The organism is Micromonospora peucetia (assembly GCF_900091625.1).
GTDB classification, from domain to species: Bacteria; Actinomycetota; Actinomycetes; order Mycobacteriales; family Micromonosporaceae; genus Micromonospora; species Micromonospora peucetia.
Map to the genome: position 1 here is coordinate 5,423,370 of NZ_FMIC01000002.1, position 55,697 is coordinate 5,479,066.

The 55,697-nt window shown below is 73.4% G+C and carries 52 protein-coding genes and 2 pseudogenes (2 of these 54 cut by a window edge); 27 read left to right on the forward strand and 27 right to left on the reverse strand.

Going from position 1 to position 55,697, the window contains the following annotated elements; genetic code table 11:
- Positions 1–470: the 3' portion of an RtcB family protein gene (locus GA0070608_RS24465; RefSeq protein WP_091630820.1), read on the forward strand. It extends 949 nt beyond the left edge of the window; only the last 470 of its 1,419 coding nucleotides appear in the window; its start codon lies off the left edge, out of view; the stop codon is at positions 468–470.
- Positions 471–478: 8 nt separating this feature from the next.
- Here the strand turns inward: GA0070608_RS24465 and GA0070608_RS24470 are convergent, their stop codons facing one another.
- Positions 479–910: an archease gene (locus GA0070608_RS24470; protein ID WP_091630821.1), complete on the reverse strand. Its 432-nt coding sequence runs from the start codon at positions 908–910 to the stop codon at positions 479–481.
- A gap of 40 nt (positions 911–950) precedes the next feature.
- Entirely contained in the window at positions 951–2,570 is a 1,620-nt protein-coding gene (locus GA0070608_RS34030) for an LLM class flavin-dependent oxidoreductase (RefSeq protein WP_091630822.1), read from the reverse strand.
- Between the two features lie 128 nt (positions 2,571–2,698).
- Between GA0070608_RS34030 and GA0070608_RS24480 the strand changes: the two genes are divergently transcribed.
- From GA0070608_RS24480 to ygiD, 3 genes are all read left to right on the forward strand, one after another.
- Positions 2,699–3,301, forward strand: coding sequence for an MBL fold metallo-hydrolase (locus tag GA0070608_RS24480; RefSeq protein ID WP_091630823.1), 603 nt, complete (start codon positions 2,699–2,701; stop codon positions 3,299–3,301).
- Between the two features lie 75 nt (positions 3,302–3,376).
- Positions 3,377–3,595: a hypothetical protein gene (locus GA0070608_RS24485; protein WP_091630824.1), complete on the forward strand. Its 219-nt coding sequence runs from the start codon at positions 3,377–3,379 to the stop codon at positions 3,593–3,595.
- A gap of 127 nt (positions 3,596–3,722) precedes the next feature.
- Positions 3,723–4,592 carry a 4,5-DOPA-extradiol-dioxygenase gene (gene ygiD / locus GA0070608_RS24490; RefSeq protein WP_245715924.1) on the forward strand — a complete coding sequence of 290 codons (870 nt, stop codon included), beginning with the start codon at positions 3,723–3,725 and terminating at the stop codon, positions 4,590–4,592.
- A gap of 61 nt (positions 4,593–4,653) precedes the next feature.
- On the opposite strand, the gene GA0070608_RS24495 is transcribed toward ygiD, so the two are convergent.
- Entirely contained in the window at positions 4,654–5,475 is an 822-nt protein-coding gene (locus GA0070608_RS24495; RefSeq protein ID WP_091630825.1) for an SDR family NAD(P)-dependent oxidoreductase, read from the reverse strand.
- 114 nt (positions 5,476–5,589) lie between these two features.
- Between GA0070608_RS24495 and GA0070608_RS24500 the strand changes: the two genes are divergently transcribed.
- Positions 5,590–6,189: a TetR/AcrR family transcriptional regulator gene (locus GA0070608_RS24500; protein ID WP_091630826.1), complete on the forward strand. Its 600-nt coding sequence runs from the start codon at positions 5,590–5,592 to the stop codon at positions 6,187–6,189.
- A 231-nt stretch (positions 6,190–6,420) separates the two neighbouring features.
- Here GA0070608_RS24500 and GA0070608_RS24505 read toward each other — a convergent pair whose 3' ends face one another.
- The 3 genes from GA0070608_RS24505 to GA0070608_RS24515 all read right to left on the reverse strand — a co-directional run bounded on the left by GA0070608_RS24505 (position 6,421) and on the right by GA0070608_RS24515 (position 8,134).
- Positions 6,421–6,906: an SRPBCC family protein gene (locus GA0070608_RS24505; protein WP_091630827.1), complete on the reverse strand. Its 486-nt coding sequence runs from the start codon at positions 6,904–6,906 to the stop codon at positions 6,421–6,423.
- Positions 6,903–7,265: an ArsR/SmtB family transcription factor gene (locus tag GA0070608_RS24510; RefSeq protein ID WP_091630828.1), complete on the reverse strand. Its 363-nt coding sequence runs from the start codon at positions 7,263–7,265 to the stop codon at positions 6,903–6,905. Before GA0070608_RS24510 ends, GA0070608_RS24505 begins: the two co-directional genes overlap by 4 nt.
- Positions 7,266–7,336: 71 nt before the next feature.
- Positions 7,337–8,134 carry an HAD family hydrolase gene (locus GA0070608_RS24515; protein ID WP_091630829.1) on the reverse strand — a complete coding sequence of 266 codons (798 nt, stop codon included), beginning with the start codon at positions 8,132–8,134 and terminating at the stop codon, positions 7,337–7,339.
- On the opposite strand from GA0070608_RS24515, the gene GA0070608_RS24520 reads away from it, so the two are divergent.
- A complete protein-coding gene (locus GA0070608_RS24520; protein WP_091630830.1) occupies positions 8,112–10,076 on the forward strand; it encodes a peptide deformylase in 1,965 nt (654 codons plus the stop codon). The genes GA0070608_RS24515 and GA0070608_RS24520 overlap by 23 nt on opposite strands.
- On the opposite strand, the gene GA0070608_RS24525 is transcribed toward GA0070608_RS24520, so the two are convergent.
- The 6 genes from GA0070608_RS24525 to GA0070608_RS24550 form a co-directional block, all read right to left on the reverse strand.
- The gene (locus GA0070608_RS24525; RefSeq protein WP_091630831.1) at positions 10,009–10,386 is read right to left on the reverse strand and encodes a CU044_2847 family protein; all 378 of its coding nucleotides are present in this window, start codon (positions 10,384–10,386) and stop codon (positions 10,009–10,011) included. The two genes, GA0070608_RS24520 and GA0070608_RS24525, sit on opposite strands and share 68 nt — an antisense overlap.
- Before the next feature lie 246 nt (positions 10,387–10,632).
- The gene (locus GA0070608_RS24530) at positions 10,633–12,999 is read right to left on the reverse strand and encodes a tetratricopeptide repeat protein (protein ID WP_091630832.1); all 2,367 of its coding nucleotides are present in this window, start codon (positions 12,997–12,999) and stop codon (positions 10,633–10,635) included.
- Positions 12,996–14,759 carry an ABC transporter permease gene (locus GA0070608_RS24535; protein WP_091630833.1) on the reverse strand — a complete coding sequence of 588 codons (1,764 nt, stop codon included), beginning with the start codon at positions 14,757–14,759 and terminating at the stop codon, positions 12,996–12,998. Before GA0070608_RS24535 ends, GA0070608_RS24530 begins: the two co-directional genes overlap by 4 nt.
- Positions 14,756–16,036 (reverse strand): ABC transporter substrate-binding protein, encoded by a 1,281-nt coding sequence (locus GA0070608_RS24540; protein ID WP_176733827.1) that lies wholly within the window; start codon positions 16,034–16,036, stop codon positions 14,756–14,758. The genes GA0070608_RS24535 and GA0070608_RS24540 overlap by 4 nt, the downstream gene beginning before the upstream one ends.
- A 50-nt stretch (positions 16,037–16,086) precedes the next feature.
- Positions 16,087–16,695: an ATP-binding cassette domain-containing protein gene (locus GA0070608_RS24545; protein ID WP_091630835.1), complete on the reverse strand. Its 609-nt coding sequence runs from the start codon at positions 16,693–16,695 to the stop codon at positions 16,087–16,089.
- Between the two features lie 92 nt (positions 16,696–16,787).
- A complete protein-coding gene (locus tag GA0070608_RS24550; protein ID WP_091630836.1) occupies positions 16,788–17,801 on the reverse strand; it encodes a helix-turn-helix transcriptional regulator in 1,014 nt (337 codons plus the stop codon).
- A gap of 44 nt (positions 17,802–17,845) precedes the next feature.
- Between GA0070608_RS24550 and GA0070608_RS24555 the strand changes: the two genes are divergently transcribed.
- Together GA0070608_RS24555 and GA0070608_RS24560 are read left to right on the forward strand one after the other, a co-directional pair.
- Positions 17,846–18,325 carry a hypothetical protein gene (locus tag GA0070608_RS24555; RefSeq protein ID WP_091630837.1) on the forward strand — a complete coding sequence of 160 codons (480 nt, stop codon included), beginning with the start codon at positions 17,846–17,848 and terminating at the stop codon, positions 18,323–18,325.
- Positions 18,325–18,786: a hypothetical protein gene (locus GA0070608_RS24560; RefSeq protein WP_091630838.1), complete on the forward strand. Its 462-nt coding sequence runs from the start codon at positions 18,325–18,327 to the stop codon at positions 18,784–18,786. Before GA0070608_RS24555 ends, GA0070608_RS24560 begins: the two co-directional genes overlap by 1 nt.
- Positions 18,787–18,936: 150 nt before the next feature.
- On the opposite strand, the gene GA0070608_RS24565 is transcribed toward GA0070608_RS24560, so the two are convergent.
- From GA0070608_RS24565 to GA0070608_RS24590, 6 genes are read right to left on the reverse strand one after another with little or no spacing between them, the layout of a single operon-like run.
- Positions 18,937–19,242 (reverse strand): DUF2470 domain-containing protein, encoded by a 306-nt coding sequence (locus GA0070608_RS24565; RefSeq protein WP_091630839.1) that lies wholly within the window; start codon positions 19,240–19,242, stop codon positions 18,937–18,939.
- Positions 19,239–19,910 (reverse strand): biliverdin-producing heme oxygenase, encoded by a 672-nt coding sequence (locus GA0070608_RS33645; RefSeq protein WP_091630840.1) that lies wholly within the window; start codon positions 19,908–19,910, stop codon positions 19,239–19,241. The genes GA0070608_RS24565 and GA0070608_RS33645 overlap by 4 nt, the downstream gene beginning before the upstream one ends.
- On the reverse strand, positions 19,907–20,794 hold the full coding sequence (locus tag GA0070608_RS33650; RefSeq protein ID WP_091630841.1) for a heme ABC transporter ATP-binding protein: 888 nt from the start codon (positions 20,792–20,794) through the stop codon (positions 19,907–19,909). Before GA0070608_RS33650 ends, GA0070608_RS33645 begins: the two co-directional genes overlap by 4 nt.
- On the reverse strand, positions 20,791–21,879 hold the full coding sequence (locus tag GA0070608_RS24580; protein ID WP_245715925.1) for a FecCD family ABC transporter permease: 1,089 nt from the start codon (positions 21,877–21,879) through the stop codon (positions 20,791–20,793). The genes GA0070608_RS33650 and GA0070608_RS24580 overlap by 4 nt, the downstream gene beginning before the upstream one ends.
- Complete coding sequence (locus GA0070608_RS24585; protein ID WP_245715926.1) at positions 21,876–22,976, reverse strand: heme/hemin ABC transporter substrate-binding protein; 1,101 nt, start codon at positions 22,974–22,976, stop codon at positions 21,876–21,878. Before GA0070608_RS24585 ends, GA0070608_RS24580 begins: the two co-directional genes overlap by 4 nt.
- Complete coding sequence (locus tag GA0070608_RS24590) at positions 22,973–23,815, reverse strand: hypothetical protein (protein ID WP_091630842.1); 843 nt, start codon at positions 23,813–23,815, stop codon at positions 22,973–22,975. Before GA0070608_RS24590 ends, GA0070608_RS24585 begins: the two co-directional genes overlap by 4 nt.
- A 186-nt stretch (positions 23,816–24,001) precedes the next feature.
- On the opposite strand from GA0070608_RS24590, the gene GA0070608_RS24595 reads away from it, so the two are divergent.
- From GA0070608_RS24595 to GA0070608_RS24605, 3 genes are all read left to right on the forward strand, one after another.
- Positions 24,002–25,507 (forward strand): HtaA domain-containing protein, encoded by a 1,506-nt coding sequence (locus GA0070608_RS24595; protein WP_091630843.1) that lies wholly within the window; start codon positions 24,002–24,004, stop codon positions 25,505–25,507.
- 89 nt (positions 25,508–25,596) lie between these two features.
- Complete coding sequence (locus GA0070608_RS24600; protein ID WP_091630844.1) at positions 25,597–26,739, forward strand: WxL protein peptidoglycan domain-containing protein; 1,143 nt, start codon at positions 25,597–25,599, stop codon at positions 26,737–26,739.
- Positions 26,736–27,608, forward strand: coding sequence for a hypothetical protein (locus GA0070608_RS24605; protein WP_091630845.1), 873 nt, complete (start codon positions 26,736–26,738; stop codon positions 27,606–27,608). Before GA0070608_RS24600 ends, GA0070608_RS24605 begins: the two co-directional genes overlap by 4 nt.
- A gap of 13 nt (positions 27,609–27,621) precedes the next feature.
- Here the strand turns inward: GA0070608_RS24605 and GA0070608_RS33655 are convergent.
- Positions 27,622–27,827: pseudogene (locus GA0070608_RS33655) on the reverse strand (TetR/AcrR family transcriptional regulator); the annotation flags it as partial.
- Positions 27,828–27,872: 45 nt separating this feature from the next.
- On the opposite strand from GA0070608_RS33655, the gene GA0070608_RS24615 reads away from it, so the two are divergent.
- From GA0070608_RS24615 to GA0070608_RS24640, 6 genes are all read left to right on the forward strand, one after another.
- Positions 27,873–29,357, forward strand: coding sequence for a flavin-containing monooxygenase (locus GA0070608_RS24615; RefSeq protein ID WP_091630846.1), 1,485 nt, complete (start codon positions 27,873–27,875; stop codon positions 29,355–29,357).
- Entirely contained in the window at positions 29,350–30,276 is a 927-nt protein-coding gene (locus GA0070608_RS24620; protein WP_091630847.1) for an SDR family NAD(P)-dependent oxidoreductase, read from the forward strand. The genes GA0070608_RS24615 and GA0070608_RS24620 overlap by 8 nt, the downstream gene beginning before the upstream one ends.
- Positions 30,273–31,223: an alpha/beta fold hydrolase gene (locus GA0070608_RS24625; protein ID WP_091630848.1), complete on the forward strand. Its 951-nt coding sequence runs from the start codon at positions 30,273–30,275 to the stop codon at positions 31,221–31,223. Before GA0070608_RS24620 ends, GA0070608_RS24625 begins: the two co-directional genes overlap by 4 nt.
- 116 nt (positions 31,224–31,339) lie before the next feature.
- A complete protein-coding gene (locus GA0070608_RS24630) occupies positions 31,340–32,446 on the forward strand; it encodes a CapA family protein (protein ID WP_091630849.1) in 1,107 nt (368 codons plus the stop codon).
- Positions 32,447–32,544: 98 nt separating this feature from the next.
- The gene (locus tag GA0070608_RS24635; RefSeq protein ID WP_091630850.1) at positions 32,545–33,207 is read left to right on the forward strand and encodes a GntR family transcriptional regulator; all 663 of its coding nucleotides are present in this window, start codon (positions 32,545–32,547) and stop codon (positions 33,205–33,207) included.
- The gene (locus GA0070608_RS24640; RefSeq protein WP_245715927.1) at positions 33,204–34,502 is read left to right on the forward strand and encodes an MFS transporter; all 1,299 of its coding nucleotides are present in this window, start codon (positions 33,204–33,206) and stop codon (positions 34,500–34,502) included. The genes GA0070608_RS24635 and GA0070608_RS24640 overlap by 4 nt, the downstream gene beginning before the upstream one ends.
- Positions 34,503–34,606: 104 nt before the next feature.
- Here the strand turns inward: GA0070608_RS24640 and GA0070608_RS24645 are convergent, their stop codons facing one another.
- Positions 34,607–35,026 carry a hypothetical protein gene (locus GA0070608_RS24645; protein ID WP_091630851.1) on the reverse strand — a complete coding sequence of 140 codons (420 nt, stop codon included), beginning with the start codon at positions 35,024–35,026 and terminating at the stop codon, positions 34,607–34,609.
- 187 nt (positions 35,027–35,213) lie between these two features.
- On the opposite strand from GA0070608_RS24645, the gene GA0070608_RS24650 reads away from it, so the two are divergent.
- Complete coding sequence (locus tag GA0070608_RS24650) at positions 35,214–36,299, forward strand: S-(hydroxymethyl)mycothiol dehydrogenase (protein WP_091630852.1); 1,086 nt, start codon at positions 35,214–35,216, stop codon at positions 36,297–36,299.
- Positions 36,296–36,928: an MBL fold metallo-hydrolase gene (locus GA0070608_RS24655; RefSeq protein ID WP_091630853.1), complete on the forward strand. Its 633-nt coding sequence runs from the start codon at positions 36,296–36,298 to the stop codon at positions 36,926–36,928. Before GA0070608_RS24650 ends, GA0070608_RS24655 begins: the two co-directional genes overlap by 4 nt.
- 56 nt (positions 36,929–36,984) lie before the next feature.
- On the opposite strand, the gene GA0070608_RS24660 is transcribed toward GA0070608_RS24655, so the two are convergent.
- Complete coding sequence (locus tag GA0070608_RS24660; RefSeq protein ID WP_091630854.1) at positions 36,985–37,929, reverse strand: sensor histidine kinase; 945 nt, start codon at positions 37,927–37,929, stop codon at positions 36,985–36,987.
- Complete coding sequence (locus tag GA0070608_RS34035) at positions 37,926–38,051, reverse strand: hypothetical protein (protein WP_266322011.1); 126 nt, start codon at positions 38,049–38,051, stop codon at positions 37,926–37,928. The genes GA0070608_RS24660 and GA0070608_RS34035 overlap by 4 nt, the downstream gene beginning before the upstream one ends.
- Positions 38,052–38,185: 134 nt before the next feature.
- Between GA0070608_RS34035 and GA0070608_RS24665 the strand changes: the two genes are divergently transcribed.
- The 3 genes from GA0070608_RS24665 (at position 38,186) to GA0070608_RS24675 (ending at position 41,508) form a co-directional block, all read left to right on the forward strand.
- A complete protein-coding gene (locus tag GA0070608_RS24665; protein WP_091630855.1) occupies positions 38,186–39,310 on the forward strand; it encodes a DUF3626 domain-containing protein in 1,125 nt (374 codons plus the stop codon).
- A 221-nt stretch (positions 39,311–39,531) separates the two neighbouring features.
- The gene (locus tag GA0070608_RS24670; RefSeq protein ID WP_091630856.1) at positions 39,532–40,239 is read left to right on the forward strand and encodes a hypothetical protein; all 708 of its coding nucleotides are present in this window, start codon (positions 39,532–39,534) and stop codon (positions 40,237–40,239) included.
- A 681-nt stretch (positions 40,240–40,920) separates the two neighbouring features.
- Positions 40,921–41,508: a hypothetical protein gene (locus tag GA0070608_RS24675; protein ID WP_091630857.1), complete on the forward strand. Its 588-nt coding sequence runs from the start codon at positions 40,921–40,923 to the stop codon at positions 41,506–41,508.
- 168 nt (positions 41,509–41,676) lie between these two features.
- Here GA0070608_RS24675 and GA0070608_RS24680 read toward each other — a convergent pair whose 3' ends face one another.
- Positions 41,677–43,116 carry an MFS transporter gene (locus tag GA0070608_RS24680; protein ID WP_091630858.1) on the reverse strand — a complete coding sequence of 480 codons (1,440 nt, stop codon included), beginning with the start codon at positions 43,114–43,116 and terminating at the stop codon, positions 41,677–41,679.
- Between the two features lie 85 nt (positions 43,117–43,201).
- Positions 43,202–43,438, reverse strand: coding sequence for a hypothetical protein (locus tag GA0070608_RS24685; RefSeq protein WP_091630859.1), 237 nt, complete (start codon positions 43,436–43,438; stop codon positions 43,202–43,204).
- 149 nt (positions 43,439–43,587) lie between these two features.
- On the opposite strand from GA0070608_RS24685, the gene GA0070608_RS24690 reads away from it, so the two are divergent.
- Together GA0070608_RS24690 and GA0070608_RS24695 are read left to right on the forward strand one after the other, a co-directional pair.
- A complete protein-coding gene (locus GA0070608_RS24690; RefSeq protein ID WP_091630860.1) occupies positions 43,588–44,718 on the forward strand; it encodes a geranylgeranyl reductase family protein in 1,131 nt (376 codons plus the stop codon).
- Positions 44,719–45,118: 400 nt separating this feature from the next.
- Positions 45,119–46,768: an ABC-F family ATP-binding cassette domain-containing protein gene (locus GA0070608_RS24695; protein ID WP_218107678.1), complete on the forward strand. Its 1,650-nt coding sequence runs from the start codon at positions 45,119–45,121 to the stop codon at positions 46,766–46,768.
- Positions 46,769–46,852: 84 nt separating this feature from the next.
- On the opposite strand, the gene GA0070608_RS24700 is transcribed toward GA0070608_RS24695, so the two are convergent.
- The 3 genes from GA0070608_RS24700 to GA0070608_RS24710 form a co-directional block, all read right to left on the reverse strand.
- Positions 46,853–48,643, reverse strand: coding sequence for a bifunctional metallophosphatase/5'-nucleotidase (locus GA0070608_RS24700; RefSeq protein WP_091630862.1), 1,791 nt, complete (start codon positions 48,641–48,643; stop codon positions 46,853–46,855).
- 190 nt (positions 48,644–48,833) lie between these two features.
- Positions 48,834–49,493 carry a nucleotidyl transferase AbiEii/AbiGii toxin family protein gene (locus tag GA0070608_RS24705; protein ID WP_245715929.1) on the reverse strand — a complete coding sequence of 220 codons (660 nt, stop codon included), beginning with the start codon at positions 49,491–49,493 and terminating at the stop codon, positions 48,834–48,836.
- Positions 49,490–49,831 (reverse strand): hypothetical protein, encoded by a 342-nt coding sequence (locus GA0070608_RS24710; protein ID WP_091630864.1) that lies wholly within the window; start codon positions 49,829–49,831, stop codon positions 49,490–49,492. The genes GA0070608_RS24705 and GA0070608_RS24710 overlap by 4 nt, the downstream gene beginning before the upstream one ends.
- Positions 49,832–50,459: 628 nt before the next feature.
- Between GA0070608_RS24710 and GA0070608_RS24715 the strand changes: the two genes are divergently transcribed.
- From GA0070608_RS24715 to GA0070608_RS33095, 3 genes and pseudogenes are all read left to right on the forward strand, one after another.
- Complete coding sequence (locus GA0070608_RS24715; RefSeq protein ID WP_091630865.1) at positions 50,460–51,053, forward strand: hypothetical protein; 594 nt, start codon at positions 50,460–50,462, stop codon at positions 51,051–51,053.
- 477 nt (positions 51,054–51,530) lie between these two features.
- A pseudogene (fdh, locus tag GA0070608_RS24725) lies at positions 51,531–54,778 on the forward strand (formate dehydrogenase); the annotation flags it as partial.
- Positions 54,779–54,811: 33 nt separating this feature from the next.
- On the forward strand, positions 54,812–55,697 hold the 5' portion of the coding sequence (locus GA0070608_RS33095; protein WP_218107679.1) for a 4Fe-4S dicluster domain-containing protein. 65 nt of this gene lie beyond the right edge of the window; only the first 886 of its 951 coding nucleotides appear in the window; its start codon is at positions 54,812–54,814; the stop codon falls past the right edge of the window.

Sequence of the window (55,697 nt, forward strand, 5' to 3'; positions counted from 1 at the left end):
TCTACGACATCTCGCACAACCTCGCGAAGATCGAGACGCACGACGTCGACGGCGAGCGGCGCGCGCTGTGCGTGCACCGCAAGGGCGCCACCCGCGCGTTGCCGCCCGGACACGACGACCTGCCCGACGACCTGCGGGACGTGGGCCAGCCGGTGCTGATCCCCGGCTCCATGGGCACCGGCTCGTACGTGCTCACCGGCGTGCCGGGGGCACCCGCGTTCGCCTCCACCTGTCACGGGGCCGGGCGGGTGCAGAGCCGCAAGCAGGCCGTGCGCTCGGAGCACGGGCTGGACCCGCGCGCCCAGTTGAAGGCGCGGGACATCGCGGTGCGGGGCGCGTCCCGGCGCGGCCTGGCCGAGGAGATGCCGGCGGCGTACAAGGACGTCTCGGCGGTGGTGGCCGCCGCCGAGAGGGCCGGGCTGTGCCGGCGGGTGGCCCGGCTGGTGCCGCTCGGCGTGGTGAAGGGCTGAGCGGCGGCTCACACGTCCAGCGTCACCGCGCAGGACCAGCCCTCGCCGTCGCCAGAGCCGAAGCGCAGCTCGTGCAGGGAGACGGCCTTCGGCACCGCGCCGACCAGCTCGACGGCGTCGGTGTCCGCCGTGCGCCAGCGCACCACAAGCCCGCCCGCGCCGTCGTCGGCCACGTCGGTGTGCAGCGGCAGTTCGCCCGCCGTCTCCATCCGGAAGATCACCTCGTCGAGTACGCCCACCAGCAGGTCCGCGTCGTCGCCGGCCGGCGCGCGGAACTCCCGCTGCGGGCCCGGGGACGCCCCGGCCGGGTCGACGAACGTGCCGACCAGCGCGGCGACCGCCTCGGCGACGCACTCCTCCCGGGTGGGCGCCCACGCCTCGAAGCGGACGTCGGCGGTGTGCGGCAGGCGGCGGTGCCCCCGCCCGGGTCGTCGCTGCATGCCCCGATCCTCCGGCACCCGGCGCCGCGCGACGGCGGGTTCAGTTCAGGCCGAGCCGGGCGATGGGCTCGACGAGCTCGCGTTCCTCGTAGGCGAGGTGGGACAGCAGCGTGTCGCTGAGCAGGTCGACCGCCGCACGGAGCTCGGCCATCCCGTCGGAGACGGAGACGAACGCGACGAGGGCGCGGTCGACCCGTTCCAGGACGTCGTGGATCGCGTGGTGCTCCTGTTCCAGCCGGTCCAGCACCGGGGCGAGGCGGGCATCACCGTGCCGCAGGTGCGGGAAGATCCCCCGATCCTCCAGGGTGTGGTGGGTGGTGACCGCCCGGCAGTACGACTCGCAGTACGTGCCCAGGGTCCACTTGTTCTGCCGAATGGTCATGGTGTTGATGTGTGAGCGGGCCGTCCCCGCGTCGACCAGCCCGGCACCCACCTGCTCGACCAGGTCGTACAGCCGGGTCAGTTCGGCGCGCAGGCCGTCGTGCACGTCGACGAGGTGCTGGGCGCCGGCCTGGTCGTGCGGGGTGTAGGTGCGCGCGGGGTCCGGCGCGGGGCCGGTGGGCCGGGTGGTTTCGTCCCAGACCCGGATCGCGCTGCGGCGAACGCCGTCGTCGGGTGTCGGAACGACGGCGAAGGCCCCCGCCCCGGCGAGCCGGCCGGAGCCGCCCGGTGACCCCGCAGTGGCGCTCGTCGGCACGCCGGCGCGGGTCCCGCCGGGCGTGCCGCCGGTGGCCGTGCGGGCGCCACCGGTCCCGCCGGGCACGGTGTCGGCGGCGCGTTCGCCCGCCACGAGTTCGCGTACGGCGGGGGCCACCTCGGCGGCGAAGCGCCGCAGGTCCTCGGGGTCGTCGCTGCCCAGGACGAAGGTGCTGATCCCGTCGCTGAGCGCGAGGTCGGCCAGTTCCTCCGCCCACTGCTCGGCGGGCCCGTCCAGCGGTCCCCGGCCGACGGCGGCGAAGCGGCCGGTGATGTTGAGCAGGCGACGCACGTCGGCCGGGTCCCGACCGGCCTGCCGCGCGGCGTCGTCGATGATCGTGTTGCCCCGGTCGAGGTCGCCGGGTTGCAGGTAGCTCAGCGAGGGCAGCCACCCGTCGGCCCGTTGCCCGGTCAGCGCCAGCATCCGCGGCTTGTACGCGCCGAGCCAGATGCCCACGTCGTGGGCGGGCGCGGGGCCCCGCTTCGCGCCGACCACCCGGTGGAACTCGCCGTCGACCCGGACGCCGCCGCGCGCGTCGACGTCCCAGACCTGGCGGATGACGTCGATCGCCTCGGCGAGGGCCCGTACGCCCTGCCCGGGGGAGAGTCGGCGCCCGCCCATCGCCTCGATGGCCTCCCAGAACGCGCCCGCGCCCAGGCCGAGTTCCACCCGGCCGCCGCTGAGCAGGTCGAGGCTCGCCACGCTGCGGGCGAGGACGGCCGGCGGACGCAGCGGCAGGTTCGTCACGTTGGCGGCCAGCCGCACCGAGCCGGTCCGCGCCGCCACGAAGCTCATCAGCGTCCACGTGTCGAGGAACGCGGGCTGGTAGGGGTGGTCCTGGAAGGTGACCAGGTCGAACCCGACCTGCTCGGCCAGCATGGCGAGGCCCACCACCCGCCCGGGTTCGGCGTTGCCGGGCGTCAGGAACGCCCCGAAGGTCAGCGGGTGGCCGTAGTCGCTCATGTCAGCACTCCTTTCCGCTCCGCAGCCTCTCACGCGGGTCAGGGCGGTCCCTGAGCCGTCCCCGAAAACCGGCCCGGACGCCACCCGCGGGCGCGACCGGAGAGGGTGCCTGGCCGTACGGTCGGCGGGTGCGGATCACGAAGTTCACCCACTCCTGTGTCCGGCTGGAACACGACGGCGGTGTGTTGGTCATCGACCCGGGCACCTGGAGCGAGCCGCGGGCCCTGGCCGGCGCGGACGCCGTGCTGGTCACCCACGAGCACACCGACCACGTGGACGTGCTCCGGTTGGCGGGTCTCGGCGTGCCGGTCTTCGCGCCGGAGGGCGCCGTGCTGCCCGACCTGGCGCCGCTGCCCGTGACCAGGGTCGACGCCGGTCGACGGTTCACCGCTGCCGGCCTCACCGTGACCGCGCTCGGCGGCCGGCACGCCACCATCCACGGCGGCCAGCCCGACTGCGCCAACCTGGGCTACCTGGTCGGCGACGCCGTCTACCACCCGGGCGACTCCCTGCACCGACCGGACCGGCCAGTCGAGACGCTGCTGGTTCCGGCGCAGGCGTCCTGGCTGAAGCTCACCGAGGCGATCGACTTCGCCAACGCCGTCGGGGCCGAGCGGGTGTTCCCGATTCACGACGCCCAGCTCAACAATCGGGGCCTGACCAGCGTGAACGGCTGGTTCGCCGAGACGGTGCCCGGCTACCGCCACCTGACGCCGGGGGAGTCCGCCTGACCGTGCGGCGGCCCGCGGGGGCCTGCACCGCCACCGGGCGTGTCGTCCGCGGACCGACTGCTATACGGTCGATGGGTGAGGGTCGAAGAACACTGGTGGAACGGCGACACGTCCCGGCGTGGGCGTCGGGACGTTTACATCCGCACTGACGGGCAGCGTTGGGACGTGCAGGTACGGATCGGCGGTGAGTCCGGCCGCACCCGGGTGCAGGAATGCCCCGGTCGCACTTCGGCGGTCATCCTCGCCGGCGCCTGGCGTGGCAACCACCCCGCCTGGCGCGAGGTTTCCGGCTGACGGCCGCAGCCGACGCGCCAGCGGCAGCCGGCCACGAACGGTGACAGCCGGTCGTGGCCGGCGTTGACCCGGCCACTTGCATCACTGTTCGTTACGCTCGGGTCACCGTCCGTTGGGGGGTAGCAGTATGGGCAGCGAGATCGTCCCCGCGGTGATGCCGGCCGCGTTCATCGGCCACGGCAGCCCGATGAACGCGCTGGAGCTGAACCGCTACACGCAGGCATGGCGTGCCTTCGGGCGGGCGGTGCCGCGGCCCCGGGCGATCCTGGTGGTGTCGGCCCACTGGTACATCGGCGCCACCGCGGTCACCGCGATGCCCCGGCCGAGGACGATCCACGACTTCTACGGCTTCCCGCAGGAACTGTTCGACGTTCGTTACCCGGCCCCCGGCCTGCCGGAGTTGGCCGAGGAGATCAGCGACGTCGTCCATCCCACCTGGGTCGGCGCGGACGTCGACTCGTGGGGCATCGACCACGGCACCTGGTCGGTGCTCACCCACGCGTTCCCCGACGCGGACATCCCGGTAGTCCAGTTGAGCATCAACGCGCTCAAGGGCCTCGACTACCACCTGGACCTGGGCGCGCGGCTCGCCCCGTTGCGCGAGCGCGGCGTGCTCGTCGTGACCAGCGGCAACGTGGTGCACAACCTGCGCGGGGTGAATCCACGCCTGGTCGACGAGGGCTTCGACTGGGCGCGGCGGTTCGACGAGGCGGCGAAGGACGTCATGCTCGGCGAGCCGACCGAGGCGGCCACGTTGGACGCCCACCGCGACTTCGGCCTGGCCGTGCCGACGCCGGACCACTTCATCCCGCTGCTCTACCTGGCCGGCCTCGCCGGTGCCGCCGGCAACGGGTCGGAGGTGCTGGTGGACGGGTACGCCTACGGGTCGCTGTCGATGACCGCCTACACGGTGGGGTTGTCCTGCCGGACCGAGGCCCCGCTGGCTGGCGCGCCCGCCCTGCCGACCGAGGTACCGCTCGACTCCTCCAACATCTGACGGCCGCCGCCGGGATCGGCGATCGGCCGCTGTGGCCGGCGGTGTCGATTTGCGGTTCCGGTCAGCCTGGGGCCTTGCGGCTGAGCTCTTCCCATGCCTGGTAGAGCTCGGCTCTGGCCCGGTCCAGTTCCTGGACCTGGTCGTAGGACCGGCCGCCGACGATGAGCCGCCGGGGCGGTTCCGGCAGCGCGGCCAGTTCCATGATGACGGGGGCGGCCGTGCTCGGGGCCGGCCCGGTTTCCTCGCCCCACATCTCGGCCAGTTCGGCGCGCAGGGGACCGTAGTGCGGGAGGGCCTCGGTCTCCGTGGTTCCCTTGGTGAACAGGCCGGTGTCGTAGCCGCCCATCTGCACGATGGTGACCTTGATGCCGAACCGCTCGACCTCCATCGCCAGCGCCTCGCTGACCGAATCGAGCGCCACCTTGCCGGCACCGTAGAAGCCGACGGACGCCATGCCGCCGGCGGTGCCCATCGACGTGACCTGCAGGATGCGGCCGGAGCCCTGCGCGCGCAGGTGGGGCAGGACGGCCTGGGCCACCCAGACCGCGCCGAAGAAGTTGACGTCCAGATGCGTCCGGATCTGCTCTTCCGTGGCCTCCTCCACCATCCCGTAGAGCAGCCCGCCAGCGTTGTTGACCACGACGTCGAGCCGGCCGAAGGCGGCGACCGCGCGGTCCACGCCGTCGAACACGGCCTGGCGGTCGGAGACGTCCAGCGGGAGCCGGACGAGAGCGTCCGGGTACGCGCCGGCCAGGTCCACGAGCGGCTCGACGTTGCGGGCCGCGGCCACGACGCAGTCCCCGGCGGTCAAGGCCGCCTCGGCGAACGCCCTGCCCAGGCCTCGTGAAGCGCCGGTGATGAACCAGACTTTGGCAGTTGTCATGGAATTCCACCTCCTCAAGCGAGACGATACGTCTCGGTGCGTTTCAGTCTGCAAGGCGGTGGCGGCCTTGTCAAAACGAACCGGCCCGTCTCGTTGAGCTGCTAGCCTGAGCCCATGTCCCAGGGCAGGAATCCGGACCGCACCCGGCGCAGCGAACGTTCGCGGCAGGCGATCCTCGAGGCGACCCGCGCGCTGGTCTCCGAGGTCGGGTACGGCAAGGTGGCGATCGAGACCATCGCCGCCCGGGCCGGCGTCGGCAAGCAGACGATCTACCGTTGGTGGCCGTCCAAGGGCGCTGTGATCTTTGACGCCTTCCTGGCGCTCAGCGAGGGCGCCGAGGGGCAGGGCGCGGCGCTGCCGGACACCGGCGACATCGAGGTCGACCTCAAGACGGTCATGCGCGCGACGGTCGCCGAGTTCGCCGACCCGGAGTTCGAGAAGCCGATCCGGGCGCTCAACAACGAGATCGCCAACGATCCCGACCTTGCCGCACAGTACCGCGAGAAGCTGGCCCGGCCCTTGGACGCTGTCAAGAAGGAGCGACTGCGCAGCGCGCAGCGGGCCGGCCAGTTGGCCGCAGGCGCCGACCTCGACCTGGTCCTGGCGGTGCTCTACGCGCCCCTGTTTCAGCGCTGGCTGCACCGCTCGGGCCCGCTGACCGCCGAGTATGCCGACTCTCTCGTCGATGTCACGCTCAGGGCCTTTCGGCCCTGATCCCCGGCGGTGCGTAACGCCCCACAGTGTGCTTGCGTCCTCAGCAGTTGCCACCCGCCAAGTGGCCACTGCGCGTATCGGAATCTGACGGACCGGCACAACGGCCGGCCGGCGGGGCATGGCCGGCCGACCGGCCGTCAGGTGACTGGACGAGGAGCCAGCCGTTCGTGCGTTTGGGCCGGCGATCGGTCCGTGCGGCTGGTCCCTCGTTCGTCGCTTCCGCCGCGTCCGTCAGAGGCCCTTCACGACCTCGACCAGCTGGTCCAGCGCGGCGCTCCAGCCCTCGGCGAATCCCATCTCCTCGTGCGACTTCTTCGCCGAGGCGTCGGCGTGGATCGCCGTGGCGGTGTACCTCGTGCCGTTGCCGGCGGGTTCGATCCTGATGACCGCGGTGAACGGGAAGTCGCCGGTGACGACCTGGGGGCGGAAACCGGGGCCCAGTCCCGAGGTGAAGACCAGCGTCGAGCCCTCCTCGACGACCAGGATGCAGCCGGTGCTCGGGTAGTCCTCGCCCTCGGGCGAGCGCATCACGGTGTTGAACCGGCCGCCGGGCTGGAGGTCGATCTCGCAGGACGACGTCGACCAGGGCCGCGGGGCGAACCACCGGACGATCAACTCGGGCGTGGTCCAGGCTTTCCAGACCAGCTCGGGCGCGACATCGACGGTGCGTTCCAGGACGAGGTCGAGATCCGGGTTCACGCTGGGGTAGGTGGTCATGTCTGCTGCTCCTTCAGGTCGTGGAGAAACGAGTCGAGTTGGTCGAGGCGTCGGGTCCACACCGCACGTTGACCGGCGAGCCAGTCGTCGACGTGCGCGAGCGGCTCGGGCGTGAGCCGGTAGGTCCGCACCCGCCCCTTCTTCTCCGACGTCACCAGGCCGGAGCGCTCGAGGACGCCCAGGTGCTGGGTGAACGACGGCAGTGCCATGTCGAACGGGCGAGCGAGCTCGCTGGTCGTCGCGGGCCCTCGCCCGAGGAGTTCAACGACCCGGCGGCGGGTCGGGTCGGACAATGCCTGGAACACGTCGTCCAGGGCTCCGACGACGCCCCCGTCTTCGCCGCCCGATTGCTTAGGCATACACCTAACTATAGCCGTGGCCCACACTTAGGTCAAGCCCTAAGTGAATTCGCAGCCGCACTGGCCGGTCGTCAGGATGGGTCACCGTCGGGGGTCTCGGGCGGCGCTGCGGCGAACAGCGTCGGCACGGTGAGGTCGGCCAGGCACGTCGCCCGGCCGGACGGGGACGGCGATCCGTGGTCGCCGACCACGACCACCGGGCAACCGGCGGCCATCGCGCTGGAGAGTCCCGTTGGTGAATCTTCCACGACAACGCATTGCGACGGTGGCAATCGCAATCTGCGTGCCCCGAGCAAATAGGGATCGGGTGCGGGTTTCGCCCGAGCCACGTCGTCGCCGCAGACGACGACGTCGAATCGGGGAACGTCATTGTGAGTCAGCAGCGCGTTCACGATCTCCCGGCTGCTCGACGTGACGAGCCCGACCGGCACGCCGTGCTGTCGCAGGTCCGCGACGAGGCGGAGCCCGAACCCGTCCCATCGCGCCCCGCCGTCGAGATGACGCCGTCGTACGAACCGTTCCACCCAGGTCACGTCGGCGATGGGATCCGCGTCCGACCAGCCCAGGCGGCGATGCACGGTGATGACCGCCTCCAGCGCGGTGAGGCCGCGCAGCCCGTCGACCACCCCCGCCGGCACTGCCTGCCGCCGACCGATCAGCGCGGTGAGCGCGGCCCGCCACAGCGGTGCCGTGTCGACCAGAGTGCCGTCGAGATCGAAAAGCACGGCCCACTTCTTCACCACCGTCATGTTCCATTCCTCGACGTTTCGGGTCAACGTTCGGACATGGCAGTGCCGGTGATTCCCGATAGGATGAGTATTCCGCAGCGGAACGGAGGTCCCGGTGATGTACCGGGTCGAGCGCGCCATCGCTTTCGTGCTCGGTCGACGCGACGCCGACCGCGTGGGGCTGGCCTTCCTGGTCGGGGAGCGCCTGATGATCACCTGCGCCCATGTGGTCAATGTTGCGCTCGGCCGACCGGCGCGGCACGCGGAGCCGGTTCCGAGGAACACCCGCGTCTCCCTGCATTTTGCGCTGCTCGGGCCGGCGAACAGTTGGATCGAACGCAGCGCCGAGGTGATGGCGTGGTTGCCCACCGGCGAGAACTTCGACGTGGAGGACGTGGCGGTGCTCCGGCTCGGTGAGGGCCTGAGCGGCAGCGGCGCGGAACCGCTGCGCATCAAGGCGGACCTGAAGGACCGCTACAACGCCGCGGTGCAGATGTGGGGGCCGGGGCACGGGCGTGACCTCGGGCGGCACGTACAGGGCAGTCTGCTCGGCGCGGTCGGCAAGCATCGGTTGCAGGTCGACGAGGTGGTGCACCAGGTCTTCCGGGTGCGGTCCGGGTTCAGCGGAGGGCCGGTCTGGGATCCGTCGACCTCCCTCGTGTTCGGCATGCTCCAGGCGATCACCACGGACGAGTCCGCCGAGGTGCTGGTGCTCGACGGCGCCCTGTTGGAGCGGGCACTGGCGGCGGTCGCGACTGCACGTCCCGGCCTGGCGCTGCTGCACGACCACGGCGAGGTGCACTACGACGGCAGCCACTACACATTGCGACAGCGCCGGCTGCTGCGCCACGGCGGAGGCAGTCCCCGCGCAAAGTACGAGATGAAGGTGTCGGTGGGTCGTTTCCTCAACGATGAGGCATCCCGCAACCTACGACACCACGCACGGCATCCGCTCAGTGTCGGCAATCCCGTCCGAGACATCGACCTCCAGGCTTGGTGCACCGTCGACGATCTGCGAAGGTCGATGGACGTCAAGGCGACCAAGGTACGCCATGAGGAGATCAACTTTGATCTGTGCTTCCCCGGGTCGGGGTTACTGACCCCTGGCCAGCAGGCGATCATCGAGTATCAGTACCGGGTGAGCGACGAGATCTGGGGGCAGTGGTACAAACGCAACGTCAGGCCCAACACCGACCGGCTCTCCATCGAGGCGCACCTGCCGGCCGAACTGGAACCGGAGTGCTGGGGCATGACCTCGCTGCCGTCGGAGACGGACCTGGAGCCGCTTTCCGACGTCGAGACGCGGGTGGAGGGCGACCGGATCGTCTACTCCTGGGACCGCACCGCCGAGGAGGAGAGCCTCGCCGAGGAACGTCGCATCCGACTGGACTGGTTCTTCTGGCGCCGCGTCCCGGACAGCAGTGAGTGCGACGACGCGGCCAGCGTGTTGCGGCAGTTCGGCATCCGGCAGCTGCGCGAGCCGGCACGCGGGCGTGAGTCGTCGAACCTGCCGGCGAGGACACGGCTCATCGACTTCGAGTCGCCGAACGACCGGCGGCTGACCGTCCGGGTGCTCGCCCACCTGCGGCGGGTGGCCGGCTGGGTGAACCGGTACCACGCGTTCAAGCCGGAGGTGAGCATGGGGATAGCGGCGCCGCAGCTCGGCATGGCGTACGCCATCGCCATCGTCCGGCAGCCGGGCTCGCCCGACTACCTTGAGCTGGTCAATCCGAGCGTCGTCGAGCGGACCGACGAGGAGGTCCTGGATTTCGAGGGCTGCCTCAGCTTTTTCGACGTGCGGGGCCGGGTCCTGCGGCCCTACGGTTTGCGCGTCCGCCACCGGACGGCGCAGGGGGGTGACCGGGACGTGGTCCTGACCGGGGCACTGGCCCGCAGCGTGGCCCACGAGATCGACCATATTGGCGGCAAGGTCTACACCGACACCGACCGGATGCCGAGCGACGAGGCTCCGGTCGGCGTGCGGCAGTACCGTCAGCTCCGCGAACGCGACCGGTTCACGCCGCCGGCGCCTCCGGAACGGCTGACCTGGCGGGCGGAGGAGCCTCGGCACGCCGCCAGGTGAGGTTCACCTTGAACGTCGCTTCGGCGGTGCCCTTCGTGAAGATCAGACCCGTCTCCCCGCCCACCGTCAGCCCCAGCTCGACGGAGATCTCGTCGGGGGCGGACGCTGCCGCCCGCAGCCCGGCGACCACCGTACGCACGGCGGGCAGCACCTTCTCCAGGGAACTGGTCAGCGTGACCGCGGCCAACGGGGCGCGCCCGTCGCCCGCCGCCACCAACTCGATGTCCCCGAGATCCCGGCGCTCGGCCTCGACCTCGACGTACTCGTCGCTGCCGTCAGCGACCGGAACCTTGAGAATCAGCGTGGCCATTCGACCTCCGTGCGTCGGCGGTGCCAGGGGGTGCCGAGGGCAGTCAGCAAGGTGTAACAGGTCAGGGCCGCGAGCGGTAGCCATCCGACGGCTTCCTTGCAGCGGCGCGTCCCGTTGCCGGCGGTGACCTGTCGCCGGCTGCGCGTTGGGCGGCACCCAGCTGGAGACGTTCATGAACCTGGAGCGCCGGCTGGACGGCTGAGCCGCGCCGTCGCCGACGGGCGGGGTACTCGGCAGAAGCCCCGCTCAGGCCGGCGCGTCGCTGCCCACCAGGCGGGCGTCCGCCGCTGCCTGAGCGTCGGCGTCCCCCGCCTCCTCGCACACGCCCGCCGCGTCCGCCCAGTGCCGTCGGGCCTCGTCGGCGTCGCCGAGGGCCGCTGCCGCGTCGCCCAGGTGCAGCAGCGTCCGCCCCAGGCCGGACGTCGGTCGCCCGTCGCGCAACCGCAGGCTCTCCGCCAGCATCTCGTACGCCTGCCGGGCCTGCGCCGGCGCTGAGGTCAACAGTGCGGCACCCGCGTTGAGTAGCGCGGCGGCCCGGTTCGTCGGGTCGGCCACCGAGTCGTACTCGCGCAGCGCCGCCCGCCACGACTGCGCCGCGTCGAGGTGCTCGCCGAGCCCGGCGTGCACCAGCACCAGGTTGGTCAGCGCCGCCGCGTAGCCCCGGGCGTCGCCGAGCGTCCGGAAGGCGTTCGCCGCCCGGACCAGGTGGTGGTGCGCGACGGCCAGCTCGCCCCGGGCCAGCCGGGCGGCGCCCAGCCCGAGGTCGGTCAGCGCGTGCCCCGCCCGGTCCGCCCCGGAACGGTGCCGCCGCGACAGCTCCAGATGCTCCACCGCGTCGTCGAGCTGCCCCAGGTCCAGCAGCACCAGGCCGAGGTTCATCCGCGCCTGCGCGGTGCCGCGCCGGCCCCGCTCCGCCACCGCGAGGCTGAGCGCCGTCGCCGCCCCCTGCGGGTCGTGCCGGCGGCGGCGCAGCACCCCCAGCTCGTTGTGCGCCCAGCCGGCGATCTCCGGCCGGTCGTCGGCCGTGGGGGTGGCGAGCACGGTCCGGCACACCTCCGCCCACTCGTCGAGCCGTTCGGCGTGGGCGAGCCACCCGCACAGCGCCACCGCCAGCCGGAACCACCAACGGCGCACCCGGCGCGGCAGGGTCTCCGCCGCGCCCGCCGGCACCCGCACCACGGCCAGCAGCAGCTCCTGGTGCAGGTCGAACCAGCCGTACGGGTCGTGGTCCAGCGCCAGGGTCGGCTCCCGGTCCGGCGAGCCGGACACCGCGAGGCTCGCGGCGTGCCGCTCCGCCCGCCGGGCCAGGTGCCGGGTGAGCCGGGCCTGCGCCGCGACCCGCCGCCGCGCCGGCTCCGCGTCGCGCAGGTGCATCCGGGCGTACGGGGCCAGCAACGGGCGCACCTCGTAGCGGTCACCGGGCGCGCCGGTGACGAACCCGCCGGTGGCCAGCTCGTGCAGCAGGGTGGCCACCCGGTCCGGGCGACGCCCGGCGAGCGCCGCGATCGTCGGCCGGTCCAGTGGCACCGGACTGAGCGACATCAGCCGCCACAACCGCCGCGCCTCGCTGCCCAGCGCGTGGTACGCGGTGTCCCGGGCGGTCACCAGCAGGGTCGCCGGGGACGCGGCGACGTGCTGGTGCGGGGGCGTGTCGACGGCGCGGCGCAGCGCGTCGCGCACGTCGGCGTGCCGCCACCCGTGCTGGGCCGTACGCCGACCGAGCTCCGCGACGGTGCGGGGCTGCCGCCCGCAGAGTTCGACGAGGGCGCGTACGGCCGGGTCGGTGCGCGGGTCCGGGCGGTGCGGCCGGGCGACGGGCGCGGTGGTGCCCGCGGCGGCGAACAGCTCGACGGCGTCGTCGGCGCCCGGCTCGGCGATCCCGTGCGCCACCACCCCGTCCAGCGCGGCCAGTGCTTCCGTGCCGGCCAGCAGCAGGCGGCACGTCCGCGCGGTCGGGGGCAGCAGCGCTCGGACCTGAGCCGGGTCGTCCACGTTGTCCAGCACCACCAGGACCGCCCGGCCGTCGAGCTTGCCGCTCAGCTCGTCGGCGGCGTCGGCGAGGTCGTCGGCGCGACCCGACGCCGGCGGCCGGGTGCCGAGGATCCGGGCCAGCGCGGTCAGCACCTGCCGGGCGTCCTGCCGCCGGCCGCCCCGGCGCAGGTCCAGATAGTACTGGCCGTCGGGGAAGTCCTGGCGGCACAGGTTGGCGGCCTGGACGGCGCAGGACGAGGTGCCCACGGCCCGCCGGCCGACCACCGCGACCGCGTGCTCCTTCTCCAGCAGGTCGATGATCGCGTCGACGTGCCCGGCCCGCCCGGTGAATCCGGCCGGCCACGGCAGGGTGGGCGCACCGACGGCGGGGGTGGCCCCGGGGTCGTCCGGCGTCGGAGCCTGCTGCCGCTGGCGGCGCCATTCCACGAGGACGGCGGCGGCGAGGCCGAGCACTATCACCCCGGCGCTGGCCGAGCCGAGCTGGGCGACGGAGAGCTCGGAGAGCAGGTTGCCGGTCACGTTGCCGAGCACCGCGCTGACCGTCCCGCCGACCACACCGCCGATCGCCAGCAGCAGGCTCAACCGGCGGGGAGCCCGGGGGCGGCGGGCCGGCCCGGTCACCGGACGCCCCCGGCGACCAGGCCGGCGACGAGCTGGCGGCGGGCCAGCACCACCAGCAGCACCGGCAGGATCGAGGCGATGACCGAGCCGGCGGCGAGCGCCCCGCTGTTGGCCGCGAAGCCCCGGGTCTGGCCGGCGAGGAACAGCCCCAGCGGCAGCGCACCCGGCCCGCTGAACAGCAGACCCACCACCAGGTCGTTCCACACCTGCACGAACTCGAGCACCGCGACGGCGACCACGGCCGGGCGGTTGTGCCGGGCGAGCAGCCGCAGGGTGCCCCACCAGTGTCGCCCGCCCACCCGGGCCGCCCGCACCTGCTCGGCGGGCAGGTCCGCGAACGCGTTGCGCAGCACCAGCACGGCGAACGGCACGCCCAGCGCGACGTGCACCAGCGCCAGTCCACGCGCCGTGCCCGAGGACAGCACGACGCCGAGCACCTCGTTGACCGGCCCGGCGATCACCTGCACCGGCACGATGGCGGCGGCCATCAGCAGCAGCCCGGCGGCCTGGGCGCGTGGCCCGGTCAGCCAGGCCAGCGGGTACGCGGCGAGCAGCGCGACGCCCAGCACCACGGCGGTGACCGTGGTCGCCAGCACCAGCGTGAAGCCGAGCGTGCGCCACAGCTCGGCGCCGGTCAGCAGGTCACGGTAGGAGTCGAGGCTGGGCGGGCTCCACCACCAGCCCCGGGCTGCCGCGTCCACCGTGCCGTGCAGCGAGGTGGCGAGCAGCACCCCGAGCGGCACCAGCCAGGCGACCGCCGCGCCCGCGACCAGCAGCCGGGTCACCCGCCGTGGCGCCGGCGTCGCCGGATCAGGCTCGGCGGGCACCTGGTCCCGGGGCGGCGGCCACGCCTGCCGTACGAACAGGGCCGTGACCAGCATGCCGGCGGCCACCGCCACCAGCCACACCACGCCGAGCGCGGCGCCCTCGCCGGTGGTGGCGCCGTTGGAGGTCTGCCAGACCCGCAGCGCGAGCACCGAGGCCTCGTCGCGCACCGAGCCGGGCGTCATCACCAGGATCAGGTCGAACGTCCGGGCGGTGCCGAGCGCCGCCAGGGTGAAGACCACCGCCACGGTACGCAGCAGCAGTGGCCGCCACTGCGCGTCCCAGAGCACGTCGCGGCGGTTGCCGCCGTAGGCGCGGACCGCGTCGGCGAGGCTGGGCGGTACGGCGTCGAGGGCGGCCCGGAACACCAGCACGGCCAGCCCGACCCAGGCCCACACGAACGCGGACATCAGCGCCACCGTGACCAGGCCGGGGCCGAGCAGTTGCGGGGCGTCGGCCGCAGACCGGCCGGTCAGCGTCGCGGCGACCAGGGTGGCCAGCCCACGCCCCGGATCCGGGTCGTACATCAGCCGGAAGGTGACCCCGGTCACCACCAGCGGCAGCGCGGCCGGCACCACCAGGATGAGGCGGACCAGCCCACCCTCCTGTGAGCGGCGCGAGGCGGCGGCGAGCAGGTAGCCCAGCACGGTGACCACCGCCGGCACCACCAGCGCCCAGAGCAGCGTGCGTCCCACCACGGCCCAGGTGCCGGGCGCGGCCAGCGCGGTGCGGAAGTGTTCCGCGCCCACCCACCGGCCGTCGGTGGTGACGCTGGCGTGCACGGTACGCACCACCGGCCACGCCACCAGCCCGCCGAGCAGCAACAGGGCGGGCAGCAGCAGCGCCCAGGTGGCCCCCGCCGCCGGGTAGGCCCGCCCGCGCCGGGGCGGCCCGACGTCGTCGAGGACGGCCAACTCGCCCAGGACGCGGCTCATCGGCCGCCCCCCGTCGACCGGGCCGCCGCCGCCAGTTGCCCGACGGCCCGGCGGGTGGCCTCACCGGCGGCGACTCCGTTCGTGACGTCGGCGAAGAAGTCCTGCATGATCCGCCAGATGCCCACCCCGTCGGAGCCGGTGAACGGGCCCGGCAGGCCGTCGGAGAGGTCGAAGTGCACCGCCCCGGGTGTGCGCAGCTCGGCGGCGAGGCGTCGACGGACGGGGTCGCGGTAGTCGTCCAGCGGCACGGACACGTTGGGGGAGAGATAGCCGCCGGCACTCAGCCACGGCTGGAACGTCGAGCCGTCGCTGAGCCAGCGCACCAGTTCCGCCCCGCGGGTCGAGCCGGCGAACGCCACCGCCGCGTCGCCGCCGATGATCAGCGGGTGGTCGGCGACCCGGGAGCCGGGGAAGCGGAAGGTTTTCAGCTGCTCCGAACCCCGGCGGAACCGGCCGCTGACGTCGTCGACGAAGTCGGCCTCGAAGAGCATCGTGGCCCGCTGGTGGTACACCACCTGGATCACCGACTCCTCGTACTGGGTGAGCAGGGCCCGGCGCCCGCCGCCCGGGAACGCGCCGTCGATGCTCCACAGCTCGGCGAGCCGGTCCAGCGCCGTGTGCGTCGACGGGCTCCGCCAGTCGGCCTCGCCGCGGGCCAGTGCCTCGTAGTAGCCGGCCGGGGCCACGTCGGCGAGCACGTTCTCGAACCAGTCGGTGAGCACCCAGCCGTCGGCCGCGCCAACGGCCAGCGGCGCCGGGCCGTCGCCCGCCCGGGCCCGCGCGCCGAGCCGCCGGGTCAGCGTCACGAGCTGGTCCCAGGTGCGCGGTGGCGTGTGGAGCATCGACGGGAAATACCAGAACAGCGACTTGTGGGCCGCCTTCACCCAGACGCCGTAACGCCGCCCGTCGGCGGAGAGCAGGTCGGCCAGGCCGGGCGGGAGGGCGTAGCTGGCGGCGGGGGTCAGCTCGCGCAGCCAGCCGCGCCGGGCGTACTCGACAACCAGCCCCGACCTGGGCAGGATCGCCACGTCGGGGCTGGTGCCGGCCAGTTGGCGGGCGCGCAGGAACGCGTCGATGTCGTTGCCGGCGCTGATCACCTGCACCCCGGCGTCGTAGCCGGCCACGACCTCGCGGAAACGGGCCAGCTCGCCGCCGCTCCACACGACCGCGACCTGGACCGCCGGCGGTGCGCCGGAGCAGCCCGCCGCGGCGGTCACGGTAGCCGCGGCGGTGGCCCGCAGCAGGGTACGACGGCTCGGCCGCGCCGCCGTCGTCACCCAACCTCCCGGCGTCACCCGTCGCGCCGACATCGCCCAGCCCGCCGACGTCACTCGTCCACCTCGGCGGCGACCGGCACGTCGGCCAGGGCGGTCGGGTCGGCCGTGCACACCAGCACGGCCACCCCCGGCGTGTCCGGTGGGGAGAGCCGTTCGAACAGGTCGGTCAGCCGCCCGCCGACGACCGGCCCGGTCGGCAGGTCGATCACGAGCACCTCGGGCAGGCAGACCACCGCCCGGGCCAGCGCCACCCGGAACCGCTGCGCCTCCGACAGCAGATGCGGGTGCAGCCCCAACGTCGGTGCCAGCTCCAGCTGGTCGACCACCGTCGCCGTCCAGGCGTCGGCCACCTCCCGCACCCGCTCCCGCCGGCGCTGGCCGTAGGCGATGTTGCGGCGCACGGTGAGGTGGGGCAGCAGCGCGCCGCCGGCCGGCACGTAGGCGATGTGGCGCTGTGGCGGCGGCAGGGTGGTCACCTCCCGGTCGCCGACCAGGACCCGGCCGGCGACCGGCGCGGCCAGTCCGCTCACCACCCGGGCGACGGCGGTGCCGAGGGGCGGGGCGGCGACCAGGCCGGCGCAGGCGCCAGCGGGGACGTCGAGGGTCACCGCGGCGGTGCCGGGCATGGCGACGAGTGCGCACAGTCGTAACGTGGCCATCACCTCCGGTGACCGGGCAGCGCCCCCAGGGTCGCACAATCCGCCGACAACCGGCGCCCCGCCACCGTCCCCTCTGGAGCGGGGAGCGGGGTTCAGGTCGGTGCCCGTCCACCGCTGCCGATCACGGCCGGATGCGGGGCATAGAGGGCGGCGAGAGCGGTGGCGGTGGCGGCGAGCCGGTCCCGCAGCGCGGCCGGGGCCAGCACCTCCACGTCCGCGCCGAGCCGCAGCAGGTCGCCGTGGGCGTGGGTGAGCGACTCGATCGGGACGACGGCGGTCACCCAGCCGACGTCGTCGGGCGGCCCGGCGGTGTCGTCCACGGCCGCCACCACCAGCTCGCTGGCGATCTCCCGGAGCCGGTCCCGACCCCGGGAAGAGAGCCGGATCGTGGCGACGTCACGGTGCAGGCCGGCCCTGAAGCGCACCACGTGCGCCCGCCACCAGGCGGGCAGGTCGAATCCCGCCGGGCGCGGGAACTCTTCGTCGAGGGTGGTCAGCGACAGGACCTGGTTGACCCGGTAGGTGGCGGGCCCGTCCCGCCCGGGCCGGCCGGCGACCGTGTACCACCGGCCTCCCTTCAGGACCAGTCCGTAGGGCTCCAGCACCCGGTCGACCTCCCCGGCCCAGCTGCGGTAGCGCACGGCGATCCGGCGCTGCCGCCAGACCGCCTCGGCCACCTCGGCGAGGTGCGGTGAGGCGTCGCCGTCGGCGTACCAGTTGGGGGTGTCCAGGTGGAAGCGCTCCTGGATCCGGGCCGCCCGGTCGGCCAGCGCGGGCGGCAGCGCGGCGTGCAGCTTGAGCTGGAGCGCGGCGACCGCCGCCCCGTAGCCCAGCTCGGCGGCGGGCCCGGGCAGCCCGGCGAGGAAGAGCCGCTCCGCCTCATGGGCGGTCAGCCCGGTCAGCCTCGTCCGCCAGCCGTCGACGAGCTGGTAGCCACCCGCGTGCCCGGACTCGCCGTAGAGCGGGATGCCGGCCGCGTGCAGCGACTCGACATCGCGGTAGACGGTGCGGGTGGACACCTCCAGCCGCTCGGCGAGCTGCGCGGCGGTCATCCGCCCGTGGGCCTGGAGCAGCATCAGGAGGGAGAGCAGTCGACTGGCACGCATTCCGCTGACAGTAGTTGTCAGTGAAGTGTCCCTACCGTCCCGGCATGGCTTTTCGCGACAAGGAACTTCGGGTGCCGGGACCTCTCACGGTCGCCGGCCGCAAGCTCAAGCGCTACCACGTGGACCAGCCGGAGCACCGGATCGAACCGGAGGTGGAGCGGGCCGCGTACGCCGTGCTGCCCCGCCTGCTGCCCACCCGCGACGGCGACGGCATGCCGGCGGCCGGCTGGGTGGTGCTGCACCGGGGCGCCGACACGGGGGCGTACCTGCTGGCGTACAGCTGGGTCTGGGACAACGTGGTGGAGGTGCGGATCGCGGCGGCCGGTCAGCCCGCCGTCGGCTGCCCGGACGACGACCCGGCCCGCTTCGTGGACCTGGACCGCTCCTGGGCGGGCTGTGTCTGGGAGTTGGGGGTGCTGGAGCACGAGCGGGCCGCCTGGGCCCGGCACGTGCTGGCACCGGAGCGCCCGGACCTGACCGGCTGGATCGCCGACAGCCGCGCCGAGGGGCCGGTGGGGCGCTGATGGGCGACTTCGACTTCCTTGTCGGCACCTGGAACGTGGCCAACCGGCGTCTGCGCGAGCGGCACGTCGGCGGCGACGACTGGGACGAGTTCCCCGGGGTCTCCGTGGCCCGGAGCTTCTTCGGCGGTGCCGGCAGCTTCGACGAGATCACCTTCCCCACCCGCGGTTTCTCCGGCGCGACCATGCGGATCTTCGACCCGGCGGCGGGCACCTGGTCCATCTACTGGATGAACAGCCGGCGCGGGATGTTGGAGCTGCCGCCGGTGGTCGGCCGGTTCGCCGCAGGAGTGGGAACGTTTCTCGCCGACGACGTCGACGAGGGGCGCCCGGTGCGGTGCCGGTTCGTCTGGTCCGCGGTCACCCCGACCTCCTGCCGCTGGGAGCAGGCGTTCTCCACCGACGGCGAGCGCACCTGGGAGACCAACTGGGTCATGGAGTTCACCCGGGCGCCGACCGGCTGACCGGCTCGCGGCCCTACCGGCTCGACTCAGCGGGACGCCGAGCCGGGCCGGTGGGGGCATCTCCCAGCCCTGAGCGAGCCGGTTGCGCGAGCTGACCAACACCATCGGCGGACGTCGCGTTCCACCAGGCCATCGCCGCCCGCCGGTCGGTCAGCCGGCCGGGCGCGGTGGGAGCCCGAGTTGCTGGCAGGCCTCCCGGTACATCCGCACCACCTCCTGCCGGATCTGGACGCGCTCGGTCAGCCGGTGGGCGAACGGCACCCGCACCGGGACCTCGATGTCGTGCGCGGTGACGGCGAACTCCATCCCCTCGGCGTCCAGGCCGGTGGCCCGGGCGCGGGTCGCGGCCGGTTGCCCGCCGAGCGTGCGGCAGATGAGCAGCGAGTCCTCGGGGTGGTCGTCGTTCATGTGCCGGCAGACGGCGCCGACCACCTCGGGGGTGAACGGGGCGGTCACGCCGCCACCTCCGCGTCTCCGGCCGGAACGAACCGGGCCAGGTCGGCGAAGACCTCGGTGTTGTGCCGGTACGCCACGAGCACCTCGGCCCGCAGCGCGGCCCGTCCCTCCTCGTCGAGCGGGAGGTCGTCCAGCCTGGCCCGGTAGGCGTCCTTGTACGCCTTCGGGCTGGTGATCCGGTCGAACCGGTAGAACGCCGCGCCGGCGTCCCCGGCCAGCCCGTAGTGCCGGGCGACGGACCGGCCGATGTGCAGGCCGCCGGAGAGGTCGCCGAGGTAGCGGGTGTAGTGGTGGGCGATGAACTGTTCCGGCGAGCTGGCGCAGACCGCGCCGAGGCGCCCGGCGTAGGAGACCGTCGCCGGGCTCGGCTCGATCCGTCCGTGCCAGTCGGCCCCGAGCAGGAACTCCAGGTCCGCGGCGAGGGCCGGCAGTCGGGTCAGCGCGTCGTCGACGAACGGGCCGGCGACTGGGTCGTGGCGCATCGCCTCGGCGGCACCCTCCAGTGCCTCGTAGATCACGTGGTGCTGCATCACCAGCGCGGTGTAGCCCGCGCGGTCCAGGTCGCCGGCTACCAGGGCGGAAATGTAACGCTGGGACTCGGCGCCCTGGTGGGCCTCCTTGCTGGCGGCCCGCAGTTCGGCCGAGAACGGGGTGCTGGTCGGACTCATGTCTCCTCCAGGGTGACGGGGGGCCGGGCCGGTCGCCGCCGTCGCGGAACGACCAACGGTAGCCGGGTACGTGGGTGTGGCACGACCTCGACGTCGTGCCGGTAGACCTCGCTGAGCAGTGCTGCGGTGAAGACCTCCGCCGGCGGTCCGGCGGCACGCACCCGGCCGTCGGCGAGCAGGGTGACGGTGTCCGCGTACGCGCCGGCGAGGGTCAGGTCGTGCAGCACCGCCACCACGGCGTCCCCGGCGCGCGCCCGATCACGGGCGATGCGCATGACCAGTTCCTGGTGGCCGAGGTCGAGGGCCGCGGTCGGTTCGTCGAGCAACAGCACGGCGGCGCGCTGCGCCAGTGCCCGGGCCAGCGTGACGCGCGCCTGTTCGCCGCCCGAGAGCGACGGGTACCGCCGGTCGGCGAACCGGGTCACGTCGCAGCGCTCAAGGACGTCGGCGACGGTCGCGTCGTCGCGCTGCTGTTCCGGCCGCCCCGCCCACGGCGCCCGTCCCATCCGCACCACCTCGTCGACGGTGAACGGGAAGCTCAGCGTGCTGCGCTGGGGTAGCACGGCCCGGCGCATCGCCAGTTCCACCGGCGACCATCCGGCCGGGGGCGACCCGTCGATCTCGACGGTGCCGGCCACCGCCGGCAGGTCGCCGCTGACGGCCGCGAGCAGGGTGGACTTGCCCGCGCCGTTCGGTCCGACGAGCGCGTGCACCTCGCCGGCCCGGATCCGCAGGTCGACCCCGTCCAGCACCGGCTGTCCGGTGCGGTCGACGCGCAGGCCGGCGACCCGGACGCGGGTCGTCCCCGGAGGCACCGGCACCGGCACGCGGGGCGCAGCCCAGCGACGCGGGCCGCGCGTCAGCCCGCCTTTGAACGGGCTCATCCCCAGCCTCCGGCCCGGTTCCGGGTGCGGCGCAGCAACCAGAAGAAGGCCGGCCCGCCGACGACCGCGGTGAGCACGCCGAGTGGGAGCTCCTGGTGGGCGACCAGGGTTCGGGCGGCGAGGTCGGCCGCGATCACCACGACCGCCCCGCCGAGCGCGCTGGCCGGCAACAGCACGCGGTGCCCCGGACCGGCGACCATGCGGACCAGGTGCGGCACCACCAGACCGATGAAGCTGATGATGCCGGTGAAGGCCACGGCCGCCGCACCGAGCAGCGCGGTGACCACGATCATGCGGATCCGTAGCCGTTCGACGTCGACCCCGAGGTGCCGGGCGGCGGGCTCGCCGAGGGCGAGCAGGTCGAGTCGACGGGCGTCGGCGTACGCGACGGCGAGACCGACCGCCAGGCAGGGCGTGGCCAGCGTGACCGCCGACCAGTTCGCCGACGCCAGGCTGCCCAGGTTCCAGAAGGCGATGGCCTGCACGCCGGACTCGTCGGCGACGAACATGAGCAGTCCGATCACCGCCCCGGCGACCGCGTTGACCGCGACGCCGGTCAGGACCAGGGTCACCACCTCGGTCCGGCCACCGGAGCGGGACAGCAGGTAGACGGCGTACGTGGTGGCCAGCCCGCCGGCGAAGGCAGCGGCGGGCACGGTCCAGCCGCCCAGGACGGTGACCCCGGTGACGATGGCGAGTGCCGCGCCGACCGCCGCTCCGGCGGAGACACCGATGACGCCGGGTTCGGCCAGGGGATTGCCGAAGACGCCCTGCATGACGGCGCCGGCGCAGCCGAGCGCGGCGCCCACCACGGCGGCCAGCACCACCCGGGGGAACCGGACGATCCAGAGGGCGTTCTCGCCCTGGGGGTTCGCTGGCAGGGTGCCGACGTCCAGGCCGACCCGGTGCAGGACCGAGCCGAGCACCTCGGCGGGGGAGATCTGGACCTGCCCCCGGCCCGCCGCGACAAGGGCGACCAGCACCAGGGCGGCGCCGAGGCCGGCGAGCAGCGCCGTTCCGCGCCGGGCCGAGCGACCGGCCGGGGGCCGTACCGTCCGCCGGACGCCGGTGTCGACGCCGGTCACGACCGTGCGCCGCAGGAGTGGACGGCCGTGGCGAGGGCCTGCACGGTCCGGCCGGACCGGGTGCCGAAGGTGAGCAGGGTGCCGTCTTCCATGTCGACGATCCGGCGGGCCGCGCCGGCCGGGGTCTGCGCTACCCCGGGAAGCTTCAGCAGGCCGTCGACGCCGCCGACGGAGGCGAGCCCGGCGCTCATCACCAGGATCACGTCCGGTGCGGCGTTGATCAGACCTTCGCTGGTCAGCGGGCGGAACTTGGCCAGTCCGATGGCGCTGCCGGCGTCCACCCCGCCGATTGCCTCGATCATCGCGTCCGAGCCGGCTCCCTCGCCGCCGACCAGGTAGACACCGGCGGTGCCGCGCAGGTAGAGGAAGGCGATCCGGGGCGCCCTGCCCTCCGGCGCGCTGCGGCGGGCGGCGGCGATCTCGCCCTCGACCCGGGCCACGAGCTGTTCGCCGGCCGCGGTGACGCCGAGGGCCGCCGCCACCGCGCGGACGTGCCCCGGTACGGCGTCGAGGGTCTGCTCGGCCTCGACGAGGACGACGGGGATACCGGAGGCGCGTAACTGCCGCAGCACCTCCGGCGGCCCGATGCTGTCGTCGGCGAGCACGACGGTCGGGTTCAGGGCCAGTACCGCCTCGGCGGAGAGGTCGTGCCCGGCCGGGGTCACGACGGGAAGGTGCGCTGCCGCCGGGAACGTGGTCGAGGTGTCCCGGCCGATGACGTTGTCGCCGAGGCCTAGGCCGAACACGGTCTCGGCGATCGACCCGTAGAGGTTCACCGGCAGGATGCGGCTGGCGTCGGTGACGGTGACGGTGGTGCCGTCGGCGGAGGTGACGGTGGCCGGAAGGGCCGGTGTCGGTGCCGGGCGCAACGCGATGACGTCGGTGCTGTCCAGGGTGGCTGTGACCGGCCCGCAGGAGGCGGGGTCCGCCGGCGCGGCTCCGGAGGTGGGCGCGGAGCAGCCGACGACGGCCCCGCAGAGCAGCGCCAGCAGGGCGGCGGCCGGCGGTGCCGTCGGCGACTTCCTGCGCCATGCCCCGGACCGGGGGAGCGGGGCATGGCGGGCGGCTGCGCGGGTGGGCCGGATGGTCCCCGTCACCGGGCCGTCCCTCGGCGGCGCCACCGGCGCAGGCCCAGCAGGGCCGTGACCGCCAGCGCGAGGGACAGCAGTGCGATGGTCCACCCGCGACCGGTCCCGGTGGCGGCGCTGACCCGGCTGATCGCCGGCTCGGCGGGAGCGGCGCCGGCTACGGCGGCACCGTCCCCGGCGGTGGTGGCGATCCCCGGCGAGCCGGCGGGGGCGGGGGGAGCGGTCCGGGCCGTGCTGGGGCCTGGCGCGGCGGTGTTGCCCGGGGCTCCGGTGGAACCCGCCGGGGTGCGACCGGGGGCGACGGTGCCGGCCTGCGTCGGGCGGGAACCGGTCGACGCAGGGGCGGCGGAGCGGGCGAAGGTCACCGCGACCCGGACGTCCTGGGAGCGGTCGGCGGCGCGGGTGTGGTCGGCGCGGGTGGCCACCACGCACCGGCGGGTGGTGCAGTCGACGGCGCCGATGGCCGGGGTGACCCGGAGGGTGACCCGGAACGATCCGCCGGACCCGTACGCAACGGCCAGCCCCTCGCCGTACGAGGGCGGGTTCGACGAGATCCAGTGCGAGGCCCCGAGCGAGCCGGTCGTGTCGGCGCCGCCGCCGCACGGGCCCGGGGCCTTGCCGGCTCCGTTGTCCACACAGAACGCCACGTAGATGCCCTTGGTGACGTCGTACCCGCTGCCGGAGACGGTGACGGTCGCGCCGGAGCTGCCGAGGCCGGTGCTGGGGGTGACGCTGAGCGTCTGACCGCCGGGGCCGCGTCCGGTGCCCGCGTAGGCGGGGGGTGGAGCGGCGACGACACCCACGGTGATCAGGGTGGCGGCCAGGAAGGCGTGACGCCGTGTTCGCATCGGGCTCCTCACGAGAGCGACGGCCGCGCGGCCGAGCAGACTTAGGTTTGGCTAACCTAAGTTATAAGGCGGCTGCTCACAAGGGGTTGTTCGGTCCAGGTGATCAAACCGAACGCCGCTGGACCGGATGGTTAGGTTTGCCTAACCTTACTGACCGTCCGTAACGGATCAAGAGAGGGAGTCAGCATGGTCCGATCCAGAGCCGGTAACGCCTGGCGGCAGTCGATGCGCTGGGCGGCGGTCGCCGTCCTCGGTTTGTCGGCCGCACTCGTGGGCGCCGGCCCCGCCTCGGCAGCCGAGGCCGACATCACCGGCGGCACCCTGACCTGGGGCTTCAAGGAGTCCTTCCGCAACTACGTCGCCGGCGGAAACGGCAACCCGCCGATCGCGGCGAGCAACGGGGCCACCGTCAACGCCGACGGCACGTTCACCTTCCCGTCGACGGGGGGCACCCACGACGCCGCCACCGGTGCCACCAGTGCCGGCTACGGCGGCAAGGTGGTCTTCTCGTACCCCGGACACTTCTTCAGCATCGCCCTGGCCAACCCGACGATCGCCATCTCCGGCGGCACCGCCGCCCTGAAGGCGGACGTCGACCTGACCACGACAGCGGCCGAACCGGTCTCGGTGCGGCAGGCGACCATCGCCACCCTCGCCGTCGGCGGCGGAAACCCGGCTGGCAACGCGGGCACGGTGACCGGTACCGACCTCGCCGCGACGCTGACCACCGCGGGCGCCTCGGCGTTCAACGGTTTCTACGCCGCGGGTGACGCGCTCGACCCGGTGTCGTTCACCTTCACCACCGGCGACGCCGGGCCGGCGCGACCGGCGGTGGTCGTCACCCCGTCCGGCGGGCTCGACCCGTCGGGCGCGACGATCACCGTCGAGGGATCCGGCTTCGACCCCGCCGCCAACGGGGCGGCCGGCGTCTACGTCTCCTTCGGGCCCAGGGTCGACGAGCACTGGGTCAACGCCGGCGTGCTCCAGGTGACCAAGTGGGTGAATGCGGCGAACGAGCCGACGGAGGCGCGGGACAAGCTCAACGCCGACGGCACGTTCCGGACCACGCTGCCGATCAGCGCGGTCTACACCGACGGCACCGGCAAGCGGGTCGACTGCACCGCCGTGCAGTGCTACGTCATCACGTTCGCGGCCCGCGGCTCGGCGGACCGCAGCCAGGACACCTTCACGCCGGTCACCTTCGCCGGGACCGGCGCCGGTGCGGGCGACGCCGAGCAGCGGATCACCGCCACCGTGAAGGGTGGCCCGCTGACGCTGGGCGTGGCCGGTTCCGCCGTCGCCCTGCCGGCCGTGACCAACGGCCAGGTCGCCAGCGGAGCCCTGCACGATGCCACCGTGGCGGACCTGCGGGGCACCGACGCCGGTTGGAGCCTCGTCGGACAGGTGTCCGACTTCGCCTCCGGCACCGGCGGGGTCATCGCCGCGGACAACCTCGGCTGGACGCCGAGCGCGGTCGCGGTCGACGATCCGCTCGGCGGGAACCCCGGCACGGTCGTCCCGGGCGCGGTGGCCGCGCCCGGCGCCGGCCTCGGCGGGGCCCGGGCGCTCTGCACCTCGGCTGCCGGGGCCAGCGGTGGCACCTTCACCTGCGGTGCCCAGCTGAACCTCGGTGTGCCGGCGTCCGCCGCGGCGGGCGACTACACGGCGACCCTCACCCTGACCCTCTCCTAGGTCGGCGTCGGGTCACCGGTGGGGCGGGACGTCACGTCCCGCCCCACCGGCCGCCCCGCCCACCGTCTCCACCCCCTCCGGAGCCCGGCATGTCCCTCGTCACCCTCCTGTCCCGGACCGGGGCCACCCTCGCCGCCGTGCTGCTCACGGCGGCACTGGCCCCGCCGGCCGCCGCCGCCCCCACGCCGTCGCCGGCCGGCACCCCGGCCAAGCCGACGCCCGGCGCCGCCGCGACCCGGTGGGCGGTGCAGCCGTCCGGCCCGGACGGACCGACCGGACGCAACTACTTCATCTACGACCTGGCTCCCGGCAGCACCCTCACCGACCACGTCGGCGTCAGCAACCTCAGCGACCGGCCGTTGACCTTCCAGGTGTACGGCACCGACGCCTACACCACCACCGACGGCGCCTTCGCGCTGCTGCCGGCGGACCAGGCGGCCACCGACGTCGGCTCCTGGATCCGTTTCGACCGGCGCAGCTGGACGGTTCCACCCGGACGCCGCGCCGACATCCCGTTCCGGCTGAGCGTGCCCGCCAACGCCACGCCGGGCGACCACGCGGGCGGGGTGATCGCCGCCATCGCCCAGGCCCGCACCACCGCCGACGGGCAGCAGGTCCGGGTGGACCAGCGGCTGGCCGCGCGGGTCTACCTCAGGGTGAACGGTGACATCCGTCCCGCCGTCACGATCGAATCCGTACGCGTCAGCTACGACAATCCCGTCAACCCGGCCGCCGGCGGGGACGCCGTGGTCACCTATCGCCTGCGCAACACCGGTAACGTGCGCGTCGGCGGAACCGGCACGGTGGCCGTCAACGGGCCGTTCGGATGGGAACTGGCCCGTACCGCCCCGGTCGACCTGCCCGAGCTGCTGCCCGGCGCGGTCTTCACCGTCACCGAGCGGATCACCGGCGTACCGCCGGCGCTCCGGCTGACCGCCGAGGTGGACCTGGCACCGACCACCGTGGACGCCGCGCTGCCGCCGGTGCTCCGCTCCGTGGCCACCTGGGCACCGCCGTGGCTGCTGCTCGCTCTGCTGGCCGTACTGGCCGGCTGGTCGGCCGTCCGGTGGCGCCGCCGCTCCACCGCCGCGAGGGCGGCCGGCACCAAGGCTCCTGGCACGGATGCGGACCCCGGCACGGATGCGGACCCCGGCCGGACGACCGACGGCAGGTCGCCGGCCGCCCGGCGGGCCGCCGACTCGCCCACAGACTCGCCCGCCGGCACACCGTGAGCCGGCTCCTACCGGCCGGCGTCGCGCTGCTGGCGCTGGTCGCCGCCTCACCCGTCGCGGCGCCTCCGTCCGCCGAACCGGCGACGGTGCCACAGATCGCCGTACCAGCCGGCACGTTCCGGATCGGTGAACAGGTCCCGGTGGTTCTCGCGGGCTGGCCGGCGGGCACCGTGCAACTGGATGTCTGCGGCAACGGGGGCAGGCGCGGCGCACTCGACTGCGCCACCAGCCGGGCCGCGCACGGGCAGGTGCCGCCATCGGGCACGGTGAGCCTGCCGGTGGTGCTCGCCGCCCCGCCGGTCGCCTGTCCCTGCCTGCTGCGGGCCCGCACACCCACCGGCACCACCCGCGCCACCACCGACCTGCGTCTGGCCGGCGTGACGGCGCCTCCCGCCCCGGTCCCTGCCGGCACCCCGGAACTGGTCATCGCCGGCCTGCGCGCCACCGACCTGGCCGGAGCGTACGGCTGGTTCGGTCTGCCGGGGGACCTGAGCGTGGACCTCACCCTGCACAACGCCGGTTCCACCGACATCGTCGACCCCCCGTTCTCGCTGCTGTTCGGCCGCCCGGGGCGGGTGCGTGGGATCGTCGAGGCGCCGGCGCTCGGCACGATCGGGGCCGGGCAGACCCGGGAGTACCGGATCCTGGTGCCGATGGACGACGCCATCGTGGGCCGGCACGAACTGCACGGCCGGATCGACCTGCCCGGCCACCCCGTCGCCTTCGCCGTCGAGGCGACCCGCCACCCCTGGGGCCTGCTGGGCCTGGTGGCCGTGCCGCTGATGTGGCTTCTGGCCCGGTTGCGCCGCCGTCCCCGGCCGACCCGCCGCGAGGCGGTCGGGTCGGGTCGTGCCGGCCGGCGGGCATGACGCCGGCGCTCGGTACCGCATCCCGCTCGGCCACCGCCGGCCCGTCGCCAGCGAAGGTGGCGTACCAGACGCGCTCGTTCATCGAGTTGAGCGCGATGGCGAGGTCGCGGGCGGACACGCCGTCGGGGGCCGCTCCGCGCCGCCGTTCGGCCCCGATCGCCGTCTCGATGACGTGCACCCAGCGCTCCAGCACGGCGCCCACAGTTGGCGCACCTCGGCGGCTCTGGATAGTGTCCGGTGTCACCCCCGCGGACGGGAGACGAGATGGCCACCGACCACGTCGACGTGCTCATCGTCGGTGCCGGCCTGTCCGGTGTCGGCGCCGCCTGCCGTCTGAGCCGTGACTGTCCGGAGAAGACGTACGCGGTGCTGGAGTCCCGCGACGCGATCGGCGGCACCTGGGACCTGTTCCGCTATCCCGGCGTCCGGTCCGACTCCGACATGTTCACCCTCGGCTACTCCTTCGAGCCGTGGACCGACCCGAAGGCCATCGCCGACGGCGACTCCATCCGCGACTACGTACGCCGGACCGCCGACGAGTACGGCGTCACCGGGCACATCCGCTTCCGGCACCGGGTGCTCCGCGCCGACTGGGACGGTGAACGTGCCCGCTGGACGGTGCACGCCCATCGTGACGACACCGGCGAGACCGTGACGCTGACCTGCTCCTTCCTGTTCACCTGCACCGGCTACTACCGCTACGACGCCGGCTACGCCCCGCAGTTCCCGGGCACCGACCGGTTCGCCGGGCGGATCGTGCACCCGCAGCACTGGCCGGCGGACCTCGACCACACCGGCAGGCGGGTGGTGGTGATCGGCAGCGGCGCCACCGCCGTGACCCTGGTGCCGGCCCTGGCCGAGCGCGCCGCCCACGTCACCATGCTCCAGCGCTCACCCACGTACGTCCTGGCGTTGCCCTCGCGCGACGTGCTCGCCGACGCGCTGCGGCGCTGGCTGCCGGCGAAGGCCGCGTATCCGGTGGTGCGGTGGAAGAACGTCCTGCTCGCCACCGCCAACTTCCAGCTCAGCCGGCGCGCGCCCGCCCTGGTCAGGAAGCTGCTGCTGCGCGCTGTCCGGGGCCGGTTGCCGGCCGGCTACGACGTGGACCGGCACTTCTCACCCCGCTACGACCCGTGGGACCAGCGGCTGTGCGTGGTGCCCGACGGCGACCTGTTCACCGCGCTGGCACGGGGGAGGGCGTCGGTGGTCACCGACACCATCGACACCTTCACCGAGCGTGGCGTCCGGCTCTCCTCCGGCGAGGAGTTGGCGGCCGACGTCGTGGTCACCGCCACCGGGCTCAACCTGCTCGCCCTCGGCGGCATGACGCTGAGCGTGGACGGCGCCGAGGTGGAGTTGCCCCGCACCGTCGCCTACAAGGGCATGATGCTCTCCGGGGTGCCGAACTTCGCGATGACCATCGGCTACACCAACGCCTCGTGGACGTTGAAATCCGACCTGGTCGCCACCTACGTCTGCCGGCTGCTGCACCATCTGGACCGCACCGGCCATCAGGTCGTCACCCCGCTGCCGCCGCCCGACGGCGAGCTGGTTCCCATCATCGACCTGGCGGCCGGCTACGTGCTGCGCAGCGTCGACGTCCTGCCCAGGCAGGGCGCCCGGGCGCCGTGGCGGCTGCACCAGAACTATCCCCGGGACGCCCTGCTGATGCGGCACGGCCGGCTCACCGACCCCGGTGTGCGGTTCTCCCGTGCCGGCACACCGGAAAGGAGGACCGTCCGTGCGTAGGTTCGTCTTCACCGGCGGTACGGCCGTGGTCACCGGCGCCGCCAGCGGGATCGGGGAGGCCCTCGCCCACGGGCTTGCCCGCCGGGGCAGCGACCTGGTGCTGGTCGACCGGGACGCCGGGCGGCTCGACGCCGTCGTCGCGGCGTTGCGCGTCGCGTATCCCGACCGGCAGCTCGCCACCTACCTGGTCGACCTGGCCGACGCCGCCGCCACCGCGAGGGTGGCCGAGGAGATCCGGCAGCGGCACCCGGTGGTCCGGCTGCTGGTCAACAACGCCGGCGTGGCGCTGGGTGGCCGGTTCGACCAGGTGAGCCTGGACGAGTTCAGCTGGGTCGTCGACGTCAACTTCCGGGCCGTGGTGCAGCTGACCCACGTGCTGCTGCCCACCCTGCGGGTCGAACCGGGCGCGCACCTGGTCAACGTCTCCAGTCTCTTCGGGATCCTCGCCCCGGCCGGGCAGGCCGCCTACGCGGCCAGCAAGTTCGCCGTGCGCGGCTTCACCGAGGCGCTGCGCCACGAGCTGGCCGACGACGGGATCGGGGTGACCGTGGTGCATCCGGGCGGGATCCGGACCCGGATCGCGCAGAACGCCCGGGTGGGCGGCGGTGTTCCCGCCGAGGAGTTCGAGACCGGCCGCCGGCAGTTCGAGAAGCTGCTCACCATCGACCCCGCCAGGGCCGCCGAGGTGATCCTGCGCGGCGTGCGGCGCCGCCGGGGCCGGGTGCTGATCGGCTGGTCGGCGAAGCTGCCCGACCTGCTGGCCCGGGTGGCACCCGCGTCGTACGGCCGGGTGCTGGCCTTCGGGATGAACCGCGTCGCGGGTGCCCCTGCCCGCCGCGCCGGCACCGCGCCGCCCGGCCCGCCGCAGCGGCAGCCCGAGCCGGCCGCCGGGGCCGATCCGGCCGGGGAGCCGGCGTGAGCGCCCCGGCCGGGCGTCGACCCCGGCACGTCACCGTGGACGGCCGGCGGGTGTGCCACCGCGTCGACGGCGACGGGCCCCCGGTGCTGCTGCTGCACGGCATCGGCCGAACCCTGCGCGACTTCACCGAGCTGCACGAGCTGCTCGCCGAGCGGTTCCGGGTGCACAGCGTCGACCTGCCCGGCTACGGCGGTTCGCTGCCGATGGCCCGGCCCTGCACTCTGCCGGCGCTGGCCGACTTCGCCGCCCACTACCTCGACGCCGTCGGCGTCGACCGGCCTGCGCACGTGGTCGGCAACTCCCTCGGCGGCGCGGTCGCCATGCGCCTCGCGGCGTCCGAGCCGGCCCGGGTGGCCAGCCTGACGCTGGCAAACAGCGCCGGCTTCGGCCGGGAGGTGACCGTCGCGCTGCGGCTGTTGGCGTTGCGCCCGCTGGCTCGGCTGCTGCTGCGGCCCACCAGATGGGCCGCCCGCCGCGCCGAGCTGTCCCTTTTCCACGACCCGGCCTTCGCCACCGCCGAACGCGTCGCCCACGCCCTGGCGGTCGCCCGACAGCCGTACGCCGCCCGGGTGATGCTGGAGACCGCGCGCAGCCTCGGCACCTTCCGCGGCGTGAGCCCGCAGTGGCGGGAGGAACTGCTGGCCGAGGTGGAGCGGCTCGACGTACCCACCCTGGTCGTCTGGGGCGACCGGGACCTGATCCTGCCGGCGGTGCACCTCGACGCCGCCCGGGCGCGGCTGCCCAGGGCCCGTACCCACCTGTTCGAAGACTGCGGGCACATGCCGCAGATCGAGTGCGCCGGGGAGTTCCACCGTCTGCTCGTCGACTTCTGGGCCGAGGCCGGTACGGACGCCGCCGTGCCCGGCAACGGCGTCGAGGAGCCCGGCGGCGGTGTCCCGCCCCGCGATGCCGCCGGCGACCGGCCGGCGGTCGCCGGGACCGGCTGACCGGTCGCGCCGCTTCGCCCGGTCGTCGCCGCGCCTGGCGACGGCGCCCGGTCGGCGACGCGACGGCGCCCGGTCGGCGGGAGGTGAACGGGCGGCCCGGCGGGGAAAGCGGTCGGATGCCCGACGTGACCCTCTTGCTCGGCGGCGACGTGATGACCGGCCGGGGCGTGGATGCGATCCTGCCCGCGCCGGGCCCGCCCGAGCTGCGCGAACCGGCGGTACGCGACGCCCGCGACTACGTCGACCTCGCCCGGGCCGCCAGTGGGCCGGTCCCGAGCCCGGTGCCCCCGGCCTGGCCGTGGGGCGAGGCGCTCGACCTGCTCGGTGCGCTCCGGCCCGACGTGCGCCTCGTCAACCTGGAGACCGCGGTGACCGGCCGGGGTGAGCCCGCCCCGGCCAAGGCGATCCACTACCGGATGCAGCCGGGCAACCTGGCCTGCCTCACCGAGGCCCGGCTCGACGTCTGCGCGCTGGCGAACAACCACAGCCTCGACTTCGGCCCGGTCGGGCTCACCGACACCCTCGACGCCCTCGTCGGCGCCGGCATCGCCACCGCCGGGGCCGGCCGGGACGCGGCGGCGGCTTGGGCGCCCGCCCGGGTGCCGCTCGGCCCGGGCCGCCAACTGCTGGTCTGGTCGGTGGCCACGCCGTCCAGCGGGGTGCCCCCGTCCTGGGCGGCCACCGCCGGCGGGCCCGGGCTGGCGTACCTGCCGGAGGCCTCGGCCGCCTCAGCCGACGCGCTGGCCGGGCGGATCGCCGCCGTGGCCGGGCCGGGGGACCGGGTGCTGGTCTCCGTGCACTGGGGCACCAACTGGGGGTACGAGGTGCCGCCCGGGCACGTCGAGTTCGCCCACCGGCTGGTCGACGCCGGCGTGGACGTGGTGCATGGCCACTCGTCGCACCATCCGCGCCCCGTCGAGGTGTACCGGGATCGGCTGATCCTCTACGGCTGCGGCGACCTGGTCGACGACTACGAGGGGATCAGCGGACAGGAGGCGTACCGGCCGGAGCTTCGGCTGCTCTGGCTGCCGACCGTCGACGCGGCTACCGGGGCACTGCGGCGACTGCGCGCGGCTCCGATGCGGATGCGCCGGATGCGGCTGGAGCGGGCCGCGCCTGGCGACGCCCGCTGGCTGGGCGAATTGCTCGACGGCTTCGGCCCGCAGTTCGCGTCCGGGTTCGCCGCCGACGGCGACGGATTGTTGACTCTGCGTCCGCACTGACCGTGCCGCCTCTCCGGTCGTGCCGGCCGCGCGTGGCGCGCGCCACCCCGGGCGGGGGCGCGGCGGGGCGATGAGGTGGGGAAACGCACCATAGATACATGACGCATCCCTCCCCGCCGGGCCGGACGGCCACCCTTTCGGCCGCCGAACGCGCCTACCGGCACCTCAAGCGCGAGATCCTGGAGCAGATCCATCCGGGCGGGTCGCTGGTCAGCGAGGGGGAGATCGCCGAAGCCACCGGGGTCTCCCGTACCCCGGTGCGGGAGGCGCTGCTGCGCCTGGAGGCGGAGGGGCTGGTTCGGCTCTATCCCAAACGGGGCGCGTTGATCCGCCCGGTCTCCGCCCGCGAGATCACCGACGTCATCGAGGCACGGCGGCTGGTCGAGCTGCACGCCGCCGAGCAGGTCTGGCCTCGGCGCGCGGCGCTGCGGGGCGACCTCGCCGCCCGGCTGGCCGAGATGCGCGACGCGCACGCCGCCGGCGACCTGACCGCGCTGATGCAGGCCGACCGGGCGTTCCACGCCACCGTGGTGGACGCGGCCGGCAACGAGATCCTCGCCGAGCTGTACCAGCGACTGCGCGACCGGCAGCTGCGAATGGGGGAGGCCAGCTTCCGGCTCTCGCCCGGCTGGGCCGAGATGGCGCTCACCGAGCACGCCGACCAGCTCGCTGCGCTCGACTCCGACGACCCCGGGCGCTGGCTCGCCGCCGTCGCCGCGCACATCGACAATGCCGCGGCCGTGCTGCGGGCCCTACGGTGACGGTGCTGACCGCGCCGGTCGCCTCGCGCCGGTCGGCAGGCGGGCTCGTCTGGGGCGTGGCCGTGGCCGCGTACGTGGCCGCCATCTTCCACCGCAGCTCGCTCGGTGTCACCGGCGTCGACGCGGCGCACCGTTTCGACGTCAACGCCTCGGCGCTGGCCACCTTCTCCGTCGCCCAGCTCGCCGTGTACGCGGCGATGCAGGTCCCGGTCGGCGTGCTGCTCGACCGGTTCGGATCCCGCCGGCTGCTCATCCTTGGCGGCGTGTTGATGGTCGCCGGTCAGCTCTGCTTCGCCCTCGCCACCGACGTGCCCCTCGCCATCGCCGCCCGGGTGCTGATCGGGCTCGGCGACGCGATGACCTTCATCAGCGTGCTGCGGCTCGTGGCGGTGTGGTTCCCGGGCCGGCGCTACCCGATGATGACCCAGCTCACCGGCACGCTCGGCCAGTTCGGGGCGCTCCTCGGCGCCGTGCCGCTGGTGGCGTTGCTGCACTGGGCGGGCTGGACCCCCGCCTTCCTCACCGCTGCGGCGGTGGGTGCGACCACGCTGCTGATGGTCGTCGTCGCCGTCCGGGACACCCCGGGCGGGCAGGTCCCCACCGGCGCGGCGCCCACTCTCGCCGACGTCCGCCGGGAACTCGCCGCCGCGTGGGCCCAGCCGGGCACCCGGCTGGGGCTCTGGACGCATTTCGTCACCCAGTTCTCCGGCGCGGTGTTCGCCCTGCTCTGGGGGTACCCGTTCCTGGTGCAGGGGCAGGGGCTCAGCCCGACCACAGCGGCGTCACTGCTCACCCTGATGACCGCCGCCATGCTGCTGACCGGGCCGATGATCGCGCACTTCTGTGCCCGGCACCCGTTCCACCGCTCGGTGCTGGTCTTCGCGATCACCGGCGCCACCGCCGTCGTCTGGGCGGTCGTGCTCGCCTGGCCGGGACGCGCGCCGGGCTGGCTGCTGGTCACGCTGGTGCTGGTGCTGGCGGTCAACGGCCCGGCCTCCCTCATCGGGTTCGACTACGCGCGTAGCTTCAACCCGGTCAACCGGATCGGCAGCGCCACCGGCGTCGTCAACGTCGGCGGCTTCGTCGCCTCGATCGTGCTGGTGCTGGCCGTCGGTGTGGTGCTCGATCTGGCCACTCCCGCAGGTCAGGCCGCCCCGGACCTGACCGCCTTCCGGTGGGCCTTCGCCGTGCAGTACGTCCTGTGGGCACTCGGCGCGGTCCAGGTGCTGCGCTACCGCAACGCGGCCCGCCGCGAGATCGCCGCGCGTACGCCCGTCGCCGCGACGCCCGCCTGACCCTGCCGCCACGCCCGCCTGACCACCCGCGACGCCCGCCCGAACCCGCCGACGGCGGTCCCCGACCCGGCCGCGGTGGAACCCGGCCCGGCCGGCCCGGGAACTCAGCGGCGGTGGCGGCCGTGGGTGAGGTCGTCCAGCACCAGGGTCAGGCCGGCACCGAGCAGCCAGACGTCCTTGGCCAGGCCGATGCCCTGCTGCGTGGGCCGGAGGCTGCCCGGCTCGCGCATCCCCGGTGTCTTGAGGTAGAGCTGCACGAGGCCCGCGCCGAATGCGGCCAGCCCCAGACCGGCCAGCGCCGACGGGACGAACGGTGCGAGCAGCGTGGCGCCCAGGGCGATCTCGGCCCGGGAGAGCAGCCGGGCGAACCGGTCCGGGTCGAGCTGCCGGAGTTGCGGGACGGCGCCGACGGCCATTCCGTGCACGCCCTGCGCGGCCTCGCCCTCCAGCGACCGCTTGCCGATCCCCGAGTTGAGGACGAACGCGCCGATACTGACCCGCAGCGGCAGATGGCTGATCTTCATTTGGCGCACTCCCGTCCGACCGTCGAACCGTGCCCCCGCCTACCCCTCGCCGCCCGGGATAACCGCCCGCCGGCCCCGGGTCGTCCGCGACGATCGGGGTAGGTTCGCCCGAGGAACATGATCGAGGTGCCGTGTCAGCGCACCGACGGACGGCGGCGCGACGCGTCGGCCTGGAGCAGGAGGAACCGTGAGCCAGCAGGTCAGGGGAGTCATCTCCCGCAGCAAGGGCGCGCCGGTCGAGGTGACCACGATCGTGCTGCCGGATCCGGGTCCGGGCGAGGCGATCGTGCGGATCCAGTCCTGCGGGGTCTGCCACACCGACCTGCACTACCGGGAGGGCGGCATCAACGACGACTACCCGTTCCTGCTCGGGCACGAGGCGGCCGGTGTGGTCGAGCAGGTCGGGCAGGGGGTGGACGCCGTCGCGCCGGGCGACTTCGTGGTGCTCAACTGGCGGGCTGTCTGCGGGGTGTGCCGGGCCTGCCGCCGGGGCCGGCCGTGGTACTGCTTCGCCACCCACAACGCGGCGCAGAAGATGACCCTCACCGACGGCACCGAGCTCACGCCGGCGCTGGGCATCGGCGCCTTCGCGGAGAAGACCCTGGTCCACGCCGGTCAGTGCACCAAGGTCGACCCGGCGGCCCGGCCCGCCGCCGTCGGGCTGCTCGGCTGCGGCGTGATGGCCGGTCTCGGCGCCGCCATGAACACCGGCGGGGTCACCCGGGGTGACTCGGTGGCCGTGATCGGCTGTGGCGGTGTCGGCGACGCGGCCGTCGCCGGCGCCGCGCTGGCCGGCGCGACGACGATCATCGCGGTGGACACCGACCCCCGCAAGCTCGACTGGGCGCGCAAGTTCGGCGCCACCCACACGGTCAACGCCAGGCAGGACGACCCGGTCGAGGCGATCCGCGCCGCCACCGGCGGCTTCGGCGCCGACGTGGTGATCGACGCGGTCGGCCGCCCCGAAACCTGGAAGCAGGCCTTCTACGCCCGCGACCTGGCCGGCACCGTCGTGCTGGTCGGCGTGCCGACCCCGGAGATGACCGTCGACGTGCCGCTGCTCGACGTCTTCGGCCGCGGCGGCTCGCTGAAGTCGAGCTGGTACGGCGACTGCCTGCCCAGCCGGGACTTCCCGATGCTCACCGAGCTCTACCTGCAGGGCCGGCTCGACCTCGACGCCTTCGTCACCGAGGAGATCGCCCTGGACCAGGTCGAGGAGGCGTTCGCCCGGATGCACCGCGGCGACGTGCTGCGTTCGGTGGTGGTCCTGTGACGGCGGCCCGGGTCGACCACGCCGTCACCTCCGGCACGTTCTCCCTCGACGGCCAGACCTTCGAGGTGGACAACAACGTGTGGGTGATCGGCGACGACGCCGAGTGCGTCGTCGTCGACGCCCCGCACGACGTCGAGGCGATCCTGGCCACTGTCGGCGACCGGCGGGTCCGGGCGATTCTCGCCACCCACGCGCACGACGACCACGTCCGGGTGGCCCCGGAGTTGGCCCGGGCCACCGGCGCGCCGGTGCTGCTGCACCCCGCTGACCGGGTGCTGTGGGACATGGTGCACCCCGACGAGGCACCGGGCGGGGAGCTGCGCGACGGGCAGACCGTCGAGGTGGCCGGCACCACGCTGACCGTGTTGCACACGCCCGGCCACAGCCCCGGCGCGTGCAGCTTCCACGCGCCGCAGCTCGGCGTGGTGTTCACCGGCGACACCCTCTTCGCCGGCGGGCCGGGGGCGACGGGACGCTCGTACAGCGACTTCGGCACGATCGTCGCCTCGATCCGGGACCGGCTGCTCACCCTCCCGCCGGAGACGGTCGTGCACACCGGGCACGGGGAGAGCAGCACGGTGGGCGCGGAGGCTCCCCACCTCGACGAGTGGCTGGCCCGCGGGCACTGACCCGTACCCGCAGCCGCGCGGTGCCCCGGACCGGTCAACGTCGGTCCGGGGCACGGTCAGGCCTGGCGCCGCACGTACAGCCGGATGGTCGTTCCGGCGGCCGTGCTGTGCACGCGGACCAGGTCGCACAGCGCCTGGACGATCACCAGCCCACGGCCACCGATGCCGTCCGTGGCCGGGGCCAGCCGCCCGGCCAGCGGGTCGGCCAGCCAGCCGTCGTCCTGGATCTCGCAGACCAGGTGCTCGGCGGTGTGCCACACGCGCAGCACCCCGCTGCCGGCGGCGTGCGCGACGCTGTTCGCCGCCAGTTCGGTCACCGCGATCCGCAGGTCGGCCAGCCGGTCCTCGTCCAGCCCCACGGCCTGGCCGTGCCCGGTCACGAACCGGCGCACGGCCGGCAGACTGTCGAACCGGTAGGCCAGCGCCGAAACCGGCTCAGTCGGGGTCGACAGGGGCGTGTTGTAGCGGGCGACCACCTCCGCCGGGGCGTACTGCGCGCTCGGGCGTCGCCCGGCGTCGTCGACGAGGACCGGGTGCGTGGCGCACGCGTCGGCCAGCACGTCGGCGTCGAGCCGCCCGGCGTCGTACGGGCAGAGGATGGTCGCGTCGCGGCCGGCGAACGCCATGTTGATCAGCGCCTCGTGCTGGGCGCACGCCGGATACTCCGTCGCGCTGCGCCCGGCCCAGATCGGCTCGCCGATGATCCGCACCCGGCGGCCGGCGTGCTGCTCGATGAACGCCTGCAGCACCCAGGGGATGATCCGGCCCGGGTTCCGGCCGGCCTGCGTCATGTCGGCCCAGCGCACCGCGTCCGTGGGACCGACCGTGGCGCGGACCAGCCGCAGGTTGGCACCGGGCATCGCGACCAGCACGGGCTCCCCGGCGGCGAGCCCGCCGGTGACGAACGGCACGGTACCCGCGAGCAGGCCGTCCGGATCGCGGTAGAAGAGCCCCTCGTGTACGAAGGAGTCAGCCGTCTCCGCGTGTCGCACCCCGGTCATGCCGGCTCTCCCATGGTGCCGGAGAACCCGGTGCCGCGCACCAGGTCGCCTGGACGACGCACCATCCGGCAGCGGACGTGGTCTCCCAGCGCCACCTGCGCGACCACGGCACCACCAGTCATTCGTCGTCTTTCACTTGGCGTCTGACTGTAGTCGCCGGTCCCGACGCCGGCCCACCGGCCGCCCATGGCCATGATGCCCACTGTCGCCGAAAACGGAATGCGTCCCGGCCTGTGCCTGGGGGAGATTCGTCGCTGTGCGACCCGCTACCGAACCTGCCGCCGTACCCGCGGCGCAGGCACTCACCCCCGCCCAGCACGCCGCCCTCGCGCACGTCCGCGCGACGGCGCTGCGCGACCGTCCCGCCGCCCTGGCCGCCATCGCCCGGGCGTTCGCCGGCTCGGGCGTCACCCACCGACCGGAGCGGCTGATCGCGGCGGTCGGCCGGCACGGCCGGCTCACCCTCAACTTCCACCCCGACCGGCTGCTCGCCGACGGGCGTACGGTCGTCGACGCCCTCGCCGCCGAGGGCGTCTACCGCAGCCAGTTCGAGACCGGCATCTCCAACGGCGGGCTGACCGCCTTTCCCGGCGGCGACCGGGACCGCTGGGAGAAGGTGCTCTTCGGCGGCGCCTACCAGACACCCGGCGTACGCCCCGGCGACCGGCCGAAGTACGGCGGCCTGAACCTGCTCGACCATCCGGACGGTGCCTGCCCCCGGTTCGGCTCCTGCCACCTGCGGCTGCGTCCGCAGGTGCTCGCACGGGCGACGTTCTGCTTCGGCGACAGCCATCTCGGCCCCAGGGACACCGGCACCGTCGACGTCTTCGAGCCGGTGCTGGCGGCGCTGCTGGCCGCGACCGACGGCACCGGGGTCAGCCTCGGCGTGCCGGGCGACGTCGTGGCCCTGGCCCGGACGTTGCTGCGTCGCCGTGCGGACACCGTGTGGGCACCCGGCGCGGCGGGTCGCGCGCTCGACGACTACATCGAGGCGCAGGTGCACGGCGAGCTGAGCCTCGCCCGGGACGTGGAGGCGATGGTCGTCGACCCGTCCTTCCGGGGCACGGGGTCCGGGGCGACGCTCGTCGCACTCGCCCGCCGGCACGGCTTCGCCCTGCGCTGGCACGCCGGGTTCACGCTTCCCGTCGACCGGATCGACGCCGAGTTCCGGGGGCCGGACATCCCGCCGCTGGCCGCCCGGGTGCACGCCGAGTTCGCCCGGCCGGGCGAACCGGTCGACGCCGCCCTGATCGGCCGTGCGGCGGTCTCGGTGGTCACCGAACCGTCCCGCTGGGCCGACCGTGGGCCGACGGCGGTCACCCTCCAGCACCTCAAGCAGCTCTGGCACGTCCTGGTCCGGTTCGGCGCTCCGCACGCCTGAACGACCGGACCGGCGGGACTGGGGCTTCCGGGGTGCCGCGTCCCGACCGTCGAGTGACCTGGGTCGCAGCCCGCCGGGACCGGGTCATATCCGGAATGACCGACAGGTCAGGCTGGTTGTGTCCCCCGTATCGCCGGAACCGAAACCCCGTCCGGCGCGGCAGTTTCCCCCGAGGAGTGCTCATCCAGGGAGCGCTTCGCCTGACCGAAAGGGCAACCATCGTGAAGTACGACTTCACTCGATGGCTCCCGGCCATCGCGAAGGACTCGAAGGACCCGAAACGCAAGATCGCGCTGAGCGTGGTGGGTGTCGCCGCCCTCGGTGGCCTCGCCTTGGCACCGACGGCCGTCGCCGCCCCGGTCACGACCACACCCCACGAGGGTGCCGTGGCGGCGATCGAGCAGGCCACCGGCATGGGCAGGCCAGGAGCAGCCGAGGAGTCGGCCCTGACGACGGGTGGCACCACCACCAAGCCGGCCGCCGACAAGCCCAGTCGCGAGGAGCTCATCCCGCACGGCGTGCAGGGCGCCCAGTCGCGCGTTCCGCTCGACGACGCGCAGCTCGCCAACGCCAAGGCCATCATCCAGGAGGCCAAGGACACCGGCGTGGGTGAGCGGGGTGCCGTCATCGGCATCGCCACCTCGCTACAGGAGTCGAAGCTCTACAACCTCGGCCACCTGGGCGCGTACAACGACCACGACTCGCAGGGCCTGTTCCAGCAGCGCCCGTCGTCGGGTTGGGGTTCGCCCGACGAGATCACCGACCCCGAGTACGCCTCGCAGGCGTTCTTCCAGGCGCTCAAGAACGTGGGCGGCTGGCAGAACCTGCCGCTGACCTCCGCCGCGCAGACGGTGCAGGTCTCGGCCTACCCGTTCGCGTACGCGCAGTGGGAGGAGCAGGCGGCGGACGTCGTCTCCCAGCTCTGGTGACACCCGCGTGACGCCGTCCGGCCGGTCCTCACCAGGGGCCGGCCGGGCTGCGTCACGCCCGCCGGCCGGTCCCACCGGGGCCGGCCGGTTACCGCCGGCTGTGTCCAAACCAGGTGCCCCCATCCCGCCCGCACCCGACCCACCCCTACGAGATCTTGGTACGAATACGCCCCTCCAAAGGCCGTCTCGTACCAAGATCTAGCCCGCTCACCTGCGTGTCCGTGTGCGCCTGTTGTTCGGTTCGTCGTGGTTGTCCCGGTGCGGTGTCGGCCCAGCGGGTGGCATCGGGCCTCGGGTGGGGCGGGTGACCGTTTCGGGGTGTGACCGGGGGCATCGTGGGGGCGGAATCGTGGCCGGCCCGGGGCCGTTACACCATGCGTACGACCGAGTAAGGGCGCGCCGCAGGTTGGTGTGGGCGCTGGACGTGGGTGACTGCCACGGCGTCTGTGCCGGGCCCCGGAATGATGGCGGGCCGCCGGTCGTTACACATGGTCCCGGCCGGTGTGAGGGCATCCCCCGCCCCGTCCGAGAGCCCCTCTCCGACCCACACGGTCGGCCTGATCTTTCCTTCGGCGAGACGCCGGAGATCCCCAGTTTGTTGAGCGCCGGACGGTGCTTGCATCCCGCACGAGCCGATCCCCCTCGGGTGTGTGGGTGCCAACCCCCGAATGGAGCGTCCTCATGAACTCGTTCATTCGTAACAGTGTTCTTGGTATCGCCGGTCTCGCGTTCGCTGGTGGTGTGGCTGCTGGCCCGCTGACCGACACCCCTACCCCCGTCGACGCCGCGCCGGTCGCGGCGGTGCAGGCTGACAAGCCGGCCGTCGACACCGGCAAGCTGATCCCGCATGGTGTGCAGGGCGCGCAGTCGCGGATCGACCTGTCGGACGAGCAGGTCGCCAACACGAAGGCGATCATCGCGGCGACGAAGAAGGCCGGCATGGACGAGCGGGCCGCCGTGGTGTCGATCGCGACGGCGTTGCAGGAGTCGAAGCTGGAGAACCTGGGTCATCTGGGTGACCGTAACGACCACGACTCGCAGGGTCTGTTCCAGCAGCGTCCGTCCTCGGGTTGGGGCACGGTCGAGCAGATCACCGACCCGGAGTACTCGACGACGGCGTTCCTGAAGGGTCTGAAGCAGGTCGACGGCTGGCAGGACATGCCGCTGACCAAGGCCGCCCAGACCGTGCAGGTGTCGGCCTACCCCGACCACTACGCGCAGTGGGAGCAGCAGGCCGCCGACCTCGTCGCCAAGCACTGGAACAGCTGACAGCAGCAGATGAACAACCTCGCTGGCCGGCACCCGATCCCGGGTGCCGGCCAGCGGCGTCCTCGCCGGAGCCCAGGCAAGCCCGTACGACATCCCACGCATTCGATTCGACCCCGCCGGGACGAGAGCGGGCGGCGGCTCGGTAGCCGAGGAGGATGGCCCGGCAGGTCAGCGACGATGGCCGAGGGTGACGTCGAACAGGGCCGCGAGCAGCGCGAGCGTGATCACCCCGGCAGCCAACAGCAGTGAGTGCCGGAAGGCGAGCGAGAAGTCTCCACCGCTGGCGGCCAACGAGGAGAAGAAGAGCGAGCCGACGGCCGCGATCCCGGCGGCGGAACCGATCCGCTGGCCGGTCTGGAGCATGCCGGCGCCGCTGCCGGCCTGCCGTACCGGCACCTGGGACAGGGTCAGGGTCTGGTTCGGCGCGATCACCAGGCCGCTGCCCAGCCCGGCGACCAGCAGCGGCGCCGCGGTCAGCCACGGCACGGCGGCCCCGCTCGGTGCCCGGTCGAGCACGACCACCACCGCGACGAGCCCGACCACCACGGTGAGCAGCCCGACGGCGACCAGGGGACGACCGTAGCGGTTGACGATCCGGCCGCCGAGCGCGGACGCCGCCGCCGAGCCCAGCGCGAACGGGGTGATGGCCAGGCCGGCGACCAGCGCGCTGTATCCGAGGCCGTTCTGCAGGTAGAGCGTGAAGATGAAGAAGATCGCGGTGAACCCGCCGAAGTAGACCAGCGCGATCAGCGAACCCAGGGCGTACGACCGGAAGCCGAACAGTCGCAGGTCGAACAGGGGTTCCTGGCGCCGGGCGTACCGTCGTTCCCATGCCCCGAAGCCGACCAGGGTGAGCAGCCCGGCCGGCACGAGTAGCCACTTCGTCGGGCCCCGCCAGTCCTGCTGTACCAGCGGCAGCAGTACCAGCAGCACGCCGACGCCGAGCAGCAGCACCCCGACAGGGTCCAGCCGGTGGTTCCGTGGGCCGGCCGGACGGGTGGGGATCAGCCGCCAGCCGAGGACCACCGCGAGAACGCCGACCGGCACGTTGACGAAGAACACCCACCGCCAGCCGTGCTCCTCCCCGCCGATGGCGATGAGCAGACCGCCGAGCAGCGGGCCGACGGCCGTGGAGATGCCGATGGTGGCCCCGAGCAGCCCGAACGGGCGGCCCCGCTCGGGCCCCTGGAAGAGCTCCTGGATCAGCCCGGTCACCTGTGGGTTGACCACCCCGGCGGCGGCACCCTGGAGCAGTCGGGCCGCGATCAGCCACGTGGGGGAGGGTGCCAGCCCGGCCAGCGCGCTGGCCAGCGTGAACAGGGCGATCCCGAAGACGAACGCGTTACGCCGGCCGCGAGCGTCGCCGAAGCGGCCGGCGGAGACCAGTATCAGCCCGAACGTCAGGGCGTACCCGGAGAGCACCCACTGCAGATCGCTGGGGGAGGCCCCGAGGGCGCGGTCCATCGACGGGACGGCGACGTTGACGATGCTCACGTCGAGCAGCGTCATGAAGGCGGCGACCAGCCCCACCGAGAGGGCCTGCCAGCGGCGTCGGTCGTCCGGCGACGCGGTGGCGTCGGCCGGTGGCGGCGTACCCGCCGTGCTCATCGTGCCTCCCGTGGACCGGTGACCGGGCATCTCCGAGCGCTACCCCGGTCCCCGGGAGGCGAACCATCACGCCGCGCCCGGCGGCTCACGCCATCTGGCGCGCGCAGAACCGGGGTCCGAAGTCCAGCCCGGCCATCGGCGAGTCCTCCCGGTGCAACAGGTTCTTCTCCGTGAGTTGGTGCAACGGCGCGCGCAACTGCTCCTCGGTGAGTCCTGCCTCCTCGGCGATCAGGTCTGGATACGGCACCTGCCCCCGGGCCTCCAGCGCCGCGACCGCGTCGTACACCTGCTCCTCGACATCCGACAGCTGCACCTGCCGCATCGCCTTTTCCTCCTTCGTCTTTCCCGCCCATGGCGGGCGGTCACGCCGCGCGGTTACCCGGTGGGGGACCGAAGATGCCGACCCGATCGGGCGGTTGCCCCGGCCGCGCCAGCCGCGCCGGCCGCCGCGGACTGCCCTAGGCTTGCCCGGTGATCGTCTGGGATCTGGCCGTCGTCGGCGCCGGCCCCGCCGGGCTCTCCGCAGCCCACGCCGCCGCCCGCGCGGGCGCGCGCACCCTGGTCGTGGAGCGCGCCGCGCACCCGCGCTACAAGACCTGCGGGGGCGGTCTGATCGGCACCTCGCTCGCGGCGGTGGCCGGCCGGATCGAGGTGCCCGCGCACGACCGGGTCGACCGGGTGACGTTCACCCGGGACGGGCGACGTCGGTTCACCCGCCGCCATCCGGGCGGTCCGCTGGTGACCATGGTGCGCCGGGAGGAGTTCGACGACCGGCTGCGTGCCGCCGCGGTCGCCGCCGGCGCCGAGGTCCGCGAGCGCGTCGCGGTCCGCGCGGTCGAGCAGGACCCCGACGTCGTACGCCTCAGGCTGGCCGACGGGGACACGGTCCACGCGCGGACGGTGATCGGGGCGGACGGGTCCTCGGGCGTGACCGCCCGGCACGTGGGGGTCCGCCACCGGCAGGTCGACCTGGGGTTGGAGCTGGAGCTGCCCGTTGCACCCGACGAACAGGCCCGCTGGCGGGGCCGCCTGCTGCTGGACTGGGGTCCGCTGCCCGGCTCGTACGCCTGGGTGTTCCCGAAGGGTGACCGGCTGACGGTCGGTGTGATCGCGGCGCGGGGCGAGGGCGAACGGACCAGGGCCTACCTGCGCGGGTTCGTCGACCGGCTGGGCCTGTCCGGGGTGGAGCCGGCGCACGACTCCGGCCACCTGACCCGCTGCCGGGCCGAGGATTCCCCGCTGCGTCGGGGGCGGGTGCTGGTCGCGGGCGACGCGGCGGGGCTGTTGGAGCCGTGGAGCCGGGAGGGGATCAGCTACGCGCTGCGTTCCGGCGAGTTGGCCGGTGCGGCGGTGGCCACCGGTGACCTCGCCGGCTACGACCGCGCCGTCACCCGGGACCTGGTGCCGTCGATGCGCGCCGGGCACCGGCTGCTCGACGTGTTCGCCCGGCGGCCGGGGGTCTTCCACGCGTTGCTGGCCACTCCGCCGGGCTGGCGGATGTTCGTCCGGTTCTGCCAGGGGCGGGCCGGCTTCGACGAGACGTTGCACCGCGCCCCGGTGCGGGCGGCGCTGGCGCTGCTGGACCGGCTGCCGGCCGGCTGACCCCGACCGGTCCGTCGAGGAACGGCCCGCGTCGCCCCCCGGACCTGGCGCCGAGCCGGGGGGCGACGCGTGGGGAGCCGGCGCACCGCCTTTCACCCAGGATCCTAGGATGCTTTAGGGGTAGTGTCCGGCCCCCGCCCAAGCCAGCCGATGTCGGGGGCCGGACAACCTCACCCGACCGAACAAACCCGGACGGGTGAAAGCGCCGCCGCTGCTAATGTGGCCGTCATGGCACGAGGTATCTGGTCGCAGAAGGTCCGCTCCGCCCGCTGACGGCGGCGCTTCCTTTCTGCTGAATCCGCGCTCGCCGTCCCGGTTCCCGCCGGGCGGCCGTTTGCTGCTGCCCGGCTCCACCACGAGCTGCGGAGCACCGTTGAACCTAACCCCGACCTCCGAAACCATGTCCCTGCCCGTCACGGCGGGCGGTGTCGCACACGTCCGCGCCAATGGCGTCACCGTTGTCCGCGGATCCCGCCGTGTTCTGAACGACGTGTCGGTGACTGTCTCCGCCCGGTCACGAGTCGCCGTCGTCGGCGAGAACGGCCGCGGCAAGACGACGCTGCTGCACGTCCTCGCCGGCCTGATCTCGCCCGACGAGGGCACTGTGCACCGGGTGGGCACGATCGGCCTGGCCCGCCAGGAGCTGACCGCCCGCGCTGGTGAGACCGTCGGCACCCTGACGTCCGAGGCGCTGGCCGCGTCGCTCGCGGCCGTCGCCGCGCTGGACGAGGCGTCCCTCGCCGTGGCCGCGGGCGCTCCCGGTGCCGAGGACCGCTATGCCGCCGCGCTCGACGCCGCCACCCGGCTCGACGCGTGGGACGCCGAGCGCCGCATCGATGTCGCCCTTGAGGCCCTGGGCGCGTGCACGGACCGCGGCCGTGCGCTGTCGATGCTCTCGGTCGGGCAGCGCTACCGGGTACGGCTGGCGTGCCTGCTCGGCGCGCGACACGACGTGCTGCTGCTCGACGAGCCGACCAACCACCTCGACGCCGACGGGCTGGACTTCCTGACCCGCAGGCTGCGTGAGCACGACGGCGGCCTCGCTGTCGTCAGCCACGACCGGGCGCTGCTTCGCGACGTCGCGGACCGGTTCCTCGACCTCGACCCGACCCGCGACGGGACGCCGCGTCTGTACGCCGGCGGCTATGACGCCTGGCAGGACGCCCGGCGTCGCGAACGTGAGTCCTGGGAGCAGGAGCACGAAGAGCAGCAGGCCGAGCACCGGCGGCTGCAGAACGCGGTGTCCAAGGCCCGTGACCGGCTCTCCACCGGCTGGCGGCCGGACAAGGGGACCGGCAAGCACCAGCGCCAGTCCCGCGCGCCGGGCGTCGTGCAGGCCCTGAACCGGCAGCAGGATGCTCTGCAGGCGCACCGGATCGACGTGCCGGAGCCACCGCCGACGTTGCGGTGGCCCGACCTGAGCGTCCGGCCGGGTGCGCCGCAGCTGCGGGCGCACGGCGTCGCCGTCGACGGGCGGCTGGCCGGTCCGGTCGACCTCACCCTCGACGGCGGCGACCGGCTCCTGGTCACCGGATCGAACGGTGCCGGAAAGTCCACGCTGCTCGCGGTGCTGGCCGGTTCGCTCCAGCCCACGGACGGACACGTCTGGACGGCGAAGGAGGCACGGGTCGCCCTGATCACCCAGGAGACCGCCGAGCATGACCCCGGCCTCACCGCCCGCGACGTCTACGCCCGCCAGGCGGGGCGGCTGGTGGGCCGCTGGGCGCTCCGCGACGGCGACGCCGTCCCGCTCGGGGCGCTCGGGCTGCTGGACTCCGATGCGGTGAGCACGCCGGTCGGACGGATGTCGCAGGGGCAGCAGCGGCGCCTCGACCTGGCGTTGGCGCTGGCCGGGCGGCCCGGCCTGATCCTGCTCGACGAGCCGACCAACCACCTGTCGTCAGCGTTGGTCGACGAGCTGACCAACGCGATCCGCGGCACGAGCGCCGCCGTCGTGGTCGCCACGCACGACCGGCAGCTGCTGCGGGACCTTGCCGACTGGCCACGCCTGGAGATCGGGGGTCGGGTGACCAGCCGCGAACGACGGTGACCTAGCCCACCAGTTGCGTCGAGGCGGGCACGGACCGGACGGGCCGCAGGCGATTTGCCCCACGGCCCGTCCGGTGTTCGGGGATCAGAAGACCGGGACGCCCTCGCGCACCAGCCTCCAGTTCGGCTGGTAGAAGTCCGCCGGGTCGATGGTGCCTCTGGCCTGCGCCCAGTCGATCAGCAGCTGACGGATCTCCTGCTGCTCGTTGTAGACCTGGGTCTTCACGATGCCGGGGAAGTTGCCGCCGCCACTGCGCCGGTAGTTGTTCACCGCCACCACGAACTGCGCGTTGTCCGGCACCGGCGTGTCGGTGCCGGACAACACCAGGCGGGTGACGCGCTGGCCCACCGGCTTGGAGATGTCGATGTCGTAGTCCAGGCCGGAGATGACGTCGTAGTTGTAGTCCGGCACGGCCGGGTCGCTGATCGCCGCCGGGTCGACCGGGGCGCCCGGGGCGAGGGTCCGGAAGTACTTCGCCGAGTACTCCAGGTAGGCGCGCACCTCGGCGCCGCTGAGTACGACCGCCTCGAGGGTGTTGTCGAAGACGTACAGCCCGGCCACGTCGCGGATCTTCACGTCGCCGGCGGGGAAGACCGCGGTCCGGCTGAACGGTGCCGCGATCGACAGCACCGGCAGGTCCGCGTACGGCGTGCCGGCCAGCGCCTGGCCGACCACCTCGGTCTGGACGTGGTTGATGAAGTCCAGGATCGGGGTGTCCTTGTATCGGCTCTCCGCCGCCGAGAGTTCCACGGTGGAGCGGGCCACGACCTGGTTCACGTACGCGACGGTCTTGCGGTGCTGCGCCCGCACGGCGGCGAGAACCTTCGGGTCCTCGACCACGGTGTTGGTGTTCAGCAGGGCGGCGGACTTCTTGGTGATCTTCCAACGGCCCCTTTCGCGGGCCAGGGTGAAGTCCATCCGGCTCAGCCGCTGGCCCCACTTCGACGGCTCGGTGAGCAGCACCTGCTCGCCGGTCCGCTCGTTGGTCACGAACTTCTCGGCCACCTCGGCGTGGGCGTGGCCGAAGAGGATCGCGTCGATGCCGGGGACCTGCTGGGCGATCAGCGCCGTCGGGTTCTCGATCGGCAGCTCCGGCCCGTAGCTGGAGGTGCCGCTGTCGCCGCCGTGCGCGGAGATCAGCACGATGTCGGCGCCGCGCGCCCGCATGATCGGCACGTACCGCGCGGCGGTGGCGATCATGTCGTCGAACCGTAGCCGGCCCTCGACGTTGGCCTTGTCCCAGATCGCGCTGCCCGGGTTGGTCAGGCCGAGGATGCCGACGCGCAGGGGAGGCGCGGCGAAGCCGACGGAGACCTTCTTGATGACGTACGGCAGGAAGGCCGGCTTGCCGGTGGCGACGTTGACGGCGTTGGCGGCCAGCGCCGGGAAGCCCAGCTGCGAGATCCACTTGGCCAGCAGCGGCAGGCCGTAGTTGAACTCGTGGTTGCCCAGCGTCACGGCGTCGTAGCCGAGCACGTTCATCGCGTTGGCCATCGGGTGCGTCTCACCGGTGACGGTGATCGGCTCCTGCTTGGCGTAGAAAGTCGCCAGTGGGGTGCCCTGGATGGTGTCGCCGGCGTCCAGCACCAGCGTCGCCCGGCCTCGCCGCTCGGCGCGGATCTGCTTGACGAGGGCGGCCAGCTTGGCGACTCCGACGTCGTTGTGCCTGCTGTCGTCGTACTCGGCGTCGGAGTAGTAGTCCCAGTTGTAGACGTTGCCGTGGGTGTCCGAGGTGCCGAGGACCGTGAGGTCCCAGGTCCGCGTCCGGGCCGCGCCGGCCGCCTGGGCGGGGGTGGCGGCGATCAGCGGGACGCTCGCCGCCACGGCTGCGGCGGCGAGCATCGTCCGACGCGACGGGCCGGAGGGAGAGGTCATGAGATGCCTTTCCATGGGGGTTCGGGACGCCCGGTGAGCGCCGAGCGCACCATAAACGAGTGGCCGTCACTCCTGCCACAGCGGCCCGCTTCATCACAGCGTGCGCACAGTCCCGCGTGAGCCCCGGCTGCCGGGCGTGCCCGAGAGGGGCAGCGGGGCCAGGGGCGAGGGGTGGGCGCTCTCGGAACGGTCAGCGTGGCCAGGGGGCGAGGCGGGCGCGAAGGTGGGCGACGGCGTCGGGGGCCAGGCCGTAGCGGGCGAAGCGGCGGTCGGGCAGCCGGTCCAGGTAGCGGCCGGCCGCCCGGACGTCCACCTCGTCCAGGGCCGGGTCGAGCTGGCGGGCCAGTTCCAGCAGCTCCACCACGTCGTGGTGTTCCAGGGCCGCCGCGACGTCGATGTAGTCCCGGACCTCCCGCCGGTTGACCAGAGCGGCGGTCTTGTTCGCCATCAGGTCGCGCACGTCCATCACCGGCCCGAGGTCCATCACCACCGGGCTGCGGTGCCGGTCGAGGCGGGCCAGGCTGAGCCGGATGAGCCGCCCGTCCCGGCCCACCACGAAGTCCCTCAGGTCCCGGTCGAACCCGTCGAACAGCTCGGCCAACTCGCTGTCCGGATCGGCGTCGGTGACCTCGAACCCGGCGCGCTCCAACGCCGCCCGCACTCCGTCCGCCGCCGCGGCGGCAGCCCCCTCCACGTCGGCGAACAGGTCCACGTCCTCCGTCGGGCGGGTCACCAGCCCGTGCGCCGCCCAGGCCACCCCGCCCCCGAGCACGAACCGGTACGGCCCGGCGGCGGACAGGGCCACCCGGGCCACCTCGCGATAGAACTCGTGCGGGTGGGCGGTGCTCACGCCGTACGCAGCCCCCGGTGGCGGCTCTCCCACGCCTGGCGTACGCCCCGGGGCAGGTTGAGCAGCCGCCACACCCGGCGCAGTGTGCGCCCGTTGATGAGCAGCCGGAGATCCTCCCCGCGGGTGGTCTCCCGCAGGACGTTCTCGTACATCCAGAGCAGATCGTCCGGATCGGCCAGGTCGAAGGTGCGGTCGGCGTTCCACATCAGCCGCACCGGCAACTCCACCACGCCATGGGTGGGGCCGGTGAGTTCGGCGAGCGTGCGGGCCACCACGGCAGGCCGACCCGGGCGGGCCAGGTGGGCCGCGCGGGTCGGAGCGGGGGAGAGGGCCTGCATGCTGTCAGGGTAACCCCAGGTCGGGCCGCACGGGATCGCGGTTTCGCCAGTGTCGCGGCGGGCCGGCGTACGCCCGTGGGTCCTCAGCCTCGCCCCACTTCGAGATCTTGGCGCGAAACGGCCCCTCCAGGGGCGACTTCTCACCAAGATTTCGCCCGTCACTCGTGCACCGTGTGGTGCCCGTTGCCTGGTTCGTCACGGTTGTCCGGTGCGGTGTCGGCCGGCGGGTGGCATCGGGTCGCGGATGGGGCGGGTGTCCGGTTTCGGGGTGTGACCGGGGGCATCGTGGGGGCGGAATCGTGGCCGGCCCGGGGCCGTTACACCATGCGTACGGCTGAGTAAGGGCACATCGCCCCGGCAGGTTGGTGTGCCGGGCCTCGGAATGATGGTGGGCCGCCGGTCGTTACACATGGTCGCGGCCGACGTGCGGGCATCCCCCCGCCCCGCGCAGCCCGGACCGTCGGGCCACCCGGCCTGAACCTCCCGGCCCACCCGGCCGGTCCTGAACTTTCCGGTGGCAGACGCCGGAGATCCCCCAGTTTGTTGAGCGCCGGACGGTGCTTGCATCCGCGCGTGTACCCGGTCCCCCTCGGGTGTGCGGGTGCCAACCCCCGAATGGAGCATCCTCATGAACTCGATCATTCGTAACAGTGTTCTTGGTATCGCCGGTCTCGCGTTCGCTGGTGGTGTGGCTGCTGGCCCGCTGACCGACGCCCACACCCCGGCCGTGGACGCCGCGCCCGTCGCGGCGGCGGTGCAGGCTGACAAGCCGGCCGTCGACACCGGCAAGCTGGTTCCGCATGGTGTGCAGGGCGCGCAGTCGCGGATCGACCTGTCGGACGAGCAGGTCGCCAGCACGAAGGCGATCATCGCGGCGACGAAGAAGGCCGGTATGGACGAGCGGGCTGCGGTGGTGTCGATCGCGACGGCGTTGCAGGAGTCGAAGCTGGAGAACCTGGGTCATCTGGGTGACCGTAACGATCACGACTCGCAGGGTCTGTTCCAGCAGCGCCCGTCCTCGGGTTGGGGCACGGTCGAGCAGATCACCGACCCGGAGTACTCGACGACGGCGTTCCTGAAGGGTCTGAAGCAGGTCGACGGCTGGCAGGACATGCCGCTGACCAAGGCCGCCCAGACCGTGCAGGTGTCGGCGTACCCCGACCACTACGCGCAGTGGGAGCAGCTGGCCGCCGATCTGGTCGCCAAGCACTGGAACAGCTGACAACCCAACACAGACCTTCCACGCAAGGGGGACCGCTGGCCGGCACCGAACTCGGGTGCCGGCCAGCGGCATCGAAACGACCGTCGGCGGGAACATCGCGTCCCGTCGGCTGGTTGAATGAGGTGTCGGTGTGTCCAGTGTCCCCGGGCCTCACCAAATTGCCTTCGCGGAATTCCGTCCGGCTGGAGCCGCGTCGCGCCACTCGCCGAGAGGCGACCTGCACACCGACACCGGCGCCGCCCCCGAGCCTCTGGGCTCGGGGGCGGCGCTGTCTCTTCGCGCCCGAGCCCTGAGGCGAACGCCGCCCGACTGAGTGCCGGGCTCGGGCCGCTGTCGCGCGTACGCGATGGGCTACGCCGTGGGGTGCGGGCGGTGACCATCGGGTGGTGATCGGGCGACGCGGGTCGCGGTCCCGCGCGGCCTGGCCTATGTTCAGGGGTGGCGACGTCGGACGGGTCGGGAGAGGGGGTGTCGCGGGTGGGCCTGCGGACCTTCATCCAGGGCTGGCCGGTCTATCGGCAACTCACCGGCACCGACCCGCTGGGCCGGGGCACCGCGGCGCAGTCCACCCGCTCGGCGGAGTTGACCGCCCGCACCGAGACCGCCGACAGCGTGGCCCGCTCGGTCTGTCCCTACTGCGCGGTCGGCTGCGGCCAGCGCGTCTTCGTCAAGGACAACGAGGTCGTCCAGATCGAGGGCGATCCGGACAGCCCGATCTCCCGGGGCCGGCTGTGCCCGAAGGGGTCGGCAAGCAAGAGCCTGGTCACCAGCCCGCTGCGGCAGACGAAGGTCCGCTACCGGCGGCCCTACGCCACCGACTGGGAGGATCTGGACCTCGACGTCGCGCTCGACATGATCGCCGACCGGATCCTCGCCGCCCGCGCGGAGACCTGGGAGGACGTCGACGCGCAGGGCCGGCCGCTCAACCGCACGCTGGGCATCTCCAGCCTGGGCGGGGCGACGCTGGACAACGAGGAGAACTACCTCATCAAGAAGCTGTTCACGGCGATGGGGGCGCTCCAGATCGAGAACCAGGCGCGCATTTGACACTCCGCCACCGTCCCCGGTCTGGGGCCAGCTTCGGTCGCGGTGGCGCGACGGATTTCCAACAGGACGTCGCCAACGCTGACGTCATCGTGATCCAGGGCTCGAACATGGCCGAGGCCCACCCGGTGGGCTTCCAGTGGGTGATGGAGGCCAAGCGGCGCGGCGCCAGGGTGTTCCACGTCGACCCGCGGTTCACCCGCACCAGCGCGCTGGCCGACAGCTACCTGCCGATCCGGGCGGGCTCCGACATCGCGCTGCTCGGTGGCGTGGTGCGCTACATCCTGGAGAACGAGCTCGACTTCCGGGAGTACGTGCTGGCCTACACCAACGCCGCGACGATCGTCAGCGATCGGTTCGTCGACACCGAGGACGGCGACGGCTTCTTCTCCGGCTTCGACCCGGAGACGGGCAGCTACGTCCAGGACTCCTGGCAGTACGCGGGCCACGAGTCGGACTCCGGCAGCGGGCACACCGCGCAGGAGCGGGACACCGCAGCCGGGCTGCGCCACGAATCGCACGGCGCGCAGGTGGGCGGTCAGACCGAGCGGGACGAGACGTTGCAGCACCCGCGCTGCGTCTACCAGATCCTCAAGCGGCACTTCGCCCGCTACACGCCGGAGATGGTGGAGCGGGTCTGCGGCATCCCGCAGGAGAAGTTCCTGGAACTCGCCCAGGCCTGGACACAGAACTCGGGCCGGGAGCGTACCGGCGTGCTGATCTACTCCGTCGGGTGGACGCAGCACAGCGTCGGCGTGCAGTACATCCGCACCGGCGCGATCATCCAGCTGCTGCTGGGCAACATGGGCCGTCCCGGCGGGGGCATCCTGGCGCTGCGCGGGCACGCCAGCATCCAGGGCTCCACCGACATCCCGACGCTGTTCAACCTGCTCCCCGGCTATCTGCCGATGCCGCACCACGCCGACCACCCCACCTTCGACGAGTGGGTGGACAGCATCCGCCACCCGGGCCAGAAGGGCTTCTGGGGCAACGCCCGCGCCTATGCGGCGAGCCTGCTGAAGGCGTACTGGGGGGACGCGGCGACGCCGGAGAACGACTTCTGCTACGGCTACCTGCCCCGGATGACCGGCGACCACGGGACGTACCAACAGGTGTTGAACATGATCGACGGGAAGGTGCGGGGTTACTTCCTGCTCGGTCAGAACCCGGCGGTCGGGTCGGCGCACGGCCGGGCACAGCGCCTCGGCATGGCCAACCTGGACTGGCTGGTGGTCCGCGACCTGTTCATGATCGAGAGCGCCACGTTCTGGCGCAACGGTCCCGAGGTCGCCACCGGCGAGATCGTGCCGGCCGAGTGCCGGACCGAGGTGTTCTTCCTGCCGGCCGCCTCGCACGTGGAGAAGGACGGCACCTTCACCCAGACCCAGCGGCTGCTCCAGTGGCGGGAGAAGGCCGTCGACCCGCCGGGCGACGCCCGCTCCGAACTGTGGTTCTTCTACCACCTCGGGCTCCGGCTGCGGGAGAAACTGGCCGGCTCCGACCTGCCACGCGACCGGGCGCTGCTCGACCTGGCCTGGGACTACCCCACGCACGGCCCGCACGCGGAGCCGAGCGCCGACGCGGTGCTGCGCGAGATCAACGGGTACGAGGTGGCGACCGGTCGCCCGCTGTCCACGTTCGCCGAGGCCCGCGACGACGGTTCCACCGCCGTCGGCTGTTGGATCTACTCCGGGGTGTACGCCGACGGCGTCAACCAGGCGGCCCGGCGCAAGTCCCGGCACGAGCAGGACTGGGTGGCCGCCGAGTGGGGCTGGGCGTGGCCAGCGAACCGGCGCATCCTCTACAACCGGGCCTCCGCCGACCCGCAGGGCCGGCCGTGGAGCGAGCGCAAGCGCTACGTCTGGTGGGATCCGGACGCCGGGGAGTGGACCGGCTACGACGTGCCGGACTTCGAGCGGACCAAGCCGCCGACGTACCGGCCGCCGCGGGGCGCGTCCGGTCCGGAGGGGATCGCCGGTGACGACCCGTTCGTCATGCAGGGCGACGGCAAGGGCTGGCTGTACGCGCCCAGCGGGGTGCTCGACGGACCCCTGCCGACGCACTACGAGCCGGCCGAGTCGCCGGTGCGCAACCCGTTCTACCGGCAGCAGGCCAACCCGACCCGCAAGGTGTACGCGCACCCGGTGAACTCGGTGAACCCGAGCCCACCGCAGGAGCACAGCCAGGTGTTCCCGTACGTGTTCACGGTCAGCCGGCTCACCGAGCACCACACGGCGGGCGGGATGAGCCGTACGGTGCGGCCGCTGGCGGAGTTGCAACCGGAGATGTTCGTCGAGGTGTCGCCGGAGTTGGCCGCCCAGGTGGGCCTGGCGCACCTGGGCTGGGCGCATCTCGTCAGCGGGCGGGCGGTGATCGAGGCGAAGGTGCTGGTAACCGACCGGCTCACCCCGCTGCGGGTGGACGGCCGGGTGATCCACCAGCTGTGGCTGCCGTACCACTTCGGGTTCGAGGGCCTGGTGACGGGCGACTCGGCCAACGACCTGTTCGGGATCACCCTGGACCCGAACGTGCTGATCCAGGAGAGCAAGATCGGTACCTGTGACGTGCGCCCGGGGCGGCGGCCCACCGGCCCGGCCCTGCTGGACCTGGTGGCCGACTACCAGCGGCGGGCGGGCATCGTCCCCGGCCGTTCGGCCCCGACGATCACTCCCGGGGCGGCACCGCCCCCACGGACGACGCCGGGGAGGGCCGTGATGCTTCCTGACCCGAACAGCCTGTCCGGGCCGTTGGATCCCGCCCCGGACGCCGGCTGGACCGACGCCCCGCCCCGGATGGGTTTCTTCACCGACACCAGCGTCTGCATCGGCTGCAAGGCGTGCGAGGTGGCCTGCAAGGAGTGGAACGACGTCCCCGGTTCGGGGCTGGACCTGCTCGGCATGTCGTACGACAACACCGGCGCGTTGACCGCGAACTCGTGGCGGCACGTGGCGTTCGTCGAGCAGCCCCGCCCGGCCGGACACCGCACGCCACCGTTCGCCGGCACCCCGACGGGCGGGCGGAGCGCCACCGGACCGGAGTTCCTGGGAATGCCCGGGGCACAGCCGCCGGGGCGTGGTGGCGACGCGCAGGGTCGCACCGACTTCCGCTGGCTGATGATGTCCGACGTCTGCAAGCACTGCACCCACGCGGCCTGCCTCGACGTCTGCCCCACCGGCTCGCTGTTCCGCACCGAGTTCGGCACGGTGGTGGTGCAGGAGGACATCTGCAACGGCTGCGGCTACTGCATCTCCGCCTGCCCGTACGGCGTCATCGACCAGCGCAAGGGTGACGGCCGGGCGTGGAAGTGCACGCTGTGCTACGACCGGATCGGTGTCGGGCAGACCCCCGCCTGCGCGCAGGCCTGCCCCACCGAGTCCATCCAGTACGGCCCCCTCGACGAGCTGCGGGAGCGGGCCGCGGCCCGGGTGGCGACGCTGCACGAGCGGGGCGTGCCCGAGGCGCGGCTCTACGGGCACGACCCGGACGACGGGGTCGGTGGCGACGGCGCGTTCTTCCTGCTGCTCGACGAGCCTGAGGTGTACGGGCTGCCCCCGGACCCGGTGGTCACCACCCGGGACCTGCCGAAGATGTGGAAGCGGG

What these genes read in the sequence shown, in the direction of transcription:
- GA0070608_RS24645 (WP_091630851.1), bottom strand. Translation starts at nt 35,026, where the DNA reads ATGAAGATCAGCCATCTGCCGCTGCGGGTCAGTATCGGCGCGTTCGTC.
- GA0070608_RS24660 (WP_091630854.1), bottom strand. Translation starts at nt 37,929, where the DNA reads ATGACCGGGGTGCGACACGCGGAGACGGCTGACTCCTTCGTACACGAG.
- GA0070608_RS24635 (WP_091630850.1), top strand. Translation starts at nt 32,545, where the DNA reads ATGACGCATCCCTCCCCGCCGGGCCGGACGGCCACCCTTTCGGCCGCC.
- GA0070608_RS24520 (WP_091630830.1), top strand. Translation starts at nt 8,112, where the DNA reads ATGTACCGGGTCGAGCGCGCCATCGCTTTCGTGCTCGGTCGACGCGAC.
- GA0070608_RS24710 (WP_091630864.1), bottom strand. Translation starts at nt 49,831, where the DNA reads ATGCAGGCCCTCTCCCCCGCTCCGACCCGCGCGGCCCACCTGGCCCGC.
- GA0070608_RS24550 (WP_091630836.1), bottom strand. Translation starts at nt 17,801, where the DNA reads ATGCGTGCCAGTCGACTGCTCTCCCTCCTGATGCTGCTCCAGGCCCAC.
- GA0070608_RS24695 (WP_218107678.1), top strand. Translation starts at nt 45,119, where the DNA reads ATGTCCCTGCCCGTCACGGCGGGCGGTGTCGCACACGTCCGCGCCAAT.
- GA0070608_RS24630 (WP_091630849.1), top strand. Translation starts at nt 31,340, where the DNA reads ATGCCCGACGTGACCCTCTTGCTCGGCGGCGACGTGATGACCGGCCGG.
- ygiD (WP_245715924.1), top strand. Translation starts at nt 3,723, where the DNA reads ATGGGCAGCGAGATCGTCCCCGCGGTGATGCCGGCCGCGTTCATCGGC.
- GA0070608_RS24510 (WP_091630828.1), bottom strand. Translation starts at nt 7,265, where the DNA reads ATGCCTAAGCAATCGGGCGGCGAAGACGGGGGCGTCGTCGGAGCCCTG.
- GA0070608_RS34030 (WP_091630822.1), bottom strand. Translation starts at nt 2,570, where the DNA reads ATGAGCGACTACGGCCACCCGCTGACCTTCGGGGCGTTCCTGACGCCC.
- GA0070608_RS24675 (WP_091630857.1), top strand. Translation starts at nt 40,921, where the DNA reads ATGAACTCGTTCATTCGTAACAGTGTTCTTGGTATCGCCGGTCTCGCG.
- GA0070608_RS24470 (WP_091630821.1), bottom strand. Translation starts at nt 910, where the DNA reads ATGCAGCGACGACCCGGGCGGGGGCACCGCCGCCTGCCGCACACCGCC.
- GA0070608_RS24680 (WP_091630858.1), bottom strand. Translation starts at nt 43,116, where the DNA reads ATGAGCACGGCGGGTACGCCGCCACCGGCCGACGCCACCGCGTCGCCG.
- GA0070608_RS24495 (WP_091630825.1), bottom strand. Translation starts at nt 5,475, where the DNA reads ATGACAACTGCCAAAGTCTGGTTCATCACCGGCGCTTCACGAGGCCTG.
- GA0070608_RS24515 (WP_091630829.1), bottom strand. Translation starts at nt 8,134, where the DNA reads ATGGCGCGCTCGACCCGGTACATCACCGGGACCTCCGTTCCGCTGCGG.
- GA0070608_RS24525 (WP_091630831.1), bottom strand. Translation starts at nt 10,386, where the DNA reads ATGGCCACGCTGATTCTCAAGGTTCCGGTCGCTGACGGCAGCGACGAG.
- GA0070608_RS24555 (WP_091630837.1), top strand. Translation starts at nt 17,846, where the DNA reads ATGGCTTTTCGCGACAAGGAACTTCGGGTGCCGGGACCTCTCACGGTC.
- GA0070608_RS24685 (WP_091630859.1), bottom strand. Translation starts at nt 43,438, where the DNA reads ATGCGGCAGGTGCAGCTGTCGGATGTCGAGGAGCAGGTGTACGACGCG.
- GA0070608_RS33645 (WP_091630840.1), bottom strand. Translation starts at nt 19,910, where the DNA reads ATGAGTCCGACCAGCACCCCGTTCTCGGCCGAACTGCGGGCCGCCAGC.
- GA0070608_RS24500 (WP_091630826.1), top strand. Translation starts at nt 5,590, where the DNA reads ATGTCCCAGGGCAGGAATCCGGACCGCACCCGGCGCAGCGAACGTTCG.
- GA0070608_RS24600 (WP_091630844.1), top strand. Translation starts at nt 25,597, where the DNA reads ATGTCCCTCGTCACCCTCCTGTCCCGGACCGGGGCCACCCTCGCCGCC.
- GA0070608_RS24545 (WP_091630835.1), bottom strand. Translation starts at nt 16,695, where the DNA reads ATGGCCACGTTACGACTGTGCGCACTCGTCGCCATGCCCGGCACCGCC.
- GA0070608_RS24590 (WP_091630842.1), bottom strand. Translation starts at nt 23,815, where the DNA reads ATGCGAACACGGCGTCACGCCTTCCTGGCCGCCACCCTGATCACCGTG.
- GA0070608_RS24700 (WP_091630862.1), bottom strand. Translation starts at nt 48,643, where the DNA reads ATGACCTCTCCCTCCGGCCCGTCGCGTCGGACGATGCTCGCCGCCGCA.
- GA0070608_RS24535 (WP_091630833.1), bottom strand. Translation starts at nt 14,759, where the DNA reads ATGAGCCGCGTCCTGGGCGAGTTGGCCGTCCTCGACGACGTCGGGCCG.
- GA0070608_RS24715 (WP_091630865.1), top strand. Translation starts at nt 50,460, where the DNA reads ATGAACTCGATCATTCGTAACAGTGTTCTTGGTATCGCCGGTCTCGCG.
- GA0070608_RS34035 (WP_266322011.1), bottom strand. Translation starts at nt 38,051, where the DNA reads ATGACTGGTGGTGCCGTGGTCGCGCAGGTGGCGCTGGGAGACCACGTC.
- GA0070608_RS24615 (WP_091630846.1), top strand. Translation starts at nt 27,873, where the DNA reads ATGGCCACCGACCACGTCGACGTGCTCATCGTCGGTGCCGGCCTGTCC.
- GA0070608_RS24560 (WP_091630838.1), top strand. Translation starts at nt 18,325, where the DNA reads ATGGGCGACTTCGACTTCCTTGTCGGCACCTGGAACGTGGCCAACCGG.
- GA0070608_RS24505 (WP_091630827.1), bottom strand. Translation starts at nt 6,906, where the DNA reads ATGACCACCTACCCCAGCGTGAACCCGGATCTCGACCTCGTCCTGGAA.
- GA0070608_RS24595 (WP_091630843.1), top strand. Translation starts at nt 24,002, where the DNA reads ATGGTCCGATCCAGAGCCGGTAACGCCTGGCGGCAGTCGATGCGCTGG.
- GA0070608_RS33650 (WP_091630841.1), bottom strand. Translation starts at nt 20,794, where the DNA reads ATGAGCCCGTTCAAAGGCGGGCTGACGCGCGGCCCGCGTCGCTGGGCT.